The 57458-nt window shown below is 60.2% G+C and carries 49 protein-coding genes, 1 rRNA gene, 1 other RNA gene and 1 pseudogene (1 of these 52 running past the window's edge); 15 read left to right on the top strand and 37 right to left on the bottom strand.

What is annotated here, in order from left to right; genetic code table 11:
• The 24 genes from G7Y52_RS05470 to tssA all read right to left on the bottom strand — a co-directional run.
• Positions 1 to 10 carry the 5' end (the start) of a hypothetical protein gene (locus tag G7Y52_RS05470; protein WP_165067406.1) on the bottom strand. Its footprint begins 644 nt before the window's first position, so only the first 10 of its 654 coding nucleotides appear in the window; it begins with the start codon at positions 8 to 10; its stop codon lies off the left edge, out of view.
• Positions 7 to 411, bottom strand: coding sequence for a DUF4150 domain-containing protein (locus G7Y52_RS05465; RefSeq protein WP_165067403.1), 405 nt, complete (start codon positions 409 to 411; stop codon positions 7 to 9). Before G7Y52_RS05465 ends, G7Y52_RS05470 begins: the two co-directional genes overlap by 4 nt.
• Before the next feature lie 10 nt (positions 412 to 421).
• A complete protein-coding gene (locus G7Y52_RS05460) occupies positions 422 to 1057 on the bottom strand; it encodes a DUF3540 domain-containing protein (RefSeq protein WP_165067400.1) in 636 nt (211 codons plus the stop codon).
• On the bottom strand, positions 1054 to 2136 hold the full coding sequence (locus tag G7Y52_RS05455) for a pentapeptide repeat-containing protein (RefSeq protein WP_165067397.1): 1083 nt from the start codon (positions 2134 to 2136) through the stop codon (positions 1054 to 1056). Before G7Y52_RS05455 ends, G7Y52_RS05460 begins: the two co-directional genes overlap by 4 nt.
• A complete protein-coding gene (locus G7Y52_RS05450) occupies positions 2133 to 6014 on the bottom strand; it encodes a DUF2169 domain-containing protein (protein ID WP_165067394.1) in 3882 nt (1293 codons plus the stop codon). Before G7Y52_RS05450 ends, G7Y52_RS05455 begins: the two co-directional genes overlap by 4 nt.
• 3 nt (positions 6015 to 6017) lie before the next feature.
• On the bottom strand, positions 6018 to 7073 hold the full coding sequence (locus G7Y52_RS05445) for a hypothetical protein (protein WP_165067240.1): 1056 nt from the start codon (positions 7071 to 7073) through the stop codon (positions 6018 to 6020).
• 10 nt (positions 7074 to 7083) lie between these two features.
• Positions 7084 to 7752 carry a hypothetical protein gene (locus tag G7Y52_RS05440; RefSeq protein ID WP_165067391.1) on the bottom strand — a complete coding sequence of 223 codons (669 nt, stop codon included), beginning with the start codon at positions 7750 to 7752 and terminating at the stop codon, positions 7084 to 7086.
• A 27-nt stretch (positions 7753 to 7779) separates the two neighbouring features.
• A complete protein-coding gene (locus G7Y52_RS05435; protein WP_165067387.1) occupies positions 7780 to 8442 on the bottom strand; it encodes a hypothetical protein in 663 nt (220 codons plus the stop codon).
• A complete protein-coding gene (gene tssI / locus G7Y52_RS05430; RefSeq protein ID WP_165067384.1) occupies positions 8442 to 9998 on the bottom strand; it encodes a type VI secretion system tip protein TssI/VgrG in 1557 nt (518 codons plus the stop codon). The genes G7Y52_RS05435 and tssI overlap by 1 nt, the downstream gene beginning before the upstream one ends.
• Positions 9995 to 10255, bottom strand: a complete 261-nt coding sequence (locus tag G7Y52_RS05425) for a hypothetical protein (RefSeq protein WP_165067381.1) — start codon at positions 10253 to 10255, stop codon at positions 9995 to 9997. Before G7Y52_RS05425 ends, tssI begins: the two co-directional genes overlap by 4 nt.
• Positions 10256 to 10288: 33 nt before the next feature.
• Positions 10289 to 10870 carry a hypothetical protein gene (locus G7Y52_RS05420; RefSeq protein ID WP_165067378.1) on the bottom strand — a complete coding sequence of 194 codons (582 nt, stop codon included), beginning with the start codon at positions 10868 to 10870 and terminating at the stop codon, positions 10289 to 10291.
• Entirely contained in the window at positions 10867 to 14418 is a 3552-nt protein-coding gene (locus tag G7Y52_RS05415; protein WP_165067375.1) for a type VI secretion protein IcmF/TssM N-terminal domain-containing protein, read from the bottom strand. Before G7Y52_RS05415 ends, G7Y52_RS05420 begins: the two co-directional genes overlap by 4 nt.
• Entirely contained in the window at positions 14415 to 15317 is a 903-nt protein-coding gene (locus G7Y52_RS05410; RefSeq protein WP_165067372.1) for a DotU family type IV/VI secretion system protein, read from the bottom strand. Before G7Y52_RS05410 ends, G7Y52_RS05415 begins: the two co-directional genes overlap by 4 nt.
• Before the next feature lies 1 nt (position 15318).
• On the bottom strand, positions 15319 to 16707 hold the full coding sequence (gene tssK, locus G7Y52_RS05405; RefSeq protein WP_165067369.1) for a type VI secretion system baseplate subunit TssK: 1389 nt from the start codon (positions 16705 to 16707) through the stop codon (positions 15319 to 15321).
• On the bottom strand, positions 16707 to 17330 hold the full coding sequence (locus G7Y52_RS05400) for a type VI secretion lipoprotein TssJ (RefSeq protein ID WP_165067366.1): 624 nt from the start codon (positions 17328 to 17330) through the stop codon (positions 16707 to 16709). Before G7Y52_RS05400 ends, tssK begins: the two co-directional genes overlap by 1 nt.
• A 7-nt stretch (positions 17331 to 17337) precedes the next feature.
• The gene (locus tag G7Y52_RS05395) at positions 17338 to 18114 is read right to left on the bottom strand and encodes a hypothetical protein (protein WP_165067363.1); all 777 of its coding nucleotides are present in this window, start codon (positions 18112 to 18114) and stop codon (positions 17338 to 17340) included.
• Complete coding sequence (tssH, locus tag G7Y52_RS05390) at positions 18111 to 20777, bottom strand: type VI secretion system ATPase TssH (protein ID WP_165067359.1); 2667 nt, start codon at positions 20775 to 20777, stop codon at positions 18111 to 18113. The genes G7Y52_RS05395 and tssH overlap by 4 nt, the downstream gene beginning before the upstream one ends.
• Positions 20778 to 20902: 125 nt before the next feature.
• On the bottom strand, positions 20903 to 22045 hold the full coding sequence (gene tssG / locus G7Y52_RS05385; RefSeq protein ID WP_165067355.1) for a type VI secretion system baseplate subunit TssG: 1143 nt from the start codon (positions 22043 to 22045) through the stop codon (positions 20903 to 20905).
• Positions 22042 to 23775: a type VI secretion system baseplate subunit TssF gene (tssF, locus tag G7Y52_RS05380; RefSeq protein ID WP_165067351.1), complete on the bottom strand. Its 1734-nt coding sequence runs from the start codon at positions 23773 to 23775 to the stop codon at positions 22042 to 22044. Before tssF ends, tssG begins: the two co-directional genes overlap by 4 nt.
• Positions 23772 to 24197: a type VI secretion system baseplate subunit TssE gene (tssE, locus tag G7Y52_RS05375; RefSeq protein WP_165067347.1), complete on the bottom strand. Its 426-nt coding sequence runs from the start codon at positions 24195 to 24197 to the stop codon at positions 23772 to 23774. The genes tssF and tssE overlap by 4 nt, the downstream gene beginning before the upstream one ends.
• A 31-nt stretch (positions 24198 to 24228) precedes the next feature.
• Positions 24229 to 24708 (bottom strand): Hcp family type VI secretion system effector, encoded by a 480-nt coding sequence (locus G7Y52_RS05370; protein WP_165067344.1) that lies wholly within the window; start codon positions 24706 to 24708, stop codon positions 24229 to 24231.
• A gap of 31 nt (positions 24709 to 24739) precedes the next feature.
• Complete coding sequence (tssC, locus tag G7Y52_RS05365; protein ID WP_165067340.1) at positions 24740 to 26209, bottom strand: type VI secretion system contractile sheath large subunit; 1470 nt, start codon at positions 26207 to 26209, stop codon at positions 24740 to 24742.
• Positions 26210 to 26218: 9 nt separating this feature from the next.
• Positions 26219 to 26707 (bottom strand): type VI secretion system contractile sheath small subunit, encoded by a 489-nt coding sequence (tssB, locus tag G7Y52_RS05360; RefSeq protein WP_165067337.1) that lies wholly within the window; start codon positions 26705 to 26707, stop codon positions 26219 to 26221.
• A gap of 174 nt (positions 26708 to 26881) precedes the next feature.
• Positions 26882 to 28429, bottom strand: coding sequence for a type VI secretion system protein TssA (tssA, locus tag G7Y52_RS05355; RefSeq protein WP_206215199.1), 1548 nt, complete (start codon positions 28427 to 28429; stop codon positions 26882 to 26884).
• 236 nt (positions 28430 to 28665) lie between these two features.
• Between tssA and G7Y52_RS05350 the strand changes: the two genes are divergently transcribed.
• Complete coding sequence (locus G7Y52_RS05350) at positions 28666 to 29100, top strand: helix-turn-helix domain-containing protein (RefSeq protein WP_165067314.1); 435 nt, start codon at positions 28666 to 28668, stop codon at positions 29098 to 29100.
• A 678-nt stretch (positions 29101 to 29778) separates the two neighbouring features.
• Positions 29779 to 29901, top strand: a pseudogene (locus G7Y52_RS05340) (IS481 family transposase); the annotation flags it as partial.
• 261 nt (positions 29902 to 30162) lie between these two features.
• On the opposite strand, the gene G7Y52_RS05335 reads toward G7Y52_RS05340, so the two are convergent.
• The 12 genes from G7Y52_RS05335 to G7Y52_RS05280 form a co-directional block, all read right to left on the bottom strand.
• Positions 30163 to 31554: a class I SAM-dependent methyltransferase gene (locus tag G7Y52_RS05335; protein WP_165067308.1), complete on the bottom strand. Its 1392-nt coding sequence runs from the start codon at positions 31552 to 31554 to the stop codon at positions 30163 to 30165.
• A gap of 3 nt (positions 31555 to 31557) precedes the next feature.
• Positions 31558 to 31761: a hypothetical protein gene (locus G7Y52_RS05330; RefSeq protein WP_165067305.1), complete on the bottom strand. Its 204-nt coding sequence runs from the start codon at positions 31759 to 31761 to the stop codon at positions 31558 to 31560.
• A gap of 8 nt (positions 31762 to 31769) precedes the next feature.
• The gene (locus G7Y52_RS05325) at positions 31770 to 34517 is read right to left on the bottom strand and encodes a hypothetical protein (RefSeq protein ID WP_165067302.1); all 2748 of its coding nucleotides are present in this window, start codon (positions 34515 to 34517) and stop codon (positions 31770 to 31772) included.
• Positions 34518 to 34663: 146 nt separating this feature from the next.
• A complete protein-coding gene (locus tag G7Y52_RS05320) occupies positions 34664 to 36598 on the bottom strand; it encodes a glycosyltransferase (RefSeq protein WP_206215198.1) in 1935 nt (644 codons plus the stop codon).
• Positions 36571 to 38247 carry a methyltransferase domain-containing protein gene (locus tag G7Y52_RS05315; RefSeq protein ID WP_165067296.1) on the bottom strand — a complete coding sequence of 559 codons (1677 nt, stop codon included), beginning with the start codon at positions 38245 to 38247 and terminating at the stop codon, positions 36571 to 36573. Before G7Y52_RS05315 ends, G7Y52_RS05320 begins: the two co-directional genes overlap by 28 nt.
• The gene (locus G7Y52_RS05310; RefSeq protein ID WP_165067293.1) at positions 38244 to 40160 is read right to left on the bottom strand and encodes a glycosyltransferase; all 1917 of its coding nucleotides are present in this window, start codon (positions 40158 to 40160) and stop codon (positions 38244 to 38246) included. Before G7Y52_RS05310 ends, G7Y52_RS05315 begins: the two co-directional genes overlap by 4 nt.
• Entirely contained in the window at positions 40157 to 41542 is a 1386-nt protein-coding gene (locus G7Y52_RS05305) for a glycosyltransferase (protein ID WP_241159601.1), read from the bottom strand. Before G7Y52_RS05305 ends, G7Y52_RS05310 begins: the two co-directional genes overlap by 4 nt.
• Before the next feature lies 1 nt (position 41543).
• Complete coding sequence (locus tag G7Y52_RS05300) at positions 41544 to 42209, bottom strand: acetyltransferase (RefSeq protein WP_165067287.1); 666 nt, start codon at positions 42207 to 42209, stop codon at positions 41544 to 41546.
• A complete protein-coding gene (locus G7Y52_RS05295; RefSeq protein WP_165067284.1) occupies positions 42209 to 42955 on the bottom strand; it encodes an SDR family oxidoreductase in 747 nt (248 codons plus the stop codon). Before G7Y52_RS05295 ends, G7Y52_RS05300 begins: the two co-directional genes overlap by 1 nt.
• Complete coding sequence (locus G7Y52_RS05290; RefSeq protein ID WP_165067281.1) at positions 42955 to 43182, bottom strand: acyl carrier protein; 228 nt, start codon at positions 43180 to 43182, stop codon at positions 42955 to 42957. Before G7Y52_RS05290 ends, G7Y52_RS05295 begins: the two co-directional genes overlap by 1 nt.
• A complete protein-coding gene (locus tag G7Y52_RS05285) occupies positions 43175 to 44335 on the bottom strand; it encodes a ketoacyl-ACP synthase III (protein WP_165067279.1) in 1161 nt (386 codons plus the stop codon). Before G7Y52_RS05285 ends, G7Y52_RS05290 begins: the two co-directional genes overlap by 8 nt.
• A gap of 206 nt (positions 44336 to 44541) precedes the next feature.
• Entirely contained in the window at positions 44542 to 44802 is a 261-nt protein-coding gene (locus G7Y52_RS05280) for a DegT/DnrJ/EryC1/StrS family aminotransferase (protein ID WP_165067277.1), read from the bottom strand.
• On the opposite strand from G7Y52_RS05280, the gene G7Y52_RS14885 reads away from it, so the two are divergent.
• Positions 44734 to 44928, top strand: coding sequence for a hypothetical protein (locus tag G7Y52_RS14885; RefSeq protein WP_206215202.1), 195 nt, complete (start codon positions 44734 to 44736; stop codon positions 44926 to 44928). The genes G7Y52_RS05280 and G7Y52_RS14885 overlap by 69 nt on opposite strands.
• Before the next feature lie 256 nt (positions 44929 to 45184).
• Here G7Y52_RS14885 and G7Y52_RS05275 read toward each other — a convergent pair whose 3' ends face one another.
• The gene (locus G7Y52_RS05275) at positions 45185 to 46240 is read right to left on the bottom strand and encodes a site-specific integrase (protein ID WP_165067274.1); all 1056 of its coding nucleotides are present in this window, start codon (positions 46238 to 46240) and stop codon (positions 45185 to 45187) included.
• Positions 46241 to 46510: 270 nt separating this feature from the next.
• Between G7Y52_RS05275 and G7Y52_RS05270 the strand changes: the two genes are divergently transcribed.
• The 12 genes from G7Y52_RS05270 to G7Y52_RS05215 all read left to right on the top strand — a co-directional run.
• On the top strand, positions 46511 to 46651 hold the full coding sequence (locus G7Y52_RS05270) for a hypothetical protein (protein WP_165067271.1): 141 nt from the start codon (positions 46511 to 46513) through the stop codon (positions 46649 to 46651).
• A 300-nt stretch (positions 46652 to 46951) separates the two neighbouring features.
• On the top strand, positions 46952 to 47167 hold the full coding sequence (locus G7Y52_RS05265) for a hypothetical protein (protein ID WP_165067268.1): 216 nt from the start codon (positions 46952 to 46954) through the stop codon (positions 47165 to 47167).
• 298 nt (positions 47168 to 47465) lie between these two features.
• Entirely contained in the window at positions 47466 to 48398 is a 933-nt protein-coding gene (locus G7Y52_RS05260; RefSeq protein WP_165067265.1) for a J domain-containing protein, read from the top strand.
• An 18-nt stretch (positions 48399 to 48416) separates the two neighbouring features.
• The gene (locus G7Y52_RS05255; protein ID WP_165067262.1) at positions 48417 to 48731 is read left to right on the top strand and encodes a chaperone modulator CbpM; all 315 of its coding nucleotides are present in this window, start codon (positions 48417 to 48419) and stop codon (positions 48729 to 48731) included.
• 72 nt (positions 48732 to 48803) lie between these two features.
• Positions 48804 to 51404, top strand: a complete 2601-nt coding sequence (gene clpB, locus G7Y52_RS05250) for an ATP-dependent chaperone ClpB (RefSeq protein WP_165067259.1) — start codon at positions 48804 to 48806, stop codon at positions 51402 to 51404.
• Between the two features lie 318 nt (positions 51405 to 51722).
• Positions 51723 to 53075, top strand: a complete 1353-nt coding sequence (glmU, locus tag G7Y52_RS05245) for a bifunctional UDP-N-acetylglucosamine diphosphorylase/glucosamine-1-phosphate N-acetyltransferase GlmU (RefSeq protein WP_165067255.1) — start codon at positions 51723 to 51725, stop codon at positions 53073 to 53075.
• Positions 53076 to 53726: 651 nt separating this feature from the next.
• Positions 53727 to 53972, top strand: a complete 246-nt coding sequence (locus G7Y52_RS05240) for a cell division protein ZapB (protein WP_165067252.1) — start codon at positions 53727 to 53729, stop codon at positions 53970 to 53972.
• A gap of 6 nt (positions 53973 to 53978) precedes the next feature.
• Entirely contained in the window at positions 53979 to 54251 is a 273-nt protein-coding gene (locus G7Y52_RS05235; protein ID WP_165067249.1) for a cell division protein ZapA, read from the top strand.
• Positions 54252 to 54264: 13 nt separating this feature from the next.
• Positions 54265 to 54449, top strand: a non-coding RNA gene (gene ssrS, locus G7Y52_RS05230) — 6S RNA.
• A 208-nt stretch (positions 54450 to 54657) separates the two neighbouring features.
• The gene (rny, locus tag G7Y52_RS05225; RefSeq protein WP_165067246.1) at positions 54658 to 56217 is read left to right on the top strand and encodes a ribonuclease Y; all 1560 of its coding nucleotides are present in this window, start codon (positions 54658 to 54660) and stop codon (positions 56215 to 56217) included.
• 2 nt (positions 56218 to 56219) lie between these two features.
• A complete protein-coding gene (locus G7Y52_RS05220; RefSeq protein WP_165067243.1) occupies positions 56220 to 56822 on the top strand; it encodes a TRIC cation channel family protein in 603 nt (200 codons plus the stop codon).
• Positions 56823 to 57338: 516 nt separating this feature from the next.
• A 16S ribosomal RNA gene (locus G7Y52_RS05215) occupies positions 57339 to 57458 on the top strand; the annotation flags it as partial.

Below are 57458 nucleotides of genomic sequence, written 5' to 3'. Positions count from 1 at the left end.
GGCCCTTCATCGCAGCACCGTCACAAAGGTCTGGCTGGGCGCAATGCAGGTGGACGTGCCGTTGGGCGTCATGCCCATGGCGTTGCAGCCGCCCGCGCTGGTCAGGCGCATAACCGGCGTGCCGCCCACAATGAGCGAGGTGCTGCCGGAAATCCACATATTCTGGCCTTTGATCATGTGTGAAACCACGCCGGTGCCCGCGCCGGGCTCGTCGCCGGAGCTCGTGGCGATGCTGGCCATCTGATTGACCGCAGGAGTGCCGCCCATGAGCACTGTGGCTACGGCCGAGGGGCACATGGAGCTCATGCCGGTATTGGGATAGGGCGTGGGCACCGGGCCCGCGGGCGTGGGCGTGAGGCAGGTGTCGGGCATGCCCATAGTCTGGCCTGTACCCATCGTCAGGGCGAACATGGCGCACTCCTTATGAAATATGGACCTGCGGCGCGTCAATGCGCACGATTTCCGCGGCCGTCTGCTCAATGCCGCCCGCCTGCACGGCGGCCTGCCCGCTGACCGCCAGGCGGCTGCTGGCGGCCTGGGTTTCATCGTGCCCGCGCACCAGACGGGCGGACGAGCCCAGACGGGCCGTAAGGCGCTCAAAGGTCTGTTCCAGACGCTGGCCCGCCGCGCGCAGCGTGCGCGCCAGCAGGCCGCACTCGCCCAGAACGGCCTGGGCTTTGGCGGCGCGCACCTCAAGCCGGGCGGCGTCCAGATCGGTCTCGGGCGCGGTCAGGCGCAAGGCTGTGGCGCTGTTGAGCCGCAGAGGCAGCGGCGAGTTCAGCGTTGCGCCGTGGGGAAAATGCAGGACGGCCTCGCTTTCCCCGCGCGTGAGCACGGCCAGCACAAAAGCCCGGCCGTCGGGCAGAGGAGCAAAGAGCACTTCGTCGCCCTTTTGCGGAGCCAGCAGGCAGGAGGCGGCCGGTTGCGCGTGCCAGCGGCAGCCCCGACCGAGCAGGATCAGGCTTGCGCGGCCGGCCTCCAGCACGCAGCCCGTTTCCAGTGTGGGCGCGCCGGGGGAGGCGGCGCGGCTATGGAGATCAACGGCGGTTGCATTCATGGCTTTTTCTCCGTGAAAGAGGGGGGAAAGATCAGGTGCCAGTCTTCGCTGCGGGCGCGTTCGCGATCCTCGCCGTGCGCCAGGGCGGTTTTTGCTCCGTCAAGAAGCGCGCTCTGGAGCAGGCAGCGGTGCATGCGGGCCGCCGTGAAGTCCGCGCGGACAAAACAGGCCCGCCGCAGGTCGGCGTGCGAAAGGTCGGCGCGAAAAAACACGGCCTCGTCGGCGCGCGCGCCGTCCAGTACGGTCCCGGTCAGAATCGCATCGGAAAAGTCGGCCCGGCGGCAGTCGGCGCCGCTGAGATCCGCCTGCATGAACATGGCCTCGAAAAAGCGGCCGTCCGCCAGCAGCGCGCCGGGCAGGGCGGCCTCGCGGAACAGGCATTGGGCCGTTTGCGCGCGGGAGAAATCTGCGCCGTCCAGCCTGGCCTTCAGGAAATTCACGCCCGTGAGCGCGGCGCGGCTGAAACTGGCCCCGCGCAGATCGGAAAAGGTGAACTGCGTGTGGCTGAGTTCCATGCCTGAAAAATCATATCCCGGCAAGGCAGAGGAAATGAGGCAGGTTTTTTCCAGGCGCGCGCCCCGCAGCAGGGCCTGGGCCAGATCCGTTTCCAGAAAGGAGCTGGTGCTGAGATCCGTGCGGCTGAAATCCGCGCCCGCGCAGCGGCACTTCCGTATCATGGTGCGCACGCAGCGGGCCTGCGCGAAATCCGCGTGCGAGAAATCGCAGTTCTGAAACGAGCAGGTCTGGAAGCTGCTCCCGCCGAAGTCCGCGCCGCTGAAGTCGCCGTCCTCGACCGAGACCCGCTCCAGACGCATGTCCCGCAGCCTGCCGCCGGGCAGGCGCATGGAGTTGAAGAAAACCCCTTCCAGAACGATGCCGGAAAAGTCCGCTCCCGTGCAGTCGCAATCCCTGAAGGCCGTCCGGCTGATGTTCGCCCCGGCCAGATTGGCTCCGCGCAGGTTCACGCGCTCGAACCAGCCGCCGGCAAGATCCGCGCCGGAAAGGTCAATGCCCGACAGATCAAGGTCTTCCAGAAACTGTTCCCCGGCAATGGCGTCCAGCACGTCCTGACGGGTCATCGGCTCATCTCCGTTTTGCGGAGCAGATGTTCGGCCCCGTCCAGCAGGGTGCGGGCGAGATTGGCCCCTTGCAGCGCGGTTTCGCCCATGACGGTTTTATAGAGTTCCGCGCCGTAGAGATTGGCTTCGCGCAGGTCCGCCCGCACCAGGCGCGTGCGGCGCAGGGAAGCGCCGGGCAGGCTGGCGCGGCGCAGATCGGCTTGCTCAAGATCGCTGTGCCGGATTTGCAGCTCCGGCCCGGTGCAGCCCGCCAGCACGGCGCGCGGCATTTCGCAGTGGTCCACGCAGGCCGCCGCCAGGGAGCAGGCTTCAAAATGCGCGGCGGGCAGCCGCGACTGGCGGAAGGAGGCTCTGTCCAGCCGGCACTGGCGGCAGGCAAAGCCCGTCAACGCACTGTCCAGGAGCACGCGCAGATTTTCGCAGTCGCTGCGGACAAAGCGCAGGCCGTCGCCCGTGCAGGAAGTGAAGGCCGTTTCCAGAAAAGCCCCGTCCTCGAAAGTGAAGTTGCTGATTTCCGACTTGATCAGAGCGCATTTGCGCAGACGGCAGCCGCGGAAAAACACCTCGCGCAACACGCTTTGCGTCATGGTGAACAATTCAAGGCTCAAACCCGCGAAATGCCCGCGCAGCATGCAGTCCTGCATGCCGCCCAGTTTGAAGGCCGCGTCTTGCCAGTCCACGTCTTCAAAAACGCAGTCCCGCCACTGGACCAGCTCGGCGCGCATGCCCCGGGCGCGCGAGGCTGTGAAGCCGCATTCCGCAACGTTGCAGAGTTTGAGGCTTGCCCCGTCCAGAGCGGCCTCGCGGCAGTTGACCCTGGTGAGGGCGGCTTTTTCAAACACGGCCCCGGTAAGGTCGGCCCGGCTCAGATTCACATCCTCAAGAAACATGTCCCGGAAGGCGCAGTTGCTGAGGTCGCAGCCGGAAAGATCCAGCCCTTTGAGCGTCAGGCCCTGCGTGTCGCCCCCGCGCAGCCGCGCCAGGGCGAGATCTGGCGTCATGGCCTGGGGATTGAGCACAGCCTCGGCGCCGGGCACATCCTTCACCCAGGCCGGGGCGCGTTGGGCCGGGCTTTTGCTCCACAGGGCCCGGGCTTCGGCCAGTTGGGCGCGGCCCTGGATCTGGGCGGCGCGGCCTTTTTCCAGGGTGGCCATGCAGTCTGCTTTGAGTTCCTGCATGGCCTGGGCGTCGGCCGGGCGGTTCAGACGGCGCAGCAGCTCGCTTTTTTCGTCGAAAATCTTCAAGGCCTGCGGGTCGGGCGGCGGCACGTCCGGCATGGTTGCGGCTTCCGGCATGGAAGGCAGGGGCGGCAGGCCCCGTGCCGCCAGCAGCGCGTTGGCCTCACGTTCGCCTTGGGCCATGCTTTTTTCAAAGTCGCTCCTCACGGCCTCGGCCGCGGCGCGCAGTCTGTCCGACTGCCGCCGCACGATGCCCGCCGCGTCCGGCACGGGCAGTTTCAGGCTGAAGGCGGGTCTGCCGTGTTTGTCTTTGCCCAGGCTCAGGCCTCCCTCGCTTTCAGCCGGGGGCAGGGCCACGCCGCGTTTTTCCAGTTCAGCGCGCAGCCAGGCCCGGATGTCGAGCCCCAGCGCGCGGGCCGCCCCCAGGTGCGGCGCGGCGTATTTTTCCGGCCAGGCAAGGGCTTCCAGACCGGGCACAAGGGCGGTCCAGGGCGCGGTCAGTTGCGCGGCGCGGGCCGCATGTGCGCTTTCGTCGAAAGCGGACGATACAGGGGGCAGCCCCTCCTCCGCTTCTTCCACGGGCAGCGGCGGCACGGGCCAGAGCGCGCAGGGCGCGTTTGCGAGGGCCTCGCGCACCGCGTCCGGCGGTTTTGCGGCGGGCGAGGTGGCGATCAGCACTGCGCACAGATCGCCGGCCTGGCCGTACAGAAGCCAGGCGGCCAGCGGGTCCGGAGCCAGCAGCACAGGCTTGGGCCGCGTGCCGCCCAGCAGTTGCGCGCCCTCGCGCGAGCCCGGGAACACGGTTTCCACGCAGGGCAGAAAGGCGGCGCAGGGGTTTTCAGCCGTGGGCAGGGGGCGCACCGCCAGGCGCACGCAACGCGCGCCCTGAAAATGCCCCAGCAACAGTCCGGCGGGCAGGGGTGGCGCATCGGCGGGCAGGGCGTCGGCCTCCAGTCCCCACTGCGCGGGCTCCAGGCGGCAGGGCGAGGGCAAGAGCGCGGGCATGGCCTTGCCGATGTCCGCCGGGCGCAGGCCCGCCCGCTCCAGGAGAGCCGCTGTCTCGTCCCCGTCCGCCGGATGCTGCGCCAGCAGGGCCAGGGCGGCCTCGCTCCAGAGTTCTTCGGGCGGCAGGGCCTCGTCCTGGGGAATATCCGTATGGCCCGCCTCTGCCAGAGCCTGGCGCGAGGCGGCGGGCAGCGCGGCGAATTTTTCGCGCAGGTCGTGCATGGCCGCGGCGCTCTGCGCCTCGCTCTCGGCTATCAGGGCGTCCATTTCCCGCATGTCAGCCTCGGCTCTGTCCAGCCCGGCCAGCATGGAAAGGACGGAGTCGCGCAAGGCGTCCATCTGGCGCGGGTCGATTTTGACCATGTGCCCGAAACGCCCGCGCATCCGCTGCATGCTCTGGCGGGCGTCCTCAATGCGCTCCAGAGCCGCGGCGGCCTGCTTTCTGGCCCGGGCGATGCGGCCCGCGCCGTGCGCGGGCAGAACGGGCGCGCTGCCCAGGGCGCGGTCCACGGCCAGGGCCACATCCTCCTCGGCGGTGCGCACCGCGGCTTTGGCCTTTTCCACGGCTGCCAGGGCCGCGTCGGGGATTTGGGGCGCGGCGGGCCGGACACGACGCAGACGACGCTTCTGCTCCTCATACCAGTGCGCCGCGTCTGTGGGGGCGGCGTCCGCTTCCTCCACCACCGGGAAAAGGCGGATGATGTCGCTGTGCTCGTCGTCGGCTGTGGGCAGCACCGCGCGGTAGAGGACCAGACCGCGCTCAATGCCGGGGAAAAGCCAGACGGTTTCCAGGCGCGCGGCGCACTCCTCGAAAACATCGCCCGGCAGTGCGGCAAAAGGCTCAGCGGCAAGACAGGGTCTGCCCTCCCGCAGCCGGGCTGCGCCCGCCTCACGGCGCGTGGCGAAAACGCGTACCCTTTTGCGGGGCAGGCGGCTTTGCAGCACGGCTTTGCCCGGGTGCATGTGGCGGATTTCCACTTCTTCCCCGCCCGTGAAATAGCCGGCGGGCAGACGTTGCGCCGGAGCGGCGAGGTTGAAAAACATTTCGTCCACGTCTGCCGGAAAGCCGGGCCAGTGCTCTGCCAGCCAGGCCGCGCCGTAGGTGCCTGCCAGGGCCAGGCGCGAGGGCGCGTCCGGCGGAATGGGCAGAAAGCAGGCCGGAACGGGCCGGGCGTCCGGCGCAAGCATCAGGCCCGTGGCCGGATCTTCCACATTGGGCAGGGGGCGCGCGTTTTCGCCCCAGGGCGTCTCAGCCCTGGCCGCGCCTTTGCCCAGGGGATTTTCCGCGCAGCCTTCGCCGCCAAAGGCCTGGGCCCAGGTCAGGGGCATGCGTTCCGCCGGGCGTGGTTCAGAAGGGGCCCCGGCGCGCCAGAAGCGATCGCCGAAAACCGCCAGTTCGCGCCGCACCGGCCCCACCCGGATGGAAACCGCGCCGCCGGGCGCGGGCCTGCCGCCGGGCGCGCGCCACTCCCCGGCGGCCAGCACTTCGCCGCGCGCCTTGGGAAAGCCCGGGTCCAGGGCGGCGTCCTTGCCGAGAACCGCCATGATTTCCGGCCAGAGACGCTGCTCGGAAAGCGGCACGTCCGGCGCGTCCAGGGCAAAATAGAGCAGCACGGCCGCTTGCAGTTGCCAGCGTCCGCCCACGGCAAAGGAGGAGAAAAGCAGGCCGGTCTCGGCGTCTTTCAGGATATGCATGGCTCAGTTCAGCAGGGTTGTGACGGCGCTGACGATGCTCTCCGCAGTAAGCGTGCTGCTGCTGACATGGGATTGAGTGCAGGCGGCCGCGGTGCATGTGCTCTCGGCGCTTGTGCTTTGGATGCTCCCCGCCAGAGTATTGGCCACGCCCACGGTTGTGTCGTTCTTTTCGGCGAGATTCGTGCTCTGCGCAGCCACGGTGTTGAGCTCCGCCACAGCCGTTGTGCACTGCTCGTTAAGCCGCTCCACGGTTGCCGTTATCTCGTTGTTCATCGCCTCCACCTCTGCCTTCGTGGCGCAGGTTCGCAGGCTGTTCTTTATGTGCTTCATATCTTCATCCGCTACTTCGATCCGCTGGCAGAGGCTTTTGTACACTTTGTTTTTCCGGCCTATGCAGGTTACCGCGTTAATCGTCTGATTTTCGTTCCTGACCCGCTTGAGCAGCCTGCTGCGGTCGGAAATGATGCTGATGCCGTAATTCACCTTGAATTCCACCGGTGCGGCCGTATAGAGGAATTTGGCTCCTGCGACCATGTCGATTTTGCTGCCTATGACCACGCTGGTGCTTTCACCCACAATGAGCTCATTGCTGGCCGAAGCCTGGAGTTTGAGAACCGGCATGGCCAGGGCGATGCTGTTGGGGCCTCTTGTGGTATGCTCGTCCACATACGAAGGAGACTCGACCGGCGGCGGTTCGACCGGCGGCGGTTCTACGGGCGGCGGCTCTGCCGGAGACGGCTCCACCGGGGGCTCAACTGGAGACGGCTCAACCGGTGGTTCTACCGGCGGCTCTGCCGGTGGCTCGACTGGAGACGGTTCTACCGGCGGCTCCACTGGAGACGGTTCTACCGGGGGCTCGACCGGAGCGCCGCCGTCTTCCGGAGCATCGGTTTCACCCGGCCTGGGATCTTCCTGAGCCGGATCTGTGTTACTCTGCCCGTCCTGATCCGAGGCATTTTGATCCGGAGTGTCCGCGGCATCCGGCGCGTGAGCCTGGTCAGGTTCGGCTTGGGAAGAAAAAGCCGCAGGCCGGGCGGGCGTTGCGAAATCGGAAGGCATGGGTGTTTCCTCACTTGATGACTATCTCAGCGAGAGTGGTCATTATTTCTCCGCTTTCATGCCCCTCAGCCATGATGCTGCTGGCAGTCTCCACCACTTCGTTCAGAGTGCCGAGACATTCCTCGCTTTTGCCCTGGGCGCGGATCATCTGCCCGAAGTTTTGGTTGACCGTCCCTTGCGCCCGGTTGAGATTCGCCAGCATGCTCTGCTCCCGCGTTACAGTTTGAGCGGCGGTGGCGCATACCTCTGTGAAGCGCGTGTCCATCTGCGTGGCGGCATCGACGATCTTTTGCTCCGCGGCGCAAAGCTCGATCCACTCCCGGATGTTTTCCATCTCCTGCCCTATAGCTTCGCAAGATTCCGCCGCGGTGCGTAATTTTCTCCTGCTTCTCTCCACGGATTTGTTGGTGGTGGTGATCCTGGCGCTCTGCCAGACGCACTTCTTCTTCACGTTTTCCAGTACGGCATGGGCTGACAGACGGCAGGTGACGCTTGCCCCGGTTGTGGACAGCACATTGCAGGCAAGAAAGGAGGTGCTGTACTGAGCGCCCACGATGTCTTTGTTCACCACGAGGAAGGCAACTGTGTTCCAGGCCTTGACCGTGGCGTTGAACCAGCCGGTGGTGCAGAATTCCATGCCCGTGGCAGTGGGAATGTCTTGCGGGTCGGTGTTGCTCATTCCTTTTCTCCCCGGCCTTGCCTGTGTTCATTCCTGGATGTGGCTGCCTGCGGTTTCGTTGCAGGTGACGGCTGTTTGCACGGTGTTTGCGCAAGTTCTCCGGCGGACGGTCGCGGCCTGGCTGCTTTGGCCTGCCACCTCGGAAACCGTGCATGCGTTGGTTGTGCCTGTTCCGTTGATTTCCTCCCGCGCGGCGCCGGCAGTGTTGTGCAGGCTGGCGAGTTCATCCCGCAGGGCGGTCACCTCGCGGACGGAGCCGCCCACCCTGCCCTGCGAACTTTGAAGGCTCTGGCGCGTCGCAGCGACGCTGGCTTTCCGGGCCACAGTGCGCAAAGAGTTGGCCGCAGTGTTTATGCTGTTTTCTATCTCAGTTAAAAGAGTATCAATGCGTTCCATCTCTACGCCGATGATGTCGATCTCCGCGCCGTTCAGGACAACCAGGCGTCCGCAATTTTCCACATGCATGAAATCCTTGATCAGATCCGCGGCAAAGGCCGTGCCCTCGCACATGGCCCCCATATCCGCCAGCCAGCGCAGGCCGTTAACCGAGTCGGCCTTGAAGCCTATGGTCACGCTGCCGCTTTCGCCCCCAATCAGGGTATTGTAAAACTGCGCGGAGATTTTGAAGGCCTCCGTGGCGCACAATTCAAAGCCGTCGCCGGAAATCAGGTTTTGCGCGTCGTCGTCCATCAGATCTTCCCTATTTTGATGTAGGTGCCCCCGTCAGCCGAGGAGAGCAGGATATGCTCCTGCCCCTGGGCGTCCTCCAGCCGGATTTTCTGGCCCGTGGCGCTGTGCAGGGCGATCTGTGTGGCATTGGCGTCCGTCACCGGGCTGGGCGTCACGGGATTGGGCACTGCGCCCATAATCACGGGCCTGTCCGGGTCGCCGTCCACAAAGCCGACCATGACTTCCGTGCCCTTGTGCAGGGGCGCGTGAAAGCCCATGCCCTCGCCGGCAAAGGGCTGCATCATGCGCAGCCAGCAGGAGGCCTTGCCGCTGCCTCGCCCCGAAGCGTCAAAGGGCAGAATGACCTTGTAGCGGCCCGCTGCGTCCAGTTCGGCATAGCGGCCCGAGCCCTGGCCGTCCACCCTGGCCGGCACGCAGCCGGCCACGCGCGGCCAGGGCGTCACGCGCGCGGGGCGGAATTGCGCGGAGGCCGGGATGCACTCGAAACTGTTGCGGTAGTGCAGCCTGTCCGCGTCGTCCAGGCCCTGAAGGCCGTAAGCCCTGACCAGCAGGCGGGCCTGGCTGCCCTCATGGCGCACGGCCGTGGTCAGGTAGGCGCGGTTCCAGGCGGAACGGAAGTGCCGCTGCAGGCTGAAGGTGTAGCCGGGTCGCAGGGCCGGATTGTGGGAAATTCCGGCATAGATCTCGGCCTGGCAGAGCAGGGCCTGGGCTTCGCTGCGGGCCAGGGCCGCGCCTTCGTCCGGGTCGGCGTAATTGTCGCCGTAGCGGTAAAAGACGCCGCGCCCGTCGTTGCGCACCGGGGCCGTGCAGGTCAGGTCCAGATCCGGCTTTTGGGGATTGTAGCTTTTGTAGCGCACCTCCCTGGGCAGAGGGCGGCAATGGCAGACAAAGTCCGCGATGACCTGCCCGGGATTGTCCGGCGCAAGCCCCGTGGGCTCGGCAAAACGGCAGCTTTCATGGCCGGGCAGAGGGGTATGAGCCAGGGAGGCGTCCGTGAAGTTGCAGCAGGCCCCGGCAGGACCGTGCGCAAACCAGTAGCAGATGCCCAGGCGTTCCAGCCAGCGGCTGATGAAGGCCAGATCCGTTTCGTCATATTGGCAGATGAATTCGCGTTTGGCGTACTTTTCACGGCATTGCCAGGCAAAGTCCGCGCCCTGGCTCAGGCCCGCCTCGGCCAGAATCTGGTTGACGGCCTCCACGGGCGAGAGGTCCAGAAAAACGCGGTTCTGCCGGATAAGGGAAAGCCACCAGAGCTTGTGCCGCAGCCGGGCGCGGTACAGATAACGTTGGCCCAGGCGCTGCAACTGCTCGAATCCGCTCAGGATGCCCTTGTATTCCAGGTCGCCTTCGGGCGCGAAAGGCGCTTTGATGCCGAAGGAGGCCGCGCCCTGAAGCACGGCGGCGGGATCGATATTCTGTTCGGCAGAGAGGAGCAGCACGTCGAACTCGTACAGGCTCGAAATGCCTTCGGTGCCGGAAAAGCGCAGCACGTCAAAAGCGTCCGCAGCCAGGGCGTCGCTGACAAAGGTAAAGACGGCCTGGTGCAGGCGGCTCACGCTTTGTCCTCCTCCGGCGCGGCGGGCCGGACCAGACCGGCTTCACGCAGTTTTGCCACCACGCCGTCCAGCATCTGCCAGGTCTGGAGCACGGAGGCCAGCGGCATGACCAGGCGGCGCGACATTTCATACTGCGGCGGCCCTTCTTTGGCCGCGTCCTGCGGGGCTTCGGGAACCTCATCGTAGAAGTCGAAGCGCACCATGCCGTTGGCAAGGGAAATGTGGCCCACAATGTCATGATATATCTGGCGGTGCATCTTTTTTCCTTTTTTGGGGTTTATGCCGCCGGCTCAGCGCCTGAAGGTCACGCTCAGCCTGTCCGGCCGCAGATCCGCCTCGGGCTGCGGGCCACGTTTGTGCCTTTTGTCCGCATAATAAAAGATGAAGCGCAGATAGTCCTTGCGGGGTATAATGCGCACCTTGCGGATAAGGGGATGCTCAAAGCGGTATTCTTCCCGGCCCCGGCGTTGCCAGGCCCCGTCCAGATCCGCCATCCAGGCCGCCGGCGACTGCTGAAAGGCCGTGCGGCGCAAAACGCCCGGCACGCTCAGACGAAAGGCCGCGCTGAAGGACGTTTTGTCCATCTCGAACTGCGGATCGGAAACCTCGGGTTTGGCGGCGGGCGGCACACTGACCGCGGGCGCGTGCGAGGCCGGCAGAACCGGCGGCGGATTCTGCGTCGCAGTGAGGAGGTCGCGCACGTTCTGCTGCCCGGCGGTGGGCGTGGGGGCCGCCTGGCGCGGCAGGGCAGGGGACGCGCTGAGGAAGAGAAAGCGCCACTCGCCGTAGCCGCTGGCCGCGAGCATGGCCGTCACCAGCAGGAACCACAGGGCCAGCAGGCCGTAGGGGCCGCGGTAGTCGAAACCGTTCACGGGCGCCCTCCTTGTGGCCCGGCGGAAGCCGGAGCCGGAACCGTGCCGGGGCCGCGGAGAGCGGGCGCGCCGGCCAGCGAGGGCAGCCGTACGCCGGTGAGGCCGGCGTCCTCCCCCAGCGCGGCGGAAGCCCCGGCGCGGCAGACGGCCGCCGAGCGCGGCAGGCCCACGGGCGTGTAGCGTTGCGCGGCGAGCACTTCGTCCGCGCCCCTGAAGCCGTATCGGACATGGATTTCCTCCACGTCCAGGGCCTCAAGCGCCTGCTTCTGGGCGGGAAAATCCCCGGGCCGCAGCAGCAGATCGCCGCCCGCGGCTTCCCGCAGGAATTGCTGAAAAGCCCATTCGCCCTCCCATTTCCGGGTCACGTTCACCCCCTCAAAGGCCACTTCCAGGCTCACCGCGCCGCAGGTTGCGGGTTGCCAGACGAATTCCCTGCTCACCGGGTAATTGTAGTTGTCCAGGGTCTGGGTGGCGTCGCCGCATTCCAGGCGCAGGCTCACGCGGTGCGGCTTCTGGGCCATGTCGTTGACGTTGACCGGCCTGGCCGTAATATGCACCGCATACTTCTCCTTGACCTTGCTGTTCTCGTTGATGCCCAGGTCCAGAAAGCGCAGCAGCTCCGGGCTCACGGGATAGCTGACGCCCAGCCAGCGCGCCGGGCTCCAGCCGTCGGGCCGGGCGCGCAGAAAGGGCTTGGCCGGGCCGGTGACAAAGGCCCGCAGGGTGCTCTGATCCCCGAAAAGCTGATCCCAAAGGGCTTCGGGCGGCAGTTGGGCGGTATTGGCCAGCACCGTCGCGTCCCACAGGCTGTTGAGCTCGCAGGCCGAACGGTAGATCGCCAGGATCGTCTGAAAGGCCAGCGGCCCTTCCACCAGAGACCAGAACAGGCTGTGGTGGCTGTAGCCCTCATCCATGCGCGCCTTGAGCTCGGCCAGGGCGGTAAGGCCCGCGCTGACCGGCGTGCCCGCCGCGGCGCTGCCGCCCGTGTAGCCCGCCGCAGCCAGGGCCAGCGCGTTGCTGTCCGTGCGGGTGCTTGTGCGCAGCTCGGTCAGGGCCTTGACATAGGCGGCGTACAGTTTGACGCTGTCGGCGCGGCGGTCCGTCTCCCGGGCTTTGCCGCTGTCCACGGCGGTTTGCAGGTTTTCCCTGGTTTCCGTGATCTTCTCGCCCAGGGTCTGTGGCGTGCCCTGCGCTGCATAGTCGTCGAGCACCGCCGTGAACTCGGCCGGCAGCGTGTCCCGCGCGGCCACGTCGCCCAGGGCGGCCACCGGCTCGAAGGCATCGGCCATAGCCCGGATGAAGCGGAAGAAGGGATTGTCCGCCTGGGCCATCTGCCCGGCCAGGACGCGCCATTGTTCCGGCTGCGTGTTGTCTTCGAGGCAGGCGCCAAAGGCGGCGGCCATGCGCCACCAGGCCGCGCGGTAGGCATTGGCGTAGCGGCGCTTGTAGTCGGCGGCCGACGCGGCGAAGGAGGCTTTGTCCAGAGCCGCGTTTTCCAGCGCTTGCAGCATGTTTTCCAGGCGCTTGAAGCCTTGCGGCGTGTAGGCCGGGGGCACGTGAGGATCGGCCCTGGCGCGGGGCCAGAAGGCGTTCAGCCTGACCGGCGCTATGCTGGGGCGGGCGTTGAGCCATTCGGTGAGCCAGTTCAGGTCTGTGCCCAGCAGATCGAGGTAGGAGGCCAGGCGCAGCGACTGCTGGTCGATCTGAATGTCGCGCGAGCCGGGCGTTTCCCAGCGGGCATAGGCCGAAAAGACGTTGCTCAGGTATGCGCTGCCCGCGGGCAGCAGAGAGCCCAGGGTCTCGGCGAAACTGTCCACGCTGTCCTTGGCTGCCGGGGGCGTGGCGCCGTTTTTCACCGCCGTGAGCACGCTGTGCGCCCAGGCCTGGTAGTCGCAGAGGGCCACCAGGGCGCTGCGGCGGCGCTGCGGCGGCAGTTGGGCCAGCGTCGCGCTGACCACGGCCTCGTCCAGAGTCAGCAGACCGGGCCGTACCCAGTCCGCATAGGAATGTTTGAGGGCGCTCAGGGCCAGCCTGTTCTGGCTTTTGCCGGGCAGCATCCAGGTGTGGCTCTCCACCCGGCTTTCAAAATGTTCGATTTTTTTCGCCACGTCGCTGAGCAGGGCCACGCGTTTGGCTATGTCGGCGCTCAGCACCGGAGCTTGGGGCAATTGCAGGCTGATGTCCTTGAGCGCGCGCATGTTGGAAACATAACTGGCGCTGAAATAGGCGCAGAGGGTCAGCAGAAAAAGCAGCCAGACCGCGCAGGGCAGATTGCGCCTGAATCCCAGGCGGTTGAGCCAGGTGTCCACGATCCGGCCGAGCCCCCGCTCTCTGGGCAGGATCGCCGTGAAAAAGTCGTGGAGAAATAAGGCGTTGTCCGTGCCGGGCAGGGCCCGGCCAACATCTTTGAAAGTGTTCAGTTCTGCCAGCAGATTGGAGCGCACCTGGCCCTCCTGCCTGCCGCTGGAAAAGAAGAGCCCGCGCAGGCGGGGCGCTTCCGCGTAGACGCTGGGCGCGAACGCCCCGCGCACAAAGGCCCGGATGCCGGGGTAGAGGCGCTCCAGTTCCTCGGGCAGCAGCACGGCCTCGGCATTGCCCGCGCGGGCGTGGGCAATGAAAAGCAGGCTGAGATCGCTCAGGCGGCGGCGCACATGGCTCAGGGCGCGTTCCAGAAATTCCTCGGCTCCGTCTCCGGCGCTGCGGTCGAGCAGGCCCAGGGCCTGCCGCAGCTCGGCTTCGTCCATGAGGCCGGCCAGGGCGTCCAGGCCCAACACCTTGTCCATCTTGGTTATCAGCACATAGACCGGAAAACGCGCCCCCAGAGCGCGTACCATGCTGTCCATGCGCTTGCGCAGGGCCCGCCCATAGTCGCCCAGGGCGTCGGGGCTTTCGTTTTGCAGGCGTTCGGCCGAAAGTGTGAGGATAAGGCCGTTGAGCGGTTCGCGGCGGCGGTGGGCGGCCAGCAGGGAGAGAAATTCCTCCCATTCCCGGCGGTCGGCCTCTTCGCGGATGGGCACGGCGTAGCGCCCGGCCGTGTCCAGGATGACGGCCTCGTCAAAGAACCACCAGTCGCAGTTGCGGGTGTTGGCCACGTGCGCCAGCGGGCCCGCTTCGCTGGCCGAGGCCGAGAGGCGCGCGTGCGAAATGGCGGTGGACTTGCCCGAGCCCGATTCTCCGAAGATCATGAACCAGGGCAGGCTGTACAGAGGGTCTCCGCCCAGCCGCGCCGTGGAAGCGCGCAGCATGGCCACGCCGCGCGTCCAGCGTTGGCGCAGTTCCGCAATACGGCGATCCTCGTCGTCGTCCGTGAGGCTGGGGCGGTCGTGCTCCACCATCTTGCGGATGAAGCGCTCCTCCCGGCGCCGGCAGTACAGGCGGCGGCCCGCCAGAACGGCGATGACCGCGGCCAGCGCGCCCAGATAGAGAGCTCCCACCTCCAGCAGGCTCCAGCCCAGGCGCGCATGCAGCATGTAGCCGCCCAGGGCCAGCAGGTTGAGGATCAGCAGCAGAAGGAGCACGCGCAGGACGATGCCGAGCAATTTGTTCATGGCCGGCTCCCCAGCGCGGACAGCCATTGGACGACAAAAGCCGAAAGCATGTGCGCGTAAATCAGATAGACCAGAAGGGTCAGGGCGGCGGGGAACGCGCCAAAGAGCAGGACGCGCCGCCAGAAATCTTTTTTGCGCGGCCTGGAGGCCTTGGGCATGTAATAGGCTTCGGGCGTGATCACGCGCTGCCCGAGCGTGGCGCGGCCCCCCACGGCCCGCTCCAGGCTTTGCGCGGCCAGGGCGTACAGCTTGTCCCGCTCGCTTTGGTCGTAATACTGTCCGCTGAAGCCCATGCACAGGCAGGCCCCGTACAGGCGCAGCAAATCATCTGTGACGCTCCCGTCGCGGGCCGAAGCCGCGGCCTCAGCCGTGCTTGCGGCAGCCACGGCCTGGCGGGGTTCGCAAGGCACGTTGCCGGGCGGCGTCTTTTCCCGGGCCTTCCGGCGTCCCTGCGCGGACTGGCGCTGCAGGTAGGCGGAAAAGCTTTCATGCTGCGTTGCCTGCGCCTCGCCGTTCTGTGGCGGCTGCGCCCGCGGGGCGGATTCGGGCATACGCAGCGGCGCGCTCTCGTGCCGGGTCAGGAGCGCGCGGCAATGCTCGTAAAACTCCGTGCCCGCGTTCACCGTGCCGCAATAAAGCCGTTGCAGGGTTTGCCGCGCCCAGGCCGCGCGGCCCTGCCAGGACGTGGTCAGCAGGGCTTCGTCCACAAAGGCGCAGGCCGCGAAGAGCGCCTCATTCCGGGCTTCTTCGCTTTCGCCCGCGGACGCCGCCTCTGCTTCGGCCAGCAGGCGCTGCACATCGCCGCGCACAATTTCATAGGGCGTGTCGGCGAGGTCGGGCCGGTCGCGGAACAGCGCCGCAAAAGCCAGCAGGGGCAGATAGTTGCGAAAAAGGCCCATTCTAGTTCTCCAGCACCACGAAGTAAGCTTCCAGATCGGCCGGCGCTTCTTCCCAGCACAAAGCCAGGCCGCCCTGTTCGGTCACGGGCAGCCAGAGGGGGGAATCCGTATGCAGGCGCAGATAGAGCGTATTTTTTTTGCGGGCCAGGCCCAGGGGCGGATGTTCCTCCACGCTGAAAGGCAGGCCGGGCAGAGCGCGGGAAAGCAGGGTGGGCATTTCGCCGGCCGAGGAAAATTTGGCCCGCCGCACGGCGTCGCCGTGCGCGTCCAGCCCTGCGGTTGCGGAGTGCAGCGTCACCCAGTATTCGTTCCGCCCCGCCGGCTCCTCGAAAATATGCGCGGCAAGGCGCGCCTCGAAAACGGGCGGTTTCGGCTCGAAGCGGACCATGTAGCGCGGCCCTGTGGAAAGGCTGTCCAGCAGGCGGATGAGAAGATCGCGCAGGCAGCGGAAGGCCGGGGCGGGATCGGTATGCTCGTAAGGCGGGACAAGGCTTGCGCCCTGGGCGTCCTCTCCCAGAGGGTTGATGCCTGAGGAAAACACCGAAAGTTCGGCCACCAGTTCGCGCAGCAGGATGTACGCGTCCCACGGGGCCACGCGCGGCAGGGCGCTGACCGCATCCAGCCGGGCCGCAAAACGCGAAAGGGAACGCAGGATCAGGAACAGGGAGGTCATATCCCCCATGTTGCCGCGCCGCGCGAGGTTTTTGTACGAATCCAGTTCGCGGGCCTTGCCCAGCACGCGGTCGCGCACTTCGCGAACGATGGCGGTCAGCAGCGGCGAGTCTTCCAGGCAGAAGCAGGGCGGGGCATAGTCCTGATCCACGCGCCAGGCCTCGGCCGCGCGTGTCAGACGCGCCACGGGCATGAGCAGCATGTCGCTGCGTTTTTCGGCTTCCGGCCCGAAAACCAGTTGCAGCACATAGGTCAGACGGCGCGTGTGGGCCGCCGGGCCCTCCTGATAGAGGTCGTCAACCGGGGGCTGGCCCGTGAGCGCCGCGAGCCGGGTGGAGGCTTTGCTCAGTTCGTCCGCGCCGTCGCAGACGCTCACATTGGCCTGCCCCGGCTTCAGGAGGCGCAGGCCCAGCAGCACGTCCACGCTTTCGCCCATGCCCGCCAGCTCTTCCGGCGGCACGCGGCCTGCGCACACGGCGTTGCCCGGGCATTCCAGCAGAATGCCCATGCCCGGAAAAAGCACCCGGCAGGAGGTCAGGGCCACTGTGCCCGCGGCCAGAGCGCCCAGATCCAGGCTCAGTTCGCGCACGCCCCAGAACCAGGGGCGGGCCATTGAGGCCAGCGAGCCCAGAAGTTCCTCCAGCCTGGCGTCGGCCACCTGAAAATGTTGCGGCTGCAAAAACAGCCCCTGATGCCAGAAAACCGGACCTTTGATCATTATTTTTCCCCCACGGGCTCGGTATAGCGTTGCAGCGAGGACGGGCCCAGCAAAATGATCATTTCCAGCGGGCCGGGGTAATAGTACGTGGTTTTCCAGAAGAGGGAGCCATCCACGTATTGCGCCGCGGGCACGGACCAGACCCGCGAGACAAGGCCCGGCTCCAGGCGGCTGTATCCGGCCACAACGGCCACATGCTTCGCGCCTTCGGCGCGGTCGAATGTCTGGCTTTCCACCTGGCCGGGCGTGATGATCTGGCTGTTCATGTCCCTGACCGCGGGATCGAAGCGCGTGCATTCCATGAGCCTGGCCAGACCGTCCGGGCTCTGGGCCAGGTTGTTGAAGGCATCCAGCTTTTCGAGCTGGTACATGCACAATTTGAGGGTATGGGCCTGGCCGTTGTCAAAGTTCATGTCCGGGGCGGCCTTGAGATGCAGCACCAGGGCCTTGGCCGCGAAATTCCAGAGCATACTGTCCGGGCTGGCGCCGGGCGTGAGCGTGGAATTGGCCGGAATCACGGGCGACTTGTCGGAGCAGCCGCCCGTTGCGGCCAGCAGGCAGAACAGCAGGATCGCCGGAAGGCGGAACCCATGCGGCGCGACCGGAATGCGTGTGCGTGTCATGGCTGCCTCAGCACAGATTGAGCGTGTAGAGTTCCGCCTCGTCGTCCGACGGATACGGGCCGAAGACCAGGGCTTCAGGGAGACCGGCCAGGCGCGTGAAATAGCTCTGGGCCGGGCTGAGATCGTTCTGCACGCCCCAGGCCGTGTATTCCGCGCCGTTGAGAGTCAGGCGCAGGCCCTGTACGGGGTGTCGCAAGGTGCACCGGCTGGGGATCATCCCGGCCTGGCCCACGCCGTGGGCGTCGGGCCGCGCGTTTACGCCGCGCACGCCCGTGAGCGCGCCCTGCCAGGGCTCGTCAGCCGGCCCTGTTTCCAGCCAGAGCCCCAGTCCCGGCAGGGCATGGACCGTACAGCGATAGGGGAAGGCCTGTACGCTGCCCGGCGCGTAGAGGCGCGCCGTCACTTTGGCCCCCAGCCCCCTGTCCACCGGTTCCGCGTCGGCCAGGGGCGTGGGCGGGCGGATCTCGCCTTGCCCGGACAGGCTCAGGACAACGGGCAGATTACGCCCTTCCCGGGCATGGGCGTGGCGGGCCGCCAGAGCCGTAAGCGCAAGGCCGATGCGGATGCTTGTACGCGCGAACGACGAGGCGTTTCCGGCAATGACCCAGACCCCGCAGGCGGGTTTGCACAGTTCGGCGATGACCGGCGCAAAAGCCTGTTTTTCGGGAGCATCTTCCCAGAAATGAGCCTGGCAGTCAGCGCCCATGCGGGAGATTTCCTGGCCCAGGGCGCGGGCGAGTGGGTCGTTGGCTTCCAGCAGGGTCAGCAGAACGCTTTTTTTCATGCCCTGTCCTCCCCCCCGGCGTCCGGGGCCGGGCCGGCCTCGAAAGTCATGTCCAGTTCGTTGTCAAGCACGTCCAGAACAACGCCGCGCGGCTGTTTGCCGCCGGCCATGTGTTCCAGGATATTGCGGGCCAGGCGCGGCAGCACGGAACCGGCCAGCACATGATCGATGTTGCGCGCGCCGGTTTCCGTTTCCGTGCAGCGCAGGGCCAGATATTCCGGCACGGCCTCTGTCCAGCGGCAGGCCATGCCGTTGTTGGCTCTGAGCCGTGCGGCAAGGGCGCCGAGCTTAAGGGCCGCAATGTTGCGCAGGGCTTCCGCGCCAAGGCTCACATAGGGCACGATGCGCATCCGGGCCAGCAGGGCAGGCTGAAAATGCCGGGAGAGCAGGGGCCGCAGGGCCGCCGCGAAGGCCTCGGGCGCGGGCGCCTCCCCGCTTTCGCACATGGCCTGGATGACTTCGGAACCCAGATTGGAGGTCAGCAGGATGACCGTGTTACGGAAGCTCACTTCCGTGCCCTCGCCGTCGGTGAGCACGCCCTTGTCGAAAACCTGGTAAAAGAGCTGCATGACGTCCGGGTGGGCTTTCTCCGCCTCGTCCAGCAGCACCACGGCATAGGGGCGGCGGCGCACGGCCTCGGTGAGCATGCCTCCTTCGCCGTAGCCCACATAGCCCGGAGGCGAGCCGATCAGGCGTGAGACGGAGTGCTTTTCCTGGAATTCGCTCATGTTCACGGTGATCACCGACGTTTCGTCGCCGAAGAGCGCGTCGGCCAGAGCCAGACCTGTTTCCGTCTTGCCCACGCCGGAAGGGCCGGCCAGCAGAAAAACCCCCAGGGGCTGCTCGGGCGCGCGCAGGCCGGCCTTGCCGGCCTGGATGCCTTCGACCACGGCGGCCAGGGCCGCGTCCTGCCCTCTGATCCGGGCGTTGAGCGTGGCCGGCAGCCCGGCAATCTGCGCGGCCTGCTCCCGCGCCACCTTGCCCACGGGGATGCCCGTCCAGTCGGATACCACCTGCGCCACCACGTCGGGGGTCACTTCCACGGCCAGCAGCGGCGCGTCGCCCTGATGGGCGGCCAGAGCCTCGCGCGCGTCCAGCACTGCGGCCAGGGCCGCGTCGCGGTCTGGGGTGTCGCGGGCGGCGCGCAGGCGGTCCCGGGCGTCCAGCACGGCGCGGGCCAGCTCCAGTTCTTCGCGCCAGACGCTTTCCAGCGCGGCGGCCTCGGCAGCGGCCGCCGCGATCTCCGCCCGCAGGGCCTTGAGGCGCGCCGGGTCCGTCCGCACGCCTTCGGCTGCATCCCGCTCCAGAGCCGTCAGCTCCCGCTGGGCGGACTGGGCGCGGTGTTGCGCGTCTTCCAGCGCGGCGGGTTTGGCCGCCAGGGACACCCTGACCCGCGCGCAGGCCGTATCCAGCAGGTCCACAGCCTTGTCCGGCAGAAAACGCCCGCTGATGTAGCGGTCGGCAAAGTCGGCCGCTGCCTGCAGGGCCTCGTCCCGCACCAGCACATTGTGCGCTTTTTCATAATTGGCTTTCAGGCCGCGCAGAATAAGGGCCGTGGTCGTTGCCGAGGGCTCGTCCAGTTTGACGATCTGGAAGCGGCGGGCCAGGGCGGCGTCTTTTTCAAAATATTTCTTGTATTCTTTCCAGGTGGTGGCCGCGCAGGTGCGGATTTCGCCGCGGGCCAGGGCGGGCTTCATGAGATTGGCCGCGTCCGAACCGCCGGCCCCGTTGCCGCCGCCCACCAGCAGATGGGCCTCGTCGATGAACAGGATGATCGAGGCTGTGGCGGCCTTGATTTCGTCCAGCACGCCCTTGAGGCGGCGCTCAAATTCGCCCTTGACCGAGGCCCCGGCCTCCAGCAGACCCATGTCCAGGCTCAGCAGCGTCACGCCGCGCAGGGTTTCGGGCACGTCGCCCTGACTGATGCGCAGGGCCAGACCCTCCATGACCGCGGTTTTGCCCACGCCCGGCTCGCCCACCAGAATGGGATTGTTTTTGCGGCGGCGGGCCAGAATGTCCACCATCTGACGGATTTCCCGGTCGCGTCCGAAGACCGGATCCAGTTTGCCCGCCTGGGCCTTGGCCGTGATGTCCTCGCAGAAACGGGCGATGAAGCTTTCGGCGCCGCTCTGGCCCTGGGCATCCGCGCCCTCCCGGCCCGCAGCCGCGGCGTCGGCAGGCGCGCCCGTCTCGCAGGAGGCGCCGGTCAAACGGGCGAAGGAGCGCAGCAGCTCATCGGCGCTCACCTCCCGCAGCAGGCGGGTGTAGTCGCCCTGGGCGTAGAAGTTGGGGCGGCGCAGAAAAGCCAGCAGCACCCCGCCGGAGCACAGTTGCGCGCGCCTGAGATCCACGGACGAGACCAGCCAGCCTGCTTCCAGCGCGTCCTGAAGCGTGGGTGAAAATACGGGCCGTCCGGTATTCCCGGCGCGGAAGGAGGCCAGCGCGCGCTTGATTTCCGCCTTGAGGGCCGCCATGTCCGCGCCTGCGCCGGCCAGGAGCAGCGAGGCGTCGGAGGCGGGCTCTTCCAGGCAGGCCAGCAGAAAATGCTCGAAGGTCACTTCATAGTGCTCGCGGCTGACGGTCATGCCTGCGGCGGCGTGCAGCGCCTGCGTGCAGAATCCGTTGCATTTGTCGATGAGGCCCTTCATATCCACGCCGATCATGGCGCCTCCTTGGATCGCTGGTGAGAACAATTTCCTCGTGAAGCTGCTCCGGCGGCTGCCGCTTTCGCGTCAGCAGAGCATTTTCAAAGAGAAAATGCTCTAGCTCATTTCATGAGCAAAACGCCCTAATTCCCGGCGTTTTTCCGCCAGCGGCAGCCCGGAATCAGGGCCTTGCCGAAGCCCTGGGCATAGACGTGCGGCCCCTGGCCGTCCAGCCGGGGCGCACGGCCTTTTTCCGGATCGCCCAGCCATGTGTCGCAGCCCAGCCGCCGCCAGGCCGGGGATGTGTCCGGTCCTGCGCCGAGGCGCGCTCCGCGGCAGAGCCCGGGCGCCATCTCCAGATGGATGTCGGCGTCCAGGGGCTCGGTGCAGTAGAAATCCATGAAAGCGCGCAGTTGCGCACAGCCTTCGCCGTCGTGCGCAAAGCGCGGAAGATCTTCTCGCGTCAGCCCTTCCAGCAGAATGCCGATCTTGCCGTTGGCGTCGTCCACCCGGCTGCCCAGGATGGCGTCCTGTCCCAGCGCCTTGCCGCCGTCAAGGCGACAGCGCTGCTCCTCGGGCAGAGCCGCCTGGCGCCACACGCACTGGCGGATGCGCACGCGCACCTTGAGCCGGCTGGACAGAAAAGCGCCCAGCCCGGCGGCCGAACGCGGAAACTGGCTCAGAATACCCGCCAGGGGCAGGAGGCCGCGCGGCTGCGCCACGCTTTGCCGCAGCTCGGGATCGCCCAGGCCCGCGAGAGAGAACATCCGCTCAAGCAGCGCCGTATCCCTCTGCTCTTCCAGAGCGCGGAGAGGGTGGTAACGGAACCAGCCCCCCCAGAGGAACAGGCCGAACAGGCCCGCATTGAGCACATCCAGAAAATCGCGCCCGGCCGAGCCATCTTCGCGGGCTTCGGCCAGCAGATCCTCGGTGTAGAAGGTGGGCAGCGGCGAGGCCGCGCCGTACAGGCCCATGACGCTGACCGTGATCCGGAAGGTATCCCCCGGGCTTTGCCCGGCCGCGCCGTCCGGCGCGGGTGTTCCGCCTGGGGGAATCCTTTCCAGGCTCACCACGTCGCGCGGGGGAAAGGCCAGGGAGAGGTGCGGACGCACACGCACGCGGGCGCGCAGAAAATCCATGACGCTTTCTCCCGCGCCGTAAGCGGCGTGCAGCACGCGCACGGCCTGCACAAAGCTGAAGGAGGAGGGATCGGCGAAGAGACGTTCCAGGACGCCGCCTGGCGTCGCGCCGGTCCGTTCGGCGGGGGAGCACGGCCGGGCGTTCACAGCAGCGTCCTTTCCCCGAGGCGGGCGGGCCAGGCGAATTCGCAGCGGCCGTAGCTGTCTGCGGCGGTGAGCTGCGTATAGGTATTGACGGCCGCATAATTGCTCAAAAAAACGTCCAGCACGCAGCAGAAGAGATACATGTCCCCGTCGCTGGCGAAATTTTCCGGCGTCAGGGTCAGGGAAATGTTCTGCCCGCGCATGAGCCGATCCCGCACAAAGCGTTCCGCCGGGACCACGCGCAGATCCGCAATGCCGTCCACGCGGTTGATGTTGGCCAGCAGAGCCGCGCGATCCGTGGTTTTGTTGAAGATGTAGAGCTTGAGCAGCGCGCGCAGGTTGTCGGCCCGGGCCACGGAAAGATAATTGAGAAAAAGATGCGAGAGCAGACGCCAGAGGGTATCGCCGCCCAGAGGCGGCCGCACCGTGGCTGTGGGCGCGCGCAGATTGGTGAATTCCGCCAGTTGCGGCGAGGAGGCCGTGGGTTGGGTCACGTCGCCGGCATGCAGCTTTTCCGGCAGGGAACCGTTGGTGCAGCGCAGTTCCAGGGAAAGCACCTCGGCGGTCGGAGCGCCCTCCCCGGCATGCCCCACGGAAAGCTCCACATCCACGCTCTCACCGCTGACGGAAAGGCGCGAGGACAGGGCATACACGCCTCCTGTTCCTGCGCCGGGATTGGCGGCCATGAAGGGCGCGTATTCCCGCTCCCGCAGCGAGCCCTGCGCAAAGCCGGTGACTTTGTCCACGGCATAGACTTCATACTCTCCGGCCCTGTGCCCGGCGGGGCGCACGGCATAGCTTTCCCGGCGGTGATCAAGGGTGATGGGTTCGCCGGACATGGGAAAGATATTGACCGCAGGCGTGACGAAAAGGCGCACATGCTCGTCGCGGAATGGCGGAACCTCATCCGGCAGATCGTCCAGATCCAGCTCCAGCCGGAAGGCCGCGGCGCTTGTGCGCCGGGCCCAGGCGTCGAAGCCGCTCAGGGCCAGGGTACAGAAGCGCTCGGGCAGAAGAAAATATTCCTGGATATGCCGGAAGCCCGCGAAGGATTCCGGCGGATAGGGGATGAGCGCCTCGTCGGCCCCGAAGCCCGTGAGCCGCAACGCCGAAGGCGGCAGGCGCAGGGGCGTGCCGCGGCCGCCTTCGGGAATGAGGCGCACTTCCCGGACGCGGGTGAGGCAGAGCATGATCCGCCGCGCCGCGTCCGCATAGCTGCCGATGAAGGAGAGGCGCAGCTCCGGCAGGGCCACGGCTTCAAGGGGCAGGCCGTTGGCGCTGAAACGCAGGCCGAGTTCGCCCTTGCGCGGCCCGGTGCGGGCAAAGCTTACGCCCGCAAGGCTCAGGGGGGCCAGCCGGACATCGGCGCAGGTGGTGAAGACGCAGTGCGCGCCCTCCACTTCCACGGATTTCAGCTCCGTGCCGCGCGGGATGGTCAGGCATTCCCGCAGGGCCTTGCGGGGCGTGAAGGCAATGAGCGTGGCCGAGGGCAGGGGGCGCAGATAGTGCGGGGCCACCATGCCCAACAGGGCATGGATGACCTCGGGCAGCTCGTCTTCCAGCTTTTCGCGGATCAGCGCGGAGAGAAAGGCCGTGCCTTCGAGCAGGCGCTCCACGTCCGGGTCGGTGGCCTCGGCGGAAAGCATGGGGGCCAGCGCCGGATGCGCCCTGGAAAAGGCCGCGCCCAGTTCGCGCAGGCGATCCAGTTCCTGTCGGTAATAGCCTGAAATCATGCGTAGCCTTTGACTTCAATGCGCCCGTCGGGCCTGAGCAGGGTTTCAAAAACCACAGGCAGGAGGGTGTCGTTGCGCCGCACCTTGCCGGAAAGCGTGAAAGCCAGTGTGAACGGGGCCCCGGCCTCGGGGGAGTGGCGCACCTCCACGTCGCGCAAACGCGGCTCATAGCGGCTGATCACGGCGGCCATCATCTCTTCCAGGTCGCGCATGCGCTCGCCCCCGGCGGCCTGCACAAAATGGGTGATGTCCGGCAGGCCCAGTTCCGGGGCGGCCGGAGTGCTGCCCTGCCGGGTGTTGAGCAGGCGGCTCAGATAGACGCCCACGGACGCCAGCAGCGTCTCCGGCCCGTCGGCTTCCGGAGAAAGCCGCCTGCCCCGCTCCGCGGCCATGATGCGCTCAAGCAGCCTTGATCCGTCCATGCCCTTTCCTCATGGTCGCTGGGCGCGGCGCTTATTTTTTCCAGTCGTCCACATATTCGATGTTGCCGTCGTTGTACGTCCAGGTGATCTTGGAATAGGTGAAGGAAACCGTTTCCATGTCATGATACGGCTTGTTGTCCGGCAGGAAGGTCAGCGGAGTGTATTTGTTCATGGAGACCACAATGGCGTCTTCCATTTTGATGGTGTAGTATTTTTCTTCCAGGCCGGTGGGCGCAATACGGTAATGATCGATAGTGACCGTACATTGTTCGCCGGTGCAGCAGGCCTTGTAGAGTTTGGGGCTGGCCTGATCCAGATGCTTGGTAATGCTCAGAGGATGGTGGATGCGCTGGCCCGTGGGCAGGCCGGTATGCGTGTCTTTGGGGATCTCCACCAGATGCTCCAGGGCGTAAACCGTGATTTTGTCTTTCTTGTCTCCGCCCTGGGGGCAATCGCCCTTGATTTCGCCCTGGGTCTTGCCTTCCACCTTCATGTACGCGGTCAGTGCCATGTTGTCTTCTCCTTCGCGCGGGGGTTAGAGGTCAGTTCTTATCCAGCTTGCCCACCAGAGAAAGGGTGAAGCTCGCACCCATGTACTTGAAGTGAGGCCTGGCCAGCAAGCTCACGGTATACCAGCCCGGCTCCCCGGTCACGTCCCTGACCTCAATCCGGGCCATGCGCAGCGGGCGTTTGCTGCGGGTGACCGGGTCGGGATCGTCCATTTCGGTCACATACTGGCTGATCCAGGTGTTCAGTTCGCGCTCAAGGTCTGCGCGCTCCTTCCAGGTGCCGATGTTCTCGCGCTGGATGACCTTAATGTAGTGCGCCAGGCGGTTCATAATCATCATGTACGGCAACTGGGTGGAGAGCTTGAAGTTGAGTTCGGCCTCCTTGCCCTCGGGCGTATTGGCGAAGATCTTGGGACGCTGGCAGGAATTGGCCGAGAAGAAGGCCGCGTTGTCGGCCCCCTTGCGCATGGTCAGGGCAATAAAGCCTTCTTCGGCCAGCTCGTATTCGCGACGTTCGGAAATGAGCACCTGGGTGGGGATTTTGGTCTGGATCTGCCCCAGGGACTCGAAGTTGTACACCGGGAGGTTTTCCACCGCGCCGCCTCCCTGCGGGCCGATGATATTGGCGCACCAGCGGTACTTGGCGAAGCTGTCGGTAAGCCGGCCCGCAAAGGCGAAGGCCGTGTTGCCCCAGCAGAAGTCGTCGGTTTTTTCCGCCTCCTCGCTGAAGACGAAGCTTTTGGCGGGCACGGTTTCAGCCCCGTAGGGCACGCGCAGCAGGAACCTGGGCAGGGTCAGGCCCACATAGCGGGCATCTTCCGTATCACGGAAAGCGCGCCATTTGGTGTATTGCGGCATTTCAAAAATCGACTTCAGATCTTTGAGATTGGGCAGTTCCTCCCAGGAATCGATGCCGAAGAAGCTCTTGCCGGCCGCCGCCACAAAGGGGGCGTGCGACATGGCCGCCACGCCGGACATATATTGCAGCAACTGCATGTCCTGGGCGCCGGGGCCGAATTCGTAATTGCCCACCATGACGCCTACGGGCTGGCCGCCGAATTGGCCGTATTCGGCGGTGTAGACGTGTTTATACAGGCCCGAGCGCATGATTTCGGGCGAATCCTCAAAGTCGGTGAGCAGATCTTCCTTGGAAACGCTGAGGAATTCGATCTTGATGTTCTGCCGGAAGTCGGTCCGGTCCACCAGAAACTTCAGGCCGCGCCAGGCGCTCTCCAGGCTCTGAAATTCCTCATGATGCATGATGGCGTTGACCTGAGCGGAAAGACGCGCGTCCACATCGGCCAGCATCTTATCCACCAGCGCCGGGGAAACTTTGGTTTCTGTGTTCTGCCCCACCAGTTGCTTCAGAAAGGCCTGGAGGCCCGTGCGCGTGGCGTCGAAACCCTCATCGCCCGGTTTGAGCTTGGTGGCCTCCACAATTTCGTCAAGCAGACTGGCCGTGGCCGTCTGCGCCTGCGCTGCTGTCGTATCCGTCTGACTCATGGCGCTTCCTTAGCGGTCTTCGAGGTTGAGTTCCTTGAGCAGGGCGGCCCTGATGTTTTCATCCGTCACCATTTCCTGCACTTTGCGACGAAATTCCGGCACATTGGCCAGCGGCCCCTTAAGCGCCTTGAGCGATTCGCGCAGCTCCAGCAGCCTGGCCAGTTCCGGCACCTGGCGCACAATGGCGTCGGGCGAGAAATCATTGATGTTTTCGAACTTCAGGCGTACTCCCAGCCGCGCCTCGGGCTCGTTCGCCAGTTTGTCGGGCACAGTGAGGGAAAGTGAAAGATCCTGCCCCCGCATCACGTCGTTGAAGTTCATTTTGTCCACGGAAACCGGGTCGCGGTCTTCCACGGCGCGATCGTCTTCGCGCTGCGTGAAGTCGCCGAGCACCATGAGCTTGAGGGGCAGCTCCACATCTTCCTGGGCGTCGCCCGTGGCGGGCCTGTACACAATGTTGACGCGCTCCTTAGGCGCCACGGAACCTTCTTTGGGCATTGTTTCCTCCTCTGTCGGGTCAGAGTCTTTCACCGTTGCAAGGCTCTAGGGCCGCACATTTTGCGGTGCGCCGCGACGCGGCGCGGATTCCGGCAAAAACCGCGTTTTTTGCCGGGATGATCGCTTTGAAACGTATGGCGCTGCAAAGGCAATCTGCTCCGGCTCGCGCGCCGCTCAGCCGCCGGTCAGGGCCAGCGCCTGGGCGGGACGCAGGCGGGCGATCTTCACCAGCAGCGATCTGGCGCGGCGTTGCGCCTCTTCCCCGCCCAGACCGGACCAGGCCGCGTGCGCAACGGCCAGGCCGTCCAGGGCGCTTTGCGCGTCCCAGACGGGCAAATTATGGCGCGCGATTGTTTCTTCAATGCACTGGGCCACGGCCGTGGCTGCGGCCCAGTGCTGCCGCCGCATGAGAATCTCCGCTTCCTTAAGCAAAAGCGGAAAGGTTTCGGCACATTCAGCCCCGGCCGCTCCCGTGGAGCGGCGGGCCGCGTGCAGCAGTTCGAGAGCTTGCGCTGTCTGGGCCTGAGCGGCCAATCTTTCGGCTTCGCGCAGGGCTTCCTGGATGGGGCTTTCCTGCGGCGGCGCATCCACGGCCGCAGCGGATTCGCCCTCGGCAAGGATGCTGCCCAGCCACAAGGCGGTGGCCGGATCGGCAAAGGGCGTGCCGTCATTGAAGCGCAGCTCTTCCACGCCGGGCAGGCGGTTCAGAAAGGCTCTGACCTCTTGCCGCAGGAGAGCGCGCGCCGTAACCCAAGGCGCGCCGCATTCGGTGAGGGCCACATCCAGGATGCGCTGCGCATCCAGGCAAAAGGGACTTTGCGGCAGAAAGCGCACGACCGCGAGGGCCGCTTCTTCCGCCTTGCCGGCGGCAATAAGGGCCGTACAGCTTTGCAGGGCCTCGCTTGAGGGCGGGGCAATGCGGGTCAGGCCGTTTTCAGACGGCGGCGCGCTGTGCAGACCGCCCCACAAGGCGAGATAGAGCGCGCGCCAGGCAGCCGCATCCTGCGCGCAGCCTTGCGCGAAACTGAAAACGCAAAAAGCGTCCGCCGCGGCGAGAAAGCACTGGCGGGCTTCGTGCGGATCAGATGGAAGCGGTGCGGAAGACAGAGGGGCCGCGGTTGTGGCCGCAAGGGCTGCGGAGGAAGACGCCGGATGGGCGTCACCGGGGAGATCGTCAGGCCGCATCTCGGGCGGCGTAACGGATTTTTGGCAGCCGGGCAGGCTGCGGACGGCATCCAGCAGATCGCGCAAGGGCGGCATGTCCGGCAACTTTTCAGCCAGCGCCGCGTCCAGCTCGCTCAGGGCGTCCAGCAGATCCCGGCTCGCCTCAGGCTCGCTTGCGCTCTCTCTGCTTATGAAGTCTTTGGTCCTGTCCCGCCACCATTGCAGCATATTGCTGCGGGCGCGCAGACGTTTGAGAGGAGGAAAGCAGGAGCCCCACCAGAGCGTGACCACATCGGCCAGGATGCGGGTGCCGTCGGCCAGCCCCGCAATGCCTTTGAGCTCGGCCAAGGCCGCGCACAGCCAGACCGAGGCGGAAATGTCTTTGGCCTGCGTGGAGAGAACCGCGGCGGCATTGTGAGCCACCTCTTCCCAGCGCACGGCTCCGGCTCCCTGAAGGGAGCTGAGCTTGGCCATTTCCGCCTGAAGAGCCTCATAATGGGGATTTTCTCGCGGGTCGCTTCCTGCGGGATACCCTTCGCTGATAGGTGTGCGCCCCAAACTTCGCAGCTCTCCCACGGCATGATCCTCATGGGAAAAAGTCAATACCCACCCTGCGGCAGGATTCCTGATATTGATATGTTACAGTAGTCCTGCTTCTGCGGCAATGTCAACGCTTCTGCCCACATGGCCCGGGGCTGACGCGTCTAGATGTAATGTTTCAATAGGTTGTTCACCCTCCTTCAATCCGGTAAGCTGGAAGTGACAAAACAACAGCAAACGGGAAGGGAAGAAGGGTGAACAGCCATAAGAATGCCAAACTTGCGGCAAGAGGTCGAGAAGAAATGGTGCGACGGCTGGGGGCAAAATCTGTTGCCGCTGTGGCCGCTGATTATGGCCTGAGTACGCGCACCGTCAGAAAATGGAAGCATCGTTATGCAGTGGGTGGTGTCGAGTCGCTTGCCGGCGCCAGTTCACGCCCAAAACGCTGCCGATGCAGCCTGACAAAGGCGGATATGGCCCGGATCCATGAACTGCGGAAGGGACGCAAGACCGGAGACGAGATTGCGCTTCTTCTCGGCCTGTGCCGCAGTACTGTGTTCCGCGCATTACGCAAATTGGGCCTTTCCCGGCTTGCCTCCCTGGAGCCCAAAACGGCAGTCCACCGCTATGAGTGGGACAGTCCGGGGGATATGCTCCATGTTGGACATAAAGCGCCTTGGCAAGATTGATGGGATCGGCCATCGGAAAGCCGGGACTCGACAGGTAAAACGGCGGAAGCCGGGCTGGGAATACCTCCATGTCTGCGAGGATGACGCATCACGGATGGCATATACAGCAATCCATGCGGATGAGACTGCGGAATCTGCTGTGGAATTCCTTTGGTTCGCTGTGGCGTGGTATAAGCGTTATGGCATCAAGGTGAAACGGGTTCTTACGGACAACGGATGATCGTGGCTCTGCTTATCGTACTGGCTGTGGTGCTGTTGCTGGCGTCTGACGCCATGTAACGGCTGACCCCGGCCCACTCGCGATGGGCCGGGGTCGTTAGTAAAACCTCTAGGTGGCAGCCGTGCGGGGCGCTGTAACGCGCCGCGCCAGCTCCGGTTTCTGTTAGCGCAGGAACCGGAGTTCCCTTTTTCTATAAGTCGTCACTTCCGGCTTGGCAAGTGTTATCCGGAGGCATCATCCAGCCTTTGCCCAATCCCCTCCACGGCCGTACTGATGCCCTCCCGGGTATAGAAATTCCCGTTGACCAGGGCATGAGCCTTGAGTACCCGCTCAAAGTTCGCAGAGCTATAGCTTCCGGTCCGTGCGGATGCTTCCAGAACTTTTTTCGCACCTCCAGCGCAACTTTTATAATTTATATGATTCATCGACATCATTTCAATTTATCAATACGTTCCTTGATGGAAAAAGAAGTCCGACAACGCCTTCAATGGGTGAAACTTTACGAAGAGTCAGGAGACGCCGGTTTTGTTTGTCGGCGCTGTGGAATCTCCCGTCCGATTTTGCGTAAATGGTGGAAAGGGTAGCAGGCACAAGGCATTGATGGTTTGAAGGGGCTAAGCCGACGCCCACATAGAGCATTTTCAAAGTGAAAATGCTCTATTTTCTGGATTCAATGGGGTCAATCTGTAACCCATTGAAACCATTTAGCCTGTATAGGTGAGCTTAGGCCGAAACATGCTGTATCCGCAGCTCATCTATGGCGTTTTGCCATTTGGGAGGGATGAAAAACGGCGTGCATTTCCTATGAAGCTGTTCAGCTCTGAACTGTAAATGACATATAATCACAATGTGTTGCAGGTAAACAGATGGAGCGTACGAACGCTTTCCGCGATGGGCACACTCTCCACCTGCTGCAAGCCGCAATTCTGAAAAACAGCCAGGAATTTGCTTTCCTCGTAATCATCAAACACATCGTCGCGACCGGCCAGCAGGCGCTGCACCTGGCTGTCTTGCCTTGGAACATATTCCACCATGAGATAGCCGCCTTTTTGGAGCAAAGAACGGAAGCATTCCGCCATCTGGGTGAAAGGAATGCCAAAGGTGAAGCGCAGGTGGTGGCACAGAGCCAAGGCCATGACCATATCCGCCTTACAGCGTTCCATGATGGAAGGACGCTCATGACAGGCCCACCCTATGGATGGTGAGGGGTTGGCCAGATCAAGCACCAGCGGCAAGACATTTGTGAGGGGCGGCGACAACCAGTGCTTTTCCACTGCCGTATGGTCGTAATCTGTGGACAGCACCAGATCGAAATGCGGAGCAAGCAGGCGGCTGAATTCCCCGGTATTGGCGCCCAGATCAAGAGCCAGACGCCCCGGATGTCCGGCAGCCAGGCGAGCGACGGCTTCTTCCTTGGCAGCCCGCGCTGCTGATGTGTAGTTGGTGTCGTTGTAATAATCTCCCCACTCCGTGTGCTGTGCGGACAGTTTCAAGGAGAGAACGGTATCCTTGAGGGATTGGGCGACATCCTTCATCTTTTGCAGGCTCATCCGCATTTGCCTGACTTTGGCGGCTGCCTGTCTGCCGTCCCCATGCTTGCGCTGCATGGAGTCGTGCAGGCGGATATGCATGGCAAGCCCCAGAGAAAGCCATGCGCTTGCGGGAAGCAGGCTACTTGCCAGATCGAGAGGGATGCCATCGATCCATCGGCTGCTCAAAAGGCCGCAGCGGCAATCCCGTTTGCACTTGAGCGCGAGCGGAGCCAGAAAATGCCGGCAGAACTGCCCATAGGCCTGCCAGGGTTGGCCCTCAGACCAGCGCTCAAAGGAAAGCAGATCTATGAAAAGGGGATTGCCCTCAAAAAACTGCACGTTGTAGGCTGAAGCGTCCTTGAGGATGCAGCCATGCTCCAGGGCCAGCAGGTGCAAATCCACTGTACGCAGAGCCGCCGCCTTCAGTTGGCTGAAACACCATTCATACGGCCAGGAAATGAACGGCAGCCGAGGGCTGCGCAGCACATGGACGGCATCGGATGGCAGGCCCTCGGGAAGCTCTTCCGGAGGAATTTCCTCAAATGATCCCAAGCCGATTTTTCGGGCGGATTCCAGCAGGCCGCAGCTTTTCAGGTACGCCCACTCTTCGGCATATGCAGCGGTAATGGTACGATAGACACATGTCTCAGTTTCGTATACCCGGCCGGAGGGATCGCGGAACGAAGCGGCATTGCGCAGCATGGCTCAACCCTTCTTACCGGTGAACATACCGAGGATCTTCCGCCAGAATCGCTTGATTGCGGCTATGGCGGCAATAATGCCCTGCACCAGTGTGCTGCCGGAACCAGGATCAAGATAGCCTGCGTGGGCGGTGTCGGGAAAAAAAATCAGAATAGCAACAAAAAGTAAACTCAAGATAATAAACTGGTAATTTTTGCTTCCGGCCATACTCCCCCCTAAGTTGTTGTATGCATCGCATGGACAAGCGTATTTGTATTTTTCCAGTCCATGTAAGAACAACGTGCCATATACGCTTGTATATCAAATTGTTTCGATGGATTTCTGTTTTCAAAAGAAGGACATATAAGAAAATGATATAATGGGTCATAACCGTAAAAAAATATATCTTTTTGCGTAACAAGGTAAAATATTTGATTAAATAATCGATTTGGATCAAGTGCCAAAAGTCTTCCATAATGGATATAATGAGTTAAAGGAGCCATTTCTGTTTTGGAAATAAGATGTGAATATTTATTACTATAAAATTCTTTATCAAAAACAATACTAAATACATCTTTCATCATCCGAAGATAGGCGTATCCCGCTTTCTTTTCCTCATGCAAAGAACCGGCAGCAATGTCATTCCTGATGAGAAACAGACCTATTTGAGCAAGAAGAAATGGAGCCGGAGGTCTGGCATCACGCGCCGTTATCAGGTATTTCAGGGCTTGATCCGGATTGCCGCACCGCTCCTCCAGACCTGCCTGCCATAGATACAGAGTTAGCGGATAGGGTTCTCGCGATGTTTCAAATGCTTTCAGAATACGAGCACTTGTATCTTGATACCCTGCCGTTCTCATACCGAGAGAGGCGGCAAGCAAAAAGATAGTGGCAAGGGCGGCCGGCTTCGCAGCCTTTGAGCAAATCCTGTCCAGTTCAGCAAGGGCTTCATCTGTGCGCCCCAGACAATCAAGGCAAAGCGCCAGAGCATTGGCATCGCCAACCAGCTCGCTGATGTGGCCCGAAGGTAATGAGAGACACTCCCTGAGGCATAGGGCGGCATCCTCGTACCGGCCATCCAGACAGAGCAGGTCGGCCTTGCGATATAAAAACTGACGGGGAGGCATTTTTTTTGAGAGGGGATGCGCGGCAAGTATCTTTAACGCCTGTCCAGCATGCCCGGTGAGGGCAATGGATCTTGCGAACATGCCGAGCGCTTCTTCATTCATATCGATATATTTTTCAAGCAGGGGCAAACTTTTGGATGCCATTCCCATCCTGACATACAGTCTGGAGAGCGCAAGATGCAGTTTGGCGGACGGGGGGAAGGAATCCATCCCCCTCTCAAGAAGTTTCAGGCACACCTCAAACTCTCCGGATGACTCCAGATAATCAGCTATCTCAAGAAGCTCATTAATGGAAGAAAGGTAAAGATCCGAACCCGTTCCTGTTTTACGGGCAAGTCCGGCAGCCGGCGTATCCAGTTCCCAATGCGTCAGGGGCTCGGCATTCTTTGCCAGGATAAAGGCCACAGGGTTTGACGGTTCATGCAGATATGAGAAATTGCTTGGAATGGCTGGCAGATGCTCTGGCAAGACGCCATTATATTCAAAAACCAATCGAAAGAGGTTTGAAGGCGTGATTGGCTGATCCGGAACAGCATTCTTCCCCGGCATCCGCATTGCCAGTAAAATTCCCGTCAGATCTTCACTCACTACCGAAGGCTCCACGCCGTTAGCCCGCATATTGGCGTTGCAGTCTTTCTTACCCTGCCAGACGCCTTGCCATGAAGCCGCTCCATGATCGCCCATGGCAATGATGCATCCATCAGGATCTCGCGTCAGGATAGCATCAATAATTTCTTTGATTTGATGGACAGCTTTTGAATATAGAGCGATATATTTTTTATCCCATGCATTCTTTTCTTTCCAGGTATAGTGATTCGGCACATGCCCTGCCCCGAAACGGACAATATAAAACGATGGAGAGTGACTTTCTCTTTGCATCCGGCGCAGGAGGCTATGCCGTGCTTCGGAAAAATCGCTCTCATCTGTAAAAGGATCAATATTACAGGTCAGCCTTGTCAGCAGAGAGGACTGGAGGAAAAACGGTAAAAACCAGATATAGAGTTTTTCAACCCATCGCGGCATGGAGAAATTGAAATAATCACAGTACGGCACATAATGGGCGAAGGTATACAAAGCACAGTCAATAAGGTTGATTGTGTATCCTGAAGCCTTCAGCCACCGAAAAGCCGGCGGGGCATCCTGCAAGGGCTTCCAGCCTTCGCTGCTCATGTTCAAAATTGTATTTAATGATACGGTGGTTCCGTATTCATTGCTGCACGATCGGGAAAAAATCGTAAAGCCCTTATTTTGCAGGAACTCGCCAAGCCCGGCATCATCAATGCCATAGATTTTTTTCAAAGTCTTTGCCGAATGGATCGATTCCAAAAATAAAAGATAAATATTTGGAGTAGTTGCCATCCTGGGGAGAGGATTGTCTTTGTCATCAATGACAACAATGCTCTTTTCTCCTGGCCGTTGCAACATGGGCATCGCATGTTTTGGCTTGTGCAAATTTTTAACAAAATCAGCAAAAGAAAAGCACAGGTAAATAAAAAGAAGGGCACAAAGCGGCCATAAGCCAAAAAAATGCGCTATAAGAGCAAAGAAAGCGCCTGTTATCAGAAAAATAATGGCTTTTATCAGGCTCTGCTGCACAAAAAGATGGATCAGCTTTTCGCTGAGACTACAAAAGACAAGGCCCGCAATCAGCGCAGCGACAACTTCCGGCAGGTGTACCGAGCCAATGCCGCACAGGCATGACAGGCAGATGGAAAGCAGGAGGGAGCCGACGACCTGGCGGGAGGTAAAGCGATCTATATTATTGGCGCAAAAGGAAAAAATCGGACAGATCCAGACCAATAACCACAGGGCGCAAGCGGCCAGATCAGATCTGAGCCAGCAGAGATCAGACGACATGATTGTCCCTTTTACGGCATAGTAAGATAACATTTTCAGGAAAAAGTCGTCGCCACGTTATGTGGCTGATATTTAGAGGATGTGAGCGGGGGTATGGCTCAATCGATACGAAACTAAAATATTTTTCACAAATATTGCGCATTTGTTCAATTTTTACCTATTTTCAATGCAGCAAGAAAATCCCTCCCGAACATGGGGAAAGTCTGGCATCCTTGTTGCAGCAGGGAATCATCACCTGATTCCAGATAGACACGAAGAAAATCCGCAAACACGCCGTTTGCCAGCTTCTGCAGATCAGCATGATAGTTGCCGTTGAAATGCTCATCCAGCGCGGCATAGGTTCGCAGTTCGTTAAGCCCCCACAGTTTGCGGTGAAATACATGATTTATATCGGCACTGGCATACATGGATGTCGCATGCCTGCGATAGACAGCCAGATGATCACGCATATAGCCGATCAACCCGGTTTCAGCATGCAAAAGATGCCAGTACCAGTCACCCGGAATAAGCGTAGGGTCAAACCACTCCGGCAATCCTTCCCGAAAGCGCCAGCGGTACATTACCGAATTAGTCTGTATGAAATTGCCCTGCAAAAGATCCTGAATGTGGTAAAACGGTCGCAAGCCACGGGGCAGCATATCTTCAGGCGGATATGCGCGAGAAGGCGAGCCGTCTTCATAGAGAACATCCACCTGATGAAAACAGAGGGCGCATTCCTTGTATTGATCCAGAAACTCCATCTGCTTGTGGAGCTTGTTTGCATCGGAAAAGTAATCATCCCCATCGCAAAGGGCAGCGTATTCGCTGTTGCAGGCAGCAAAAAGCTCTCGCACATTTTCTCCGTGACAGGCCCGCTCACGCAGGTAAATGGGACGGATATGCGGGTATCTTGACGCATAGCTTTCTATGACAGCCTGCGTCCCATCGTCTGAAGCATCATCCAGAATGATGTGCTCCAAAGCCGCGTCCGTTTTCTGGGCGATAACGCTTTCAATATTCTGCGCTATATAGCGCACATGGTTATGCGTCAGTGTGAGGACAGAAATTTTTGGCTTGATAGCGGACTTGCAAAAAAAATACTCCGGCGCAGCCGGGGAAAGGGCCTCAAGCAATGTTTTTTTCACGTCGGCAGGTATCTGTTGCTCACGGTACAAATGACGGATAACAGCCTTCTTTTCTGTTGTGTCAAGATGGCGCGCAAATTCTCCGGCAATTTGTGGCGTAATTGAACCGTAGTCCGGAACTTTGAATTTGTTGCCTGAAGCCTGACAGAGCGGCTGCCATGGAAGGCCAAGATTTTCTTCCATTTTGCGTATTGCTGAAAAAATATCCTCAGGCCAATTATTCGTATGTATCTGTATAGTTCGCAATGCGTATAAAATCTCAAAACCTGCAATACTTTTCGGCATGAGTTTTTCCGCATTATTGTCGAATTGATCAATATGCAGCAGTTCACAAAGTGCTTTTTTGTGTTCCTTTACAAGAATGGTGGGATCACTATCTCGGTGCAGCCATATATTCACCTCAGGTAAGCCACTGAAATCCGCCGCTATCTGCTCCGGAGTATGAAAAGCATAGCAGACAACAATCTTTTTCATGTATTCCAACAGATTGGGAACATCACGAAATAAATACTGGCGATAAAGAAAGTCGATACTCCTGTCAGGGCCCCCAAGCAGTAGTTTTACTTCAACGGCAGCATGCGCAATCGCAGAAAACCCTTTTCCTGTATTCAAAAACTTCTGTAAAGCCGAAAAGTCCGGAAAGCCGGCGCTGAGCAGAACATCATTTCCCAACTCCAGAACAGCATTCAATTTTTTCAAATAGGCGAACATCTCCTTGCGAGCGTTGGGCCTACCCTCGCCAGCCTCTTTGAAGATGTCGAACATCCGCGCGCTCGAAGGTATCCGGGGATAAGCAGGGCTCCAGGAGTAGTCTTCAGCAAAATACATCCAACCCGCCTTTTCCAGGGCGGCTGAATTGATATGCAAAAGCCAGGCTAGCTCCTCATAGCCCGACCCGGGTGTTCCAAAAAAGACGAGCATTCTTGGCATCAGGATTCTTTCCTTTTTCTGGAACATGGAATGTAAAGCAGAGAATGCAGGAGCGGATTTGTGGAATCCATCATGTTCATGTGTTTGCGCCGATATTTTCCCGAATCAAAATCAGGATTGGGCCAATACCCTTTGGACGCGCCGAAACGCACATAGTGCTCCAGCGGATCCATAACTTCCGGGCCTCTGACATATTGTTTTCTGTACCAGGCCCAATCAAAAAGGCCGGACAGGAAAATAGCCTGTACCGTCGGCTGAACCATTGCTTCGGGGAGAGGCAGGGCGGGAGGCGCCCCCCGCATTTCCGGCTGCCCGGGCTGGCAACTGAATATGTAAATGACACGGGGGGGTTGCTGAAGAGATGGCAGCGCGGCGACAAGATGCATGCCGCTTCTCCGGGCGGCATCCCTGGCCTCTGCCATGGTGATGCGTGGAGCGCAATATTCCGATGGGAGAGAACGCTCTTCAGGGGGAAGACCCCATTGCTTACTGTGAACTGCATTCAGGGGGTGCCCGTTAAAGCTGGCGTCTACCTGATCGACAAGAATACATCCTGTGGGCGAAAGCCTGTTTTTGCAACCTGATAAAAACTTCCGCAGATCAAATTCCGTATGGAAGCTGAGACAATTGACGGCGATCAGCAGATCCGTTCCTTCCGGAATATGTTCCGGATCAAAGAGGCTCCCCTGGCCAAGGTTCCATGTAAAGCCGTGGAAATCAGCCATGCCGGCCGCTACGGCCAGGGCCGCGGCGTCTGTATCGCTCCCCCCAAGATGTTCATAACCATGCTGGGCAAGCCACAAAAGGTTGTTGCCGCTCCCGCAGCCTATCTCAAAAATATGTTTGCCATAACCAATACGGGAATATATCCACGCCATCGCAAGGATAAGCTCACGCCTCTGCAAGCGATTTTGGGCGGTTCCCACAAACCATTCCTGCGCGTTATGTTCTTTGACAAGTTCTTTCAACCGGCTGAGATCCCCCTCATAATTGAAGGATGGGACAGGAAGAGGCCCCGTACAGGGATTCAGGGCTGCCTGACCAAGCGCTTGATCCAGGTTTTCCAGAGTAAGAGAGGGGTTTCCGAAGGTCGAGCCGGGATAAAAACGATGGTGATGATATCTGTACCAGACCCCGGGGAAAAGGCGTAAGGTAGTGAGAGATTCTTCCAGATGCACCCCTTCATCGCCGACAACTGTCAGCCCCAGCCTGCCGGCCGCACGGTGGGTAGTAAGGTTACAGCTGTTAAATGGGGGCACAAAAAAGCGGACGCGTTTTTGAGGAAATATCTTTCGCAAAAGGGCAAGCCCCTCCTTCATTTCCTCATACTGCGCATTTTCTGTCATGCGGGCATAATTAGTATGATACAGCCCATGCAAGGCTACTTCATCAGGAGTATCAGAAAGATACCGGACGAGTTTTTCATTATCTTCCAGCCTGTACGGCATGGAAAGTTTTCGAATCCGTTCGTTATCAAGTTGTGACAGTGTTTGATGACCTTCGTAAACACAGTATGAGCCATTATGGTAATTCGCATAATTGCATAGGCCCCGCAGCGTTACGGCATGAACCTGGGTAAAGCCATGCTTATGGAAAATACCGCAAAACTGTGGAAAGTATTCCATTTGCGTATCATAAGAGACATCATCATTTCTGAAATAAGGTTTTACCTTCATGATAAGCCCTTTTCCCGAACTTGATAAATAAAACGAAAAACATCTTCTCCTGAGCCGTTTCGGGGATCGTTGAGGGAAATGAACTCCTCAACCAGAGTCCTTTCTATCCGGTTTGCAAACAAAACACGGACAGCATCTGCTTCCGGACAGGTATGCAAATCCACGCTGTCCGGCACGGCATTGACCGGCACCTCAATGCATACATGCCCACCTGGTTTGCAAACGCGTATCATCTCAGCGGCAGCCGCTCTCTGATCCTCGCAGTGCTCAAGGCTATGGCATGAATAAACGACGTCGAAAACCGCATCTGAAAAATTCAAGTTCTCCATGTCCATGGAATGAACCAGGGGCTCGGCGCCGTTCAAATCGATTCCCACGGCATCAGCGCCCATCCGCCTCATGTGCAGCACTTCCTCAGGGCTTCCGCAGCCCACGCACAAGACCGCGCGATCTTTCAACGAAATAAACCGTACCGCATGCTCGCAAAAAGCCCTTGTTCTTGCCTGTGAGCGGAGGGGAATCATCCGTCTTGTCTTGGCTATCTGCCGGTAATATCCCGGCAGCTTGCGCCAGTCAGCTTGTGCAAGCCTTGCGGCTTCATAAATATTTACCATCGTATTGACTGTGTTGCGCACAAGATCCTTGCATCCTTGAGTGGTTCTATCCCTCAAGTTTGCAGAGAGATTTTTTCCCCGAAGGCGGAAAAACGGCCAGGACCAGGGCATGGGTTCCCCAAAATTACGATAAAGGTATTCCCGCCTTGCCGCCGAAGACAGGGTTGCCATGCTGGCAAACGGCTCCGAACGAAATCCATCCATGACGGCAGCCCCCTTCTTTTCGGAGACCTGACGCAAGAAACTTTCCCATTCGTCCCAAATCGCTTCCTGGTTGTATGCTCCTGCGCAGTCTTCAAGGCATTTCTCCGCCAGCTTTTGCCGCAGGGCCGGAGAGTTCATCAACTCCGCCAGGGCGTTGCCCAGAAGATCCGCATCCGGCGCAGCCACCAGAATACCATTGTCGTGATCCCTGATAATGGAGCGCATGGCCGGGCAATCGGCAATACCTGCGACGGGCAAACCGCAAGCCATGGCTTCAATAAGACTGTTGGGAAAGCCTTCAACTTGCGTCGGCAGGCAATAGATGCTTGCCTTTTCGTATTCCAGAAACACATTCTCAGGGTGCAGCACAAATTCCGTCACGCTGCTAATGCCAAGAGACGCTGCAAGTTCTCGCAGCTTTTTTTCTTCCGGGCCATATCCCACTATACGCAAACGCCATTCGGGGAAGCGGCCGGATATGCCGGCAAAGGCTTTAAGGAGCAAATCAGCCCGTTTGCCGGGGATAAAGCGGGCCAGAAAAAGGACGGTTCCGCTTTCATAATTGAGCCCCACATCTGCCCTGATGGAAGTCAACGGCGCCGCATTGGGAATCACACGACATTTATGTCTGTGGATTTCCGGTACCGTCTCTATATGGGCCTCCACCAACTCATGGATGGCGTCAGCACAAGCGAGAACAGCCATACGGCCCGGCCTGTTCCAGGTTACAGCTTCAGAGAAACGAGGATCGGATCTTTCTGAACAGATTATGGGCACTCCCGTTCCAAGGCATGTGAGGCACCACAACATATGGGTCCATTCTGACTGCAACGAAAGCATGACATCAATATCGTTGCTCCTCAGATACTCCCGCACTTTCTCAATCTCGCAATGCTTGCCGTGGCCGAATTCTTCCGGCAGACGCAGAAGCGAAATGCGTGCATCCAGCGGAAAAACAGGCTCCCGGCCATGTTCATAGGCGAAAATATGGATAGTATGCCCGCGAGCCAGCATCGCATGGGCCAAATTAACCGCGACTCTCTCTGTTCCCCCTTTTGCGTAGCACAGACTGGAAGCTCCGATGGCAATATTCATACGCGAGATCCGGAACCTTTATGGAGTTTGCGGCAGATTTCCCTGATGAGGTTTTTCATGCGCACCACGGCTGCTCTCAACCTCACCGTCAGTGCATCGGGAAAAGGCTGGCCAAAATCACGCCCGGCATATTCCTGTCTGGCCCTTGCGGACATTCTGGCCATGCTGGCAAAAGGCTCCTCTCGAAAGCTGTCCATGACAGTGTTGCCCTTTTTCCCGGCAACGTTCCGGAGAAGCTTTTCCCATGCGTCAAATACCGCCGCATGGCTGTATGCAGACATGAACGTTCTGGCATTCCTGCCAAGCCTGGCCCGCAAGGCATCATCTGCAAGCAGCTTCTCCAGTTCCTTTGCCAGACTCAGGGGAGTCATTTCGTCAGCCAGCAGTCCTGTTTCTCCATCCGTTATGATGTCAGGCACACCATCGCAGTCTCTGAATGCCACGCACGGCAGCCCTGCCGCCATTGCTTCCAAAAGCACGTTTGGCATCCCCTCCGTGCGGGAGGAAAAACAGAAAGCCTGCGCCCCTGATAACACGCCTTCAGGATTGGTGGACATACCAAGAAAACGGATCTTTTCTCCAAGGCCGAGATCTTTCGCATGGGCTTCCACCTTCGCCCTGTCCTGTCCATCCCCGGCTATTTGCATTTCCCAGTCAGAGTACTGACTGGAAACAGCGGCAAAAGCATCCATAGCCAGGCAACATTGCTTAAGCTCTTCCTGCAGCCGCCCCATCCACAGCAGGATTTTGCGTTCCGCCCCCTGGCCACCCGGCTTTGCAGCGGCATCGGGGAGAGACACGGCATTGGGAATGATCTGTACCCTGTCCCGCAAAAATTCAGGAACGCTGCCAGCATAGGAAGGCAGCAAAAGATGGATGGCATCCGCGCCGCTCATGGCGGCCAGACGGCCTCTCCGATTCCAAAAAATATTTTCTATGGTACCTGGTGAATGCCGTTCGGAGTACACATACGGAATACCACTCCCCAGGAGCGTTACAGCCCATACGAGATGCGTGCCGTCAGGGAAGGGGCATACGCAGACATCCGGCGAAAGATTACGGATTTCTTGCCTCAGGCGCTGAATTTGCAGGTTTTTATCCGTAAAGTTGTAAGGAAGAATCGTCACCTCGGGGCGGAGCGGATACATATCCTGGAGCTTTTCCGTACCCTTGGGAATGTCCGGGCGTTTGCCTTCAGGCAGGCTCTGCGTATACAAAAAATATCCCAGCCGGTAGAGCGGATAAAGCCAGAGCGGAACCGGGCGCTGGCTGCAGATCGTGACCTTATGCCCGCGTTCCGTCATGGCGTTGGCCAACAGTGATACAGCTTTCGGGATTCCCCCGCGTGCTGTGTAGTTATTGACCAGCAGAATATGCAGCACTTTATTGGCAGGCATCTCTCCTGCCTCCAACCCTCAGGGCCGGATTGCCAGCCATTCGGCAATTATCCCGGCAGCCTTTGTAAAGGGTGCTTCCGGGCGCAAGGATATTACCGTTTCCCACTACTGAGCGCTCAAGAACAACACTGTGCGGCCCAAGATGATTGAGTGAGCCGATGCTTGCCCCTCCGAGAACAATAGAATATGGGGCGAAGAAATTAAAATCACCTATTTGCGCATCATGGGAGATATTCGCCGCTCCATTGATATAATTCGCATTACCTATGACGGCATTGCAAAAAATGGTACATCCACGCTGAAAAATATTTCCCTCACCTATACGAGCTGTCCTGCTGATGGAAGTCCATGGATGTACAAGATTTATAAAATTTGCACCGCGTCCCTTGAGCGTTGTAAATATTTTGCCGCGCAGTTCAGGCTTTGCGATGCCGATGACAAACATATCCTCCGGTCGGATCGTGTAGGCATCCACACTCCCAAGGTAGAGGTGCTGTAACTCCTTCAGATCTCCTGCATAGCCCTGCCAGTCAAAAAATCCACCAAAGGTGTAATAATCAGCAAGACCTGGTGCGCTTTCCAGCACATCGCGTAAAATCCAGTAACACTCCCGCGCGGCCCCGGAATTTCCGATTATGAGCACATTGGGCATCAGTAGCGCCCCCCATCCAGAACAAAATTTTGCCCTGTAATCCAGGCCGCCTGTTCAGAAAGAAGAAAGGCCGCCAGATGGGCCACGTCTTCCGGCTTGCCGAAGCCAAGGGGATAGCTCTGGAGCTGATGCTGCCGATATTCCGGCCCCATCAGGGCTTCGGCCCTGCCTTCCATGGGCGTGTCAACAATGCCCGGCGACAGGCAATGAACGCGCAGGCCGCGAGGGGCGACCTCCTGACTGATGCTTTTGGCAGCGGCAACCAGGGCGGCCTTGGCAGCGCCGTAAATCAAATGCCCCTTTTCAGGATACACTGCGGCTGCGGAAGCGATAAAAAGCAAAGCTCCGCCTTTACGACCCACCCGGCGATCACAGAACCCCTGAGCCAACAGGCACGGCGTATGGAAGTTGAGAGAAAAATGCCTTCTGGCAGAGGCAAGGTCATAGCCTTGCAGGCTGTCCATCAATCCTTCACCTGCCGCATGAGCCAGGCCCCACAGTTTGCCGTGGGTTTGCGCAATCCCGCGAACCCAGGCAGGAATTTCCTCCATGCCTTCCAAAAAGTCTCGCTGGAGGCTTATCCATCTGTCTGGAGCTGATGAAGCCTGCCGGGCTTCCTCCAAGCGCTGTACGTCACGGGCGCAGGCAAGCACTGTTGCCCCTTGGGCCACACACTCAAGAGCAATGGCTTTGCCAATGCCTGAGCTGGCCCCGGTGATCAGAATCTTTTTGTCTGCAGAAAACATCAGGCAACTGCCCCCCTAGTCATCGCAATCAGATCAGCAGCTGTACGGATGGATTTGAGATCGTCAAAGATAATGCGCTGCCCCCATGATTTGTCGAAAAAGGCAATCAAAACCATAAAGGCCAATGAATCCCATTCTTCCAGATCAGTAAGTACTGTTGTTTCTTCGATGGATTCGGAGCATTGCAGTATTTCTTGCAGTGAACAGAGAAATTCTTTCTTAGTCATAACGGTTTTGCTCTCCCTTGATAATCCGTTCCCATCGTTCAATTCGTTGCAATCGCGCAGGGCGATCAGGATCAGGCTCGTACTCAAGAGGTCTGGCGCAATTCCAGAAATCTATCTTACACAGACAAGAAGCCCAGGATAAGCCTATGCCGTAGCCACACAGTAAAATCGTGCCCGGAGATTGCTTTTCATAAAAGGTGTCACATAGAGCAAGCGGAATGGATGCAGATGCCGTATTGCCGTATTTACTGAAAGACTGAAACGGAGCTTTGTTACTTGGAAAACCTGATTTTAAAGCTATATTTTCAATAATCTGCTTATTTGCCTGATGGAGTATCAGCCAGTCGATATTGTCATGATTTATTTTTGAATACTGCATGAGCCTGCAAATATGATCAGGAACAACATTCATGGTAAAGTCATAAACTGCGCCACCATCCATGTAGGTATCTGCTATCTGCCAAATATTACCGTACTGATCAGAAATATCTCTTACAAGAGATTCGTTTTCACAATGCTCTCGAAGAAATGGAATTCTAGCTTTCCCGGCAGGGACGATGATGGTCTCAAAGCCGCTGCCATCAGTACCGATCCCAAAATGAACCGGTGAGGCTGTTTCGTCCCGGACCAACAGCGTGGCACTTCCGGCATCACCAAACACTGGTGTTGTGATACGGTTGCGAATATCCCGCCCTGAAGGGTGAGCATCACCGACAAGCACAAGCACTTGCCGTGCAGCGCCGGAAGACACCAGAGAACTTCCGAGCCACAATCCGTAAACATATCCGGCACAACCCTGATTGACATCAAAGGCGGCACAGTGCTGCCCCAATCCAAGGCGGTGTTGCAGTTCACAGGCCGTGGCGGGCTGATGCCAGTCCGGCATTTGACTGATAAAAACCAGAGCGTCGATAGTATCACGGGAGTCAGGCAAGGCCTCCAGCAGGGCAAAGGCAGCATGAGCGCACAGATCGGAAGCCGTCACATCCGGCGGGCATACCCGACGCCGATCCATTCCCAGTAGAGTGCGTAATCGCGAAATTTTTTTGAGACTGCCCCCATAATATTCTATTTCGTCTTCCAGAGAGATTTCATTTGTTGGTACAGCAGATCTTAGACTTGCGATACGAACATTCTGTAACGTAGTAAACATATACTTTTACCTTTTTAAGAGAATAATTTATGTATGATTTCTGAAGTCAAATAAATACAATGTGTTGATAAATCACCATACACAGGTAAACATAATACTCGGTTTGACGTAGTTTTAGCAACAGAACAGGATACACGCCACTCAGCTTTCACACATGGAAAAATTAAGCGCAGGGTAAAAATAACGCCGTGTGATGATGTTTTGTGCTAGGTGTATGGAGTAACCGCTACCTTTTTCCCTGCCAGTCCTGCACATTGCAAAGTCAGCATGAGAGCAGTCATTACGTTATTGCAAGCAATGATATGAGAAATAGCAAGATACGCGCTCAATGAATATTCGAGTTTTTGGACATAATTCCCGTTGTTTATAATCCATGCCGATTTGAAAATATCTCTGCATTGCCCAAAGAAGAAACTCTCATTTGGTATTCGCGATTTTGTAATATATATTTTATTGTTGCTGTTCATTTCGTGAGCAAAGTTAATATATCTGAATACAAGAAAAGAGAAAAAGCAGCCTCAAAGACCTGCCTTCAAGCAGCTTCCGGCTGGAGCCACAAGAACCTCATCGACAGACTAAATGTCGGTGATTGAGGCTAAAAGTCATCATGAAATACAGATAAATATTTGATTTTTTTAATTTTTATTGATTTATAGGTGAGCAGCCTTAAAATATCCTGATAGGTTCTCTTGCCAAAATCAGCTCTTAAAGGTATTGGAACTCAAGTGTTCACCGACATTTAGTCTGTCGATGAGCCATTGGTTTGCATCAGATGGTGGCCAATCAAGGCCACTCCAAGTCAGCCTCATCCAGCCAGGTCCGGCGTCATCCTTCCGCCTGTTTTGAGGATTATTTTTTCATTGCCTGCACGCTGCCCGGCACAGGGCTTGCCCGATTGCTGCTGTGGAGCGTGTTGCCCGCCGGCATCATGCCCGGCCTTTCTTTTCTGTCACGCTGTCCACGAGCAAGACGGGTACTCACCGTTTGGGTAGCCGCCAGCAGGGAGCTTTGACCAAGATGGGCATAACGCATGGTTGTGCGCGGATCACTGTGGCCGAGCAGCTTCTGCACCTCGTAGAGCGAATGCCCGGCATTGACCAGAAGACTGGCAAAGGTATGCCGAAGGTCATGAACGCGGATGCCTTGCAAGCCCAGATTGCGGCGTAGTTTGTTCCAGAACAGGTAAATGTCGGAGAGCGGCTTGCCCGGCGCATGACCGGGGAATACCCACGGGCAACTCTGCTCTTTTGGGATGGAGAGGAAGACTTCTACAGCCTCATCGGACAGGGGGATATGGCGAGCCTTGCCGGACTTGGAAACAGGCACGGTCAGGATACGTTGCTCAAGGTGGACATGCTCCCAGCGAGCTTTTCTGATCTCGCTTTTACGGGCACCGGTGAGTATGAGCAGCTTGGCGATTTTGGCTTGTGGTTGATCCGAACGGTCAAGCGCGCACATGACCTGTGTTGCCTGTGCGTCTGTGAGATAGCGTTCGCGTATGCCATGAATCTTGAGGGGAGAAATCTTCGCGCACGGGGACTGTCCTGACGGAAAGAGGTTATATCCCAGTGCCAGAGCGCAGATACTTTTGAGACTGGCCAGAATCCGGTTACAGGTTGTCGGGGCCAGGCCTTTCTCTGAAAGCCCGCGAAACCAGATTTCAACGTCTCTCCGGGTAATGTCGTCCAGCCGCAACTCGCCAAGGATTGCGGAGATATGCAGCCGGAAGTTTCGTTCATCCACATCCCAACTGGCCTTGTACTGTTTGGCATACGGCAGATAGATGTTTGACACAAAGGCATCGAAGAGCATGGGCATCTTCTTTGCTTTGTTGCGCTTGCGCGGTCTGGCAGGTGGGGCTGAAGGGCTTTTGGAGGTGTGCTGTGCTGAAGAGAGGCATGCCATGCTGTGTTCTCCTTATGCTAAGGATTTCCTTGTGTTCTGAGGGTATTTCGATACCCCCCGCGCCTCAATCGGCACAGCATAGCACGGGATTTTCTGATACTCCTGTTGCCCGGTATGGCGTATTGTCCAGACACATCCAAGTATGTTCAGGGAATCACGAAATAACGCTGAAAAAAATCTCTTTTTTGTCTTGACAAGGTTTTGCTGTGGCGGGATTTGGCCTCTTGCCTGCTGCTCTGCAAGCCGTTATCCTGCCTCGGAGGAGAGAAGATGACCAAACTCACTGTGCTGAACACCGCGATTTCCTGGTATTCTCACAGGGGTGATGACTTTATCAGCCTGACCGGCATGGCCCGGTATCAAGACACGGAGCGGGTTGACTACATCATCCAGACCTGGAATGAGGGCTAGGTGCCGGTTGCAAAAGGAGCGCGCTGTCCGCAGCGCGCTCCTTTTGCAACCGGCGTGTTTTTTTGCCGCAAAGGCAAAACTCCTCCATGCCGAAATCGCCCCCGGCGCATGCCACCTTTGCAATGCTCTCGCGCCGCATGTCTCCGTCAGGGAGACGAAAGCGCAGGCGTCGGGAAGCGCGGTTTTTGGAAAACGTCTTGTCTTCCCGGCCATAAAGTTCAGAGTACAGAATGCGGCCTTCATCCCATGCGCGATGATCCGCATGCACTTTGATGCGCGGCGTGTTCTCGAAAAACTCCCGTGTTAGAGCATTTTCACTTTGAAAATGCTCTGCTGACGCGAAAGCGGCAGCCGCCGCAACGCGGCGTACATTCAGGCGAAAACCGCGTTTTTCGCCTGAATGCCACCTTTGACTTTCATAAAAAGTCAAAGGTAATCTGCTCTATAGGCCAGCCGCTATTTTATCATGGCAAAAATGTTGACCTTGCCCGCAGCGGCCTTATTTTTTGTCGTTAGAGCGTTTTGCTCATAAAATGAGCTAAACGCTCTGGCGACAGCGTTAGCTGGCGCCCGCGCCGGCGGTAGCCGTTAGCAAGCTTTGCTTGCCTACGGATAGCGACAGCGGTTGCGTTGGCTGGCTGTCGCAGTAACCAGTTGCTGTCTTCATCCGTAGCTTCCTTCGTCGCAACGGCTGAAGCAATGAGCGTCCAGACCGCGTCCTGGACGCGAAATGATGGCAGCGAAGTGATTGAAAATGGATATTTTCAATCAAAAAAAGCTCTAGTGTCACACCCGCACGGGGGGAGAGCAGAACATGGCAGTATCATATAAAGATTACTACAAATTGTTGGGCGTGGAGCGCGGGGCCAAGGCCGAGGATATTTCCAAGGCGTATAAGAAGCTGGCGCGCAAATACCATCCCGATCTTAATCCGGGCGACAAGCAGTCCGAAGAGAAATTCAAGGAAGTCAACGAAGCCTATGAGGTGCTCAAGGACCCGGAAAAGCGCAGGCTGTACGATCAACTTGGGCCTGACTGGCAGCATGGGCAGCAGTTCCAGGGCGCGCCGGGCTTTGAAAACATGCATTTTACGTTTAACGGCAAGAGCTTTGACGGCTCCGGCTTTTCCGATTTTTTTGAAACCCTGTTCGGCGGCGCAGGCGGCGGCCGGGGCACGCAATTCGGCCCTGATCCTTTCGGCGGATTTTCCGCCCGGCAACGGCATGGCCGCGATGTGGAGGCCGAGCTGCCCCTGAGCCTGGAGGAAGTGGCGCGCGGCGGTCGCCGTACAGTGACGCTGCAAATGCCCCAGGGGCCCAAAACACTGGAAGTTACTGTGCCCGCGGGCATTCGCGACGGCGCGAAACTACGCCTGGCCGGGCAGGGCGATCCAGTGTCCGGCGGCACGCCCGGCGATCTGTTCCTTCGCGTGCGTTACCTGCCGCATCATCTGTTCAAAGTTGATGGCGACAGTCTGCAGTGCGACGTATGGCTCGCGCCGTGGGAAGCAACGCTGGGCGCCAAGGTGCCTGTGCCCACGCTGGAGGGCCAGGTGGAGCTGACCATCCCGCCCGGTTCCAGCTCGGGCCGCAAGTTCCGCTTGCGCGGCAAAGGCATGGGCAGCGGCGTCAACCGCGGCGATCTGCTGGCAAGGGTAATGATCAAGGCGCCCGTCCAGTTGAGCGCGCCCGAGCGCGAGCTCTGGCAGAAGCTGGCGGACACATCGGCCTTTCAGGCTCGCGCTTAGCCAGGTGGAGGTGCTGGTATGAGCATGACCAAAAAAACATCCTCGCTGCCTGCTCCGTCCGCGGTCATGGCCTGGGAGGAATTTGTGGAAATTACCGGCGTGGCGCCGGAACGCCTGCAGGAGCTGCTTTCCCTGGGCTGGCTTGAAACCCGGACCAGCGCGACGCAAACATATCTGTTCCGCGATGCCGATATTTACAGGGTGCGCAAACTGGAACGCATTTGCTGCGATTTTGAATTGCCGGTGGTGGGCGGCGCGATCATTGTGGATTTGCTGGAGCGCATCGACGCGCTGGAGAGAACTGTGCGCAGCCTGCAGGGATTCGAAGAGTAGCCGCGGCTCTCGGCGCTGCGGTTTGCTGCTATGCCTCCGGGCCTGATGCCCCGGCATTGTGTGGAGGAAAAGATGGATATCAACAAATTTACGGAAAAAGCGCGCGAAGCGGTGAGCGAGGCCCAGACGACCGCCGCGGGCATGGGCCATCAGGGCACGGATGCCGATCATCTGGCTCTGGCCCTGGTGCAGCAGGAAAAGGGCATTGTGCCCCGCATTCTGGAACACATGGGCGTGCAGCCCAGGGCCCTGGCCGTGGCCCTGGAAACCTCGCTGCGCAAGCGGCCTTCGGTTTCCGGCGGCGGCATGGATCCCACCAGGATCATGATCACCCCGCGTCTGGCAAAGGTTTTGGGCGAAGCCCAGAACGAGGCCCGGCGCATGAAGGATGAATACGTCAGCGTGGATCATCTTTTCGCCGCGCTGACCGAGGTGGAGCCCTCCACTCCCCTGGGCCAGATTTTCAAGGAATACAAGCTCACCCGCGCGGGCTTTGTGCAAGCTATGGAAGAGTTGCGCGGCGGCGCGCACATCACCAGCGCCAATCCCGAAGATACTTTCGAGGCCCTGAGCAAGTATGCCCGGGATCTGGTGGAAGCGGCGCGCCAGGGCAAAATGGACCCGGTTATCGGCCGCGACGCGGAAATCCGCAGGGTGATACGCATCCTTTCGCGCCGCACCAAGAACAATCCGGTCTTGATCGGCGAGGCAGGGGTGGGCAAAACCGCCATCGTGGAAGGTCTGGCCTTTCGTATCGTCAAGGGCGACGTGCCCGAGGGGCTCAAGGGCCGCAAGCTCTACGCCCTGGACATGGGCGCGCTGATCGCCGGGGCCAAGTACCGCGGCGAGTTTGAAGAACGGCTCAAGGCCGTGCTCGGCGAGGTGGAAAAGAGCGAGGGCAACATCATCCTGTTCATCGACGAGCTGCATACCATTGTGGGCGCGGGCAAAACCGAGGGCTCCATGGATGCGGGCAATCTGCTCAAGCCCATGCTGGCGCGCGGCGAGCTGCATTGCATCGGCGCCACCACGGTGGAGGAATACCGTAAGTATATTGAAAAAGATCCCGCCCTGGAACGGCGCTTCCAGCCTGTGCTTGTGGAAGAACCTTCGGTGGAGGATACCATCTCCATTCTGCGCGGCCTGAAGGATCGCTTCGAGGTGCATCACGGGGTGCGGATCAGCGACTCGGCCATTGTGGAGGCCGTGGTGCTCTCCAACCGCTACATCACCGACCGCCAGTTGCCGGACAAGGCCATTGATCTCATCGACGAGGCCGCGGCCATGATCCGCACGGAGATCGATTCCCTGCCCGCCGATCTGGACGAGGTCAACCGCAAGGTCATGCAACTGGAAATTGAGCGGGAAGCCCTGCGCCGCGAGACTGACGAAGCCTCGCGCGAGCGCCTGGAACGGCTGGAAAACGAGCTCTCCGAGCTGCGCTCCCAGCAGGCCGGCATGCGCAAGCAGTGGGAAAGCGAAAAGGGTTCCATTGACAATGTGCGCAAGATCAAGGAGCAGATTGAGCAGACCAGGCTGGCCATCGAGCAGGCCGAACGGGCCTATGACCTGAACAGGGCGGCCGAGCTCAAGTACTCCAAACTACTGGAACTGGAGAAAAAACTGGCCGAGGTTTCGGGCGGCAGGCCCGAAGGCGGCCCGCGTTTGTTGCGCGAGGAAGTGCGACCGGACGACGTGGCGGAAATCGTGGCCAAATGGACGGGCATCCCGGTCACCCGGCTGTTGGAATCCGAACGCGAAAAACTGCTCCGCCTGGGCGAACAGCTTCACAAGCGGGTCGTGGGCCAGGACGAGGCGGTCACGGCCGTGGCTGACGCCGTGCTGCGCGCGCGGGCCGGGCTTTCCGATCCGGCGCGGCCCACGGGTTCCTTTATTTTCCTGGGGCCCACGGGCGTGGGCAAAACCGAGCTTTCCAAGGCCCTGGCCGAAGCGCTCTTCGACACCGAGGACAATATGGTGCGCCTGGACATGAGCGAGTACATGGAAAAGCATTCCGTCTCGCGGCTGATCGGCGCGCCTCCGGGCTATGTGGGCTATGACGAGGGCGGCCAGCTTACCGAGGCCGTGCGCCGCAAGCCCTATTCCGTGATTTTGTTCGACGAGATCGAAAAAGCGCATCCGGACGTGTTCAACACCTTGCTGCAATTGCTGGACGACGGGCGGCTGACGGACAGCCAGGGCCGCACCGTGGACTTCCGCAACTGCATTGTGATCATGACTTCCAATATCGGCTCCATGCATCTGCTGGACGGCATTTCGCCCGACGGCACGTTGAAAGAAGGCGCCCGGGAGCAGGTCATGGATGAATTGCGCGCGCACTTCCGGCCCGAGTTCCTGAACCGGGTGGATGAAACCGTGGTCTTTCTGCCGCTCAGGCGGGATCAGATCGCGCGCATTGTGGAATTGCAGCTCGCGCGTCTGCGCCGTCGTCTGGAGGATCGCAAAATCAAGCTCTCCATGAGCGACGCGGCCCGGGATTTCATTGCCGATGCGGGCTACGATCCGGTCTACGGGGCGCGCCCGCTCAAGCGTTATGTGCAACAGTATGTGGAAACGCCTCTGGCCCGTGAGCTGGTCAGGGGCAAGATCCGCGACGGCCAGCATCTGACCGTGGACGTCAGTGACGCCGGGCTGACCTTCAAGGCCCAATAGAGCATTTTGCTTTTGAAATTATTCAATTTCAAAAGCGGCGCTGCCGTCATTTCCCCGCAAGCGGGACAAGCCCCCGCAAGCGGGACAAGCGCCTGAAAAGCGTGGTTTTCAGGCTCATTCGGCGCGGGCGTCCGCTTTCGCGGCCGCCAGAGCGGTTGCCGTTTTCAACAGCAAACCGCTCTAGCCTTTGCCGCGCAGGCGAAAGCTCTGACAGACCGCGCCGGGCCCTGGCGCGGCCTGCCTTGCCGTTTGCCGGGCAAGAGGCTATTACCGGTCTGTTGTGACGTACACGCCATCGGGCGGAGCAAGGAGTTGTTCATGACCAAAAACGCGGCTCTTATTCTGGCGGCCGGCAAGGGCACTCGCATGCATTCGGAGCGGCCCAAGGTTTTGCAGACATTGTTGGGCGAGCCCATGCTGGCCTATGTGCGCGAAGCTCTGCGGTCGATTTTTGGCGAGGAAATCTGGATGGTGGTGGGGCATCGGGCTGAAATGGTCCAAGCGGCCTTCCCGGATGCGCGCCTGGTGTTCCAGAGCGAGCAGCTCGGCACGGGGCATGCCCTGATGCAGGCTCTGCCCGCGCTTTCCGAGGCCGGTTGCAGCCATCTGCTGGTGGTCAACGGCGATGCGCCCTTGCTCTCCGAGGAGCTGACGCGCGATTTTATGGCTGAGTCGGCCGGGGCGGACCTGTCCTTCGCAACGATTGTTCCGGATAATCCCGGCGCTTATGGGCGGGTGGTGCGTCAACAGGGTCGGGTGATCGGCATTGTGGAAGCCAGGGATTACGATCCGGCCCGCTACGGCCCGGAAAGCGGCGAAGTCAACGCCGGCATGTACTGGCTCAATCTGGCCGCGGTGGAAAGCCTGCTGCCGCGCCTGAGCAACGACAACAAGAGCGGCGAATACTACATCACGGATCTGATCGGCCTGGCCGTAGCGGGAAAGTATACTGTCCGCGGCGTGCAGTGCGGCCGTGACGACAGCCTGCTGGGCGTCAATTCTCCCCTGGAGCTTTCCCGTCTGGAAGAAGTGCTGCGCGCCCGCACAGCGGAACAGTTGCTGGCTGCGGGCGTCATCCTGCATGCGCCGGATCTGGTGCGGGTGAGCCCTCTGGCCAGGGTGGAGCCGGGCGCGGAACTGACCGGCCCCTGCGAAGTCAGCGGCCGCACGGAAATCCGGCGCGGCGCGTCTGTGGCTTCGCATTGCGTGCTGCGCGACAGCCTGATCGGCACGAGCGCCGAGATACGTTCCTTTTCGCACCTTGAAGGCGCGCGGGTGGGCGAGGGCGCGCTGGTCGGGCCTTTTGCGCGCTTGCGGCCCGGCGCTGTGCTGGAAGCCGACTCCCATGTGGGCAACTTCGTGGAACTTAAAAAGGCCCGCCTGGGCAAAGGAGCCAAGGCCAATCACCTGAGTTATCTGGGCGACGCCCAGATTGGCGCAGGGGCCAATATCGGCGCGGGCACAATCACATGTAATTATGACGGCAGACACAAGTACCAGACAAAAATCGGAGAAAAGGCCTTTATCGGCAGCAATACGGCGTTGGTGGCGCCGGTCAGCGTCGGCGACAATGCCCTGGTGGGCGCGGGTTCGGTGATCACCAGGGACGTGCCCGGCAATGAAATGGGCATAGCCCGCAGCCGCCAGAAGAATCTGCCGCGCAGGGGGTGACGGTCCGGGGTTGCGGCGTAGCGCGAAGGGCTGCTGTCGCCATCCGTAACGCCCTGCGGGCGAACGGCTGCCGCAGCCCGCAGCCGCCAGAAGAATCTGCCGCGCAGGGGGTGACGGTCCGGGGTTGCGGCGTAGCGCGAAGGGCTGCTGTCGCCATCCGTAACGCCCTGCGGGCGAACGGCTGCCGCAGCCCGCAGCCGCCAGAAGAATCTGCCGCGCAGGGGGTGACGGTCCGGGGTTGCGGCGTAGCGCGAAGGGCTGCTGTCGCCATCCGTAACGCCCTGCGGGCGAACGGCTGCCGCAGCCCGCAGCCGCCAGAAGAATCTGCCGCGCAGGGGGTGACGGTCCGGGGTTGCGGCGTAGCGCGAAGGGCTGCTGTCGCCATCCGTAACGCCCTGCGGGCGAACGGCTGCCGCAGCCCGCAGCCGGATGCCCAACGCCTTTTACGCGTATGGCTGCGCTGCTGGCGGAAAAAAATTCCTTCCCGAATCTGCAGGAAATAGCTTGCGCCCTGAGAGCCGCGTATCTTGCCGTTTTTCTCCTTTTCCGCGCCTGCCGCCGCAGCCTTTGCTTCCGCGCCCGGAGCTTTTTTTGCTTTGCAAGGTACTATCCATTCTTGCCAAGCCTGGGGGGCGGTGCTATCTACAGACTATGGAACTTCTGGAACGGCTTGAATCGCATGTTACGGCGCTTCTCGCAACGCTGGACCGCCTCAAGGCGGAGAATGCGCGTCTTCGCGCCGAATCTTCCGCTCTTGTGGCGGAAAAGGCGGTTCTGGAAGAGGAAAACCGCAAGCTGCATGAATCCTTTGCCAAGGAAGAAGCCTTGCGCACTGAGGCGCTCAAGCGAATTGACGCCCTGTTGCGCAGGATTCAGGAGCATGACAGTATTGAGTAGGTTTTTGTGAGCCAGGGAAACATCAACCTTACCGTTCTCGGGCTTGAGATAGCATTCAAGCCCGGCGCCGACATGGAGCGCGTCAAACGCGCCGTGCGGCTGGTGGAGGAACGGTTTGCAGACCAGAAGCTGAGGTCCCACGGAGGGCAGAGCAAGGACATTCTGCTCACCTTTCTGGCCCTTGGACTGGCGGATGAGTTGTTGCAATCGCAGAAAAAGTCGGCTGATGTGCAGAATCGCATCAGTTCCCTGCTTTCACAGATAGAGGAATCCCTTTAGACTCTTTTGGGCGTTTTCCCTGGGGTGTGCGTGATTTATGCCTCGGTGCTAACCTGACAAGCATTGAACAATGGGAGCCGTCTCTGCTTTTTGTGTGCATGCCCGGCATGGCCGGGAAGCCTGAGAAAAGCATACAGGCGCCCGACCTGGGAAACCAGGTTCTGCACCGCATGCATGACACGGCGCTCTGGGGATTATGCCGGAGTTCCTTAGGAGTTCTCCAGGTTCGGCGCGCCTGTTCAGGCGTCGTCTCTGCTGCGCGACACATCCTTGTGCCGGTTTTCTCCGGCGTCCAGCCAGGGTCACAGGAGCCCTTCGGGCAATATCGTTGCGGCAGCCGCGTTTTTCAAGGCGGCTGCCGATGTTCGCCGGGTTCGGCCCGTAGTTGTAAAGAGAGGCTGGTTTCATGGATATCTTGTTTATTTTTGCGCTCGCTGCGGCCGTCCTGGTGGGGGCATCGGTCGGCGTAGTGGGCCACCGCTGGGTGGCCGCCAAGCGCATCGGCGATGCCGATGATCTGGCCAAGCGCATTGTTGCGGAGGCGCGCAAGGAGGCCCAGGCCCAGAAAAAGGAAATTCTGCTTCAGGGGCAGGATGATCTGTTCAATCAAAAGCGCGAGTTGGAAAACGAATTCAAGGAACGGGAACGCGAAGTCAAAATTCGTGAGCGCAAGCTGGAGGAGATGGGCGGCCGCCTTGAGGAAAAGCTGGAAAAGGCCACGGGCAAAGAGCACGAGCTCCTGGCCACGGAAAAAGATCTGGCCCGCAAGGAACGCCAACTGTCCGAGTCCGAGGAGTTTTTGCAGGCCCGCATCGAAGAGCAGGAAGCGCGTTTGGCCCAGATCGCCGGTTTTACCGCCGAAGAGGCCAAGGCCCGCCTTTTCTCGGAAATCGAGGCCAAAACCCGGCACGAGTCGGCGCGGATGATCCGCCAGATTGAAATGGAAGCTCGTGAAACCGCGGATCGCAAGGCCAAGGAAATCCTCTGCAATGTCATCCAGCGTTACGCCGGCGACTATGTGAACGAACAGACGGTCACTGCCGTGTCCCTGCCCAGCGAAGACATGAAGGGCCGGATCATCGGCCGCGAAGGGCGCAATATCCGCGCCCTGGAGGCAGCCACGGGCGTGGATCTGATCATCGACGACACCCCGGAAACCGTGATCCTCTCCGCGTACAGCCCCCTGCGCCGTCAGGTGGCCAAAATGGCTCTGGAACGTCTGATCCAGGACGGGCGCATCCATCCGGCCCGCATTGAGGATATTGTTCAGAAATGCGAGACGGAACTGGACGTGCAGGTGCGCGAAGTGGGCGAACAGGCCACCTTTGACGCCGGGGTGCACGGCATCCATCCGGAAATCGTGCGCCTGCTCGGTCAGTTGCGCTACCGGACTTCCTTCACGCAGAATGTGTTGCAGCACTCGTTGGAAGTCTCCGCGCTCTGCGGCATGATGGCCGCGGAACTGGGCATGGACGTCAAAAAAGCCAAGCGCGCGGGCCTGCTGCATGACATCGGCAAGGCCGTGGATCATGAAGTTGAGGGCCCGCATGCCCTGATCGGCGCGGATCTGGCGAAAAAGTACAATGAAAGCCAGGAGATTATCCACGCCATTGCCGCCCATCATGAGGATCAGCGACCTTCCACGGCTCTGGCCGTCCTGGTGCAGGCTGCGGACTCCATCTCGGGGGCCAGGCCCGGCGCTCGCAAGGAACTGCTGGAAAACTACGTCAAGCGCCTGGAGGAGCTGGAAGGCATTGCCACCAGCTTCGACGGGGTGACAAAGGCCTATGCCATTCAGGCCGGGCGCGAAATCCGGGTCATGGTCAATTCCGATAATGTGGACGACGATACCACATATATCCTTTGCAAGGATATTGCCGAAAAAATCGAAAAAAATCTGACCTATCCGGGCCAGATCCGCGTCACCGTGATCCGTGAGCGCCGGGCCGTGGGCTTTGCCAAATAGCCATGATCTTTGCACAGGGCCTTGCCCCCATCTTTCTTCTGGATTTGGCGGCCGGCGTTTTGCTGGCCGCCGCCGCTTCCTGCCGCAGCCGTGCCTGCGGCAACCATGTCACCGGCGCGGCCGTGCTGGGTTGTCTGGCAGGCCTGGCGGCGCCTTTGCTGCGCGACTGTCTCCTGGGCTTTGGGGCTCTGCCCCTGAATCGGGGCGAATACCTTGCCGCGGCCGTGTTTGGCGCTTTGGCCGGAGCCCTGTTCGGCAATCTTTCCGGCAGGGCATGGCGTTTTTTTTACTGGTCGGATTCTCTCGGCCTGGCCCTGGCCGCGTGCGTGGGCACATCGCGAGGCTTGGCGTTCGGTCTGGGGCTGAGCGGTTGCCTGCTGCTGGGGGTTCTGGCCGGTCTGGCCGGGGGATTGGTGCGCGATATGGCGCTGGGCGATGTGGCCCGCGCGGTGGAGGAAAGCCTGTACGCCACGGCCGCGGCCCTGGGAGCCCTGCTGACTCTGGCCCTTTCGCTCTACGCTCCGCTGCCGGACTGGCAGAGCGTGCTGGCTGGAGCCGCGCTGGTGCTGCTGCTGCGTTTGCTGCCTGGGGTCAGCCCTCATTAAACCACCTGCTGCAAAGCCGCCTTTTTCCGTCCGGCGGCGTTGCAAGGCCAACATTGACCTTGCGGTATGTTCAATACAGCTTCGCCCAATGTTTGCCTTGCGCCTTGCCGGCCGAAAAAAATCGGCTTTTCGCGGACGGTGTTTTCATGAGGGCTGCCCCCAGCGTGCAGGGATGAACGCGTGAAGCCTGAAAATATTTTTTCAGCAAAATAAATCAGTTGGCAATAAATTTAAAAATAAGCCTCTGGTGGTGTTGACACGGGAAGCCGAAATGTCTAAGTTGCACTTTCCGCGACAAACGAGTTTCCACACAGCCCTGGTCGGGAAAAAAATTTTTCCGCCTGAGAAAAAAATGTGTTGACAGCTTGTCGGGGATGGTGCATAAGTCTGCACCGCGCCGCTGGAAAGCGGCAGGGGGGAGCCCCCCGGTGGTTCATTGACAAGTGAATAGCGAGTGGGAAGAAAGAGTCTTTGAGATTCTGATTTCTGCGAAAGCGGGAATCTAAGTACAGATTTGAACTGGAGAGTTTGATTCTGGCTCAGATTGAACGCTGGCGGCGTGCTTAACACATGCAAGTCGAACGCGAAAGGGGCTTCGGCCCTGAGTAGAGTGGCGCACGGGTGAGTAACGCGTGG

It is taken from the genome of Desulfovibrio sp. ZJ200 (assembly GCF_011039095.1).
Lineage (GTDB): Bacteria > Desulfobacterota > Desulfovibrionia > Desulfovibrionales > Desulfovibrionaceae > Desulfovibrio.
Note: the sequence above shows the minus strand (reverse complement) of the source record. Positions and strands in the feature narration are given on the sequence as shown.

Bases quoted from the DNA above. Each gene is read 5' to 3' on its own strand.
- G7Y52_RS05255 (WP_165067262.1), top strand. From the start codon at position 48,417: ATGAGCATGACCAAAAAAACATCCTCGCTGCCTGCTCCGTCCGCGGTC.
- G7Y52_RS05450 (WP_165067394.1), bottom strand. From the start codon at position 6,014: ATGCATATCCTGAAAGACGCCGAGACCGGCCTGCTTTTCTCCTCCTTT.
- G7Y52_RS05460 (WP_165067400.1), bottom strand. From the start codon at position 1,057: ATGAATGCAACCGCCGTTGATCTCCATAGCCGCGCCGCCTCCCCCGGC.
- G7Y52_RS05330 (WP_165067305.1), bottom strand. From the start codon at position 31,761: ATGGCCGGAAGCAAAAATTACCAGTTTATTATCTTGAGTTTACTTTTT.
- clpB (WP_165067259.1), top strand. From the start codon at position 48,804: ATGGATATCAACAAATTTACGGAAAAAGCGCGCGAAGCGGTGAGCGAG.
- tssB (WP_165067337.1), bottom strand. From the start codon at position 26,707: ATGCCCAAAGAAGGTTCCGTGGCGCCTAAGGAGCGCGTCAACATTGTG.
- tssF (WP_165067351.1), bottom strand. From the start codon at position 23,775: ATGATTTCAGGCTATTACCGACAGGAACTGGATCGCCTGCGCGAACTG.
- G7Y52_RS05455 (WP_165067397.1), bottom strand. From the start codon at position 2,136: ATGACCCGTCAGGACGTGCTGGACGCCATTGCCGGGGAACAGTTTCTG.
- G7Y52_RS05320 (WP_206215198.1), bottom strand. From the start codon at position 36,598: ATGTTCCAGAAAAAGGAAAGAATCCTGATGCCAAGAATGCTCGTCTTT.
- G7Y52_RS05275 (WP_165067274.1), bottom strand. From the start codon at position 46,240: ATGGCATGCCTCTCTTCAGCACAGCACACCTCCAAAAGCCCTTCAGCC.
- tssK (WP_165067369.1), bottom strand. From the start codon at position 16,707: ATGATCAAAGGTCCGGTTTTCTGGCATCAGGGGCTGTTTTTGCAGCCG.
- G7Y52_RS05410 (WP_165067372.1), bottom strand. From the start codon at position 15,317: ATGGGCCTTTTTCGCAACTATCTGCCCCTGCTGGCTTTTGCGGCGCTG.
- G7Y52_RS05300 (WP_165067287.1), bottom strand. From the start codon at position 42,209: ATGCCCAATGTGCTCATAATCGGAAATTCCGGGGCCGCGCGGGAGTGT.
- G7Y52_RS05290 (WP_165067281.1), bottom strand. From the start codon at position 43,182: ATGACTAAGAAAGAATTTCTCTGTTCACTGCAAGAAATACTGCAATGC.
- G7Y52_RS05325 (WP_165067302.1), bottom strand. From the start codon at position 34,517: ATGTCGTCTGATCTCTGCTGGCTCAGATCTGATCTGGCCGCTTGCGCC.
- tssE (WP_165067347.1), bottom strand. From the start codon at position 24,197: ATGGACGGATCAAGGCTGCTTGAGCGCATCATGGCCGCGGAGCGGGGC.
- rny (WP_165067246.1), top strand. From the start codon at position 54,658: ATGGATATCTTGTTTATTTTTGCGCTCGCTGCGGCCGTCCTGGTGGGG.
- G7Y52_RS05315 (WP_165067296.1), bottom strand. From the start codon at position 38,247: ATGAAGGTAAAACCTTATTTCAGAAATGATGATGTCTCTTATGATACG.
- G7Y52_RS05425 (WP_165067381.1), bottom strand. From the start codon at position 10,255: ATGCACCGCCAGATATATCATGACATTGTGGGCCACATTTCCCTTGCC.
- G7Y52_RS05370 (WP_165067344.1), bottom strand. From the start codon at position 24,708: ATGGCACTGACCGCGTACATGAAGGTGGAAGGCAAGACCCAGGGCGAA.
- G7Y52_RS05395 (WP_165067363.1), bottom strand. From the start codon at position 18,114: ATGAAAAAAAGCGTTCTGCTGACCCTGCTGGAAGCCAACGACCCACTC.
- G7Y52_RS05445 (WP_165067240.1), bottom strand. From the start codon at position 7,073: ATGCCTTCCGATTTCGCAACGCCCGCCCGGCCTGCGGCTTTTTCTTCC.
- tssH (WP_165067359.1), bottom strand. From the start codon at position 20,777: ATGATCGGCGTGGATATGAAGGGCCTCATCGACAAATGCAACGGATTC.
- G7Y52_RS05435 (WP_165067387.1), bottom strand. From the start codon at position 8,442: ATGGACGACGACGCGCAAAACCTGATTTCCGGCGACGGCTTTGAATTG.
- G7Y52_RS05240 (WP_165067252.1), top strand. From the start codon at position 53,727: ATGGAACTTCTGGAACGGCTTGAATCGCATGTTACGGCGCTTCTCGCA.
- glmU (WP_165067255.1), top strand. From the start codon at position 51,723: ATGACCAAAAACGCGGCTCTTATTCTGGCGGCCGGCAAGGGCACTCGC.
- G7Y52_RS05280 (WP_165067277.1), bottom strand. From the start codon at position 44,802: ATGAACAGCAACAATAAAATATATATTACAAAATCGCGAATACCAAAT.
- tssC (WP_165067340.1), bottom strand. From the start codon at position 26,209: ATGAGTCAGACGGATACGACAGCAGCGCAGGCGCAGACGGCCACGGCC.
- G7Y52_RS05335 (WP_165067308.1), bottom strand. From the start codon at position 31,554: ATGCTGCGCAATGCCGCTTCGTTCCGCGATCCCTCCGGCCGGGTATAC.
- G7Y52_RS05465 (WP_165067403.1), bottom strand. From the start codon at position 411: ATGTTCGCCCTGACGATGGGTACAGGCCAGACTATGGGCATGCCCGAC.
- G7Y52_RS05220 (WP_165067243.1), top strand. From the start codon at position 56,220: ATGATCTTTGCACAGGGCCTTGCCCCCATCTTTCTTCTGGATTTGGCG.
- G7Y52_RS05285 (WP_165067279.1), bottom strand. From the start codon at position 44,335: ATGTTTACTACGTTACAGAATGTTCGTATCGCAAGTCTAAGATCTGCT.
- G7Y52_RS05440 (WP_165067391.1), bottom strand. From the start codon at position 7,752: ATGAGCAACACCGACCCGCAAGACATTCCCACTGCCACGGGCATGGAA.
- G7Y52_RS05295 (WP_165067284.1), bottom strand. From the start codon at position 42,955: ATGTTTTCTGCAGACAAAAAGATTCTGATCACCGGGGCCAGCTCAGGC.
- G7Y52_RS05415 (WP_165067375.1), bottom strand. From the start codon at position 14,418: ATGAACAAATTGCTCGGCATCGTCCTGCGCGTGCTCCTTCTGCTGCTG.
- G7Y52_RS05310 (WP_165067293.1), bottom strand. From the start codon at position 40,160: ATGAATATTGCCATCGGAGCTTCCAGTCTGTGCTACGCAAAAGGGGGA.
- G7Y52_RS05270 (WP_165067271.1), top strand. From the start codon at position 46,511: ATGACCAAACTCACTGTGCTGAACACCGCGATTTCCTGGTATTCTCAC.
- G7Y52_RS05260 (WP_165067265.1), top strand. From the start codon at position 47,466: ATGGCAGTATCATATAAAGATTACTACAAATTGTTGGGCGTGGAGCGC.
- G7Y52_RS05400 (WP_165067366.1), bottom strand. From the start codon at position 17,330: ATGACACGCACACGCATTCCGGTCGCGCCGCATGGGTTCCGCCTTCCG.